This is a genomic window from Haliea sp. E1-2-M8 (assembly GCF_030649675.1).
Classification (GTDB): Bacteria; Pseudomonadota; Gammaproteobacteria; order Pseudomonadales; family Halieaceae; genus Haliea.
In genome coordinates, this window is the sequence record NZ_JAUTDR010000020.1 from 1 (window position 1) to 57671 (window position 57671).

At 63.7% G+C, this 57671-nt stretch carries 47 protein-coding genes and 1 riboswitch (1 of these 48 running past the window's edge); of the genes, 30 read left to right on the plus strand and 17 right to left on the minus strand.

Going from position 1 to position 57671, the window contains the following annotated elements; translation table 11 throughout:
- Positions 1-66: 66 nt before the first annotated feature.
- The gene (gene cobO / locus Q6D67_RS15735) at positions 67-678 is read right to left on the minus strand and encodes a cob(I)yrinic acid a,c-diamide adenosyltransferase (protein WP_304706619.1); all 612 of its coding nucleotides are present in this window, start codon (positions 676-678) and stop codon (positions 67-69) included.
- Between the two features lie 12 nt (positions 679-690).
- Positions 691-2550: a TonB-dependent siderophore receptor gene (locus tag Q6D67_RS15740; protein WP_304706620.1), complete on the minus strand. Its 1860-nt coding sequence runs from the start codon at positions 2548-2550 to the stop codon at positions 691-693.
- A 101-nt stretch (positions 2551-2651) separates the two neighbouring features.
- A riboswitch (cobalamin riboswitch) is annotated at positions 2652-2815 on the minus strand.
- Between the two features lie 115 nt (positions 2816-2930).
- Between Q6D67_RS15740 and Q6D67_RS15745 the strand changes: the two genes are divergently transcribed.
- The 8 genes from Q6D67_RS15745 to Q6D67_RS15780 all read left to right on the plus strand — a co-directional run bounded on the left by Q6D67_RS15745 (position 2931) and on the right by Q6D67_RS15780 (position 11900).
- Positions 2931-3422, plus strand: a complete 492-nt coding sequence (locus Q6D67_RS15745) for a DUF501 domain-containing protein (RefSeq protein ID WP_304706621.1) — start codon at positions 2931-2933, stop codon at positions 3420-3422.
- 2 nt (positions 3423-3424) lie between these two features.
- Positions 3425-4384, plus strand: a complete 960-nt coding sequence (locus Q6D67_RS15750) for an XdhC family protein (RefSeq protein ID WP_304706622.1) — start codon at positions 3425-3427, stop codon at positions 4382-4384.
- A complete protein-coding gene (locus Q6D67_RS15755; protein WP_304706623.1) occupies positions 4381-4962 on the plus strand; it encodes a nucleotidyltransferase family protein in 582 nt (193 codons plus the stop codon). Before Q6D67_RS15750 ends, Q6D67_RS15755 begins: the two co-directional genes overlap by 4 nt.
- Before the next feature lie 68 nt (positions 4963-5030).
- Positions 5031-6095, plus strand: coding sequence for a 3-deoxy-7-phosphoheptulonate synthase (locus Q6D67_RS15760; protein WP_304706624.1), 1065 nt, complete (start codon positions 5031-5033; stop codon positions 6093-6095).
- Positions 6096-6759: 664 nt separating this feature from the next.
- Positions 6760-7518, plus strand: coding sequence for a TonB-dependent receptor domain-containing protein (locus tag Q6D67_RS15765; protein ID WP_370551978.1), 759 nt, complete (start codon positions 6760-6762; stop codon positions 7516-7518).
- Positions 7515-8033, plus strand: a complete 519-nt coding sequence (locus tag Q6D67_RS15770) for a TonB-dependent receptor (RefSeq protein WP_304706626.1) — start codon at positions 7515-7517, stop codon at positions 8031-8033. The genes Q6D67_RS15765 and Q6D67_RS15770 overlap by 4 nt, the downstream gene beginning before the upstream one ends.
- Positions 8034-8113: 80 nt before the next feature.
- The gene (locus Q6D67_RS15775) at positions 8114-10573 is read left to right on the plus strand and encodes a zinc-dependent metalloprotease (protein ID WP_304706627.1); all 2460 of its coding nucleotides are present in this window, start codon (positions 8114-8116) and stop codon (positions 10571-10573) included.
- 19 nt (positions 10574-10592) lie between these two features.
- On the plus strand, positions 10593-11900 hold the full coding sequence (locus Q6D67_RS15780; protein ID WP_304706628.1) for a serine hydrolase: 1308 nt from the start codon (positions 10593-10595) through the stop codon (positions 11898-11900).
- On the opposite strand, the gene Q6D67_RS15785 is transcribed toward Q6D67_RS15780, so the two are convergent.
- The gene (locus Q6D67_RS15785) at positions 11894-12652 is read right to left on the minus strand and encodes a creatininase family protein (protein ID WP_304706629.1); all 759 of its coding nucleotides are present in this window, start codon (positions 12650-12652) and stop codon (positions 11894-11896) included. The two genes, Q6D67_RS15780 and Q6D67_RS15785, sit on opposite strands and share 7 nt — an antisense overlap.
- A 202-nt stretch (positions 12653-12854) precedes the next feature.
- Between Q6D67_RS15785 and Q6D67_RS15790 the strand changes: the two genes are divergently transcribed.
- Positions 12855-14024: a sulfotransferase gene (locus Q6D67_RS15790; RefSeq protein ID WP_304706630.1), complete on the plus strand. Its 1170-nt coding sequence runs from the start codon at positions 12855-12857 to the stop codon at positions 14022-14024.
- A complete protein-coding gene (locus Q6D67_RS15795) occupies positions 14021-15133 on the plus strand; it encodes a DUF1214 domain-containing protein (protein ID WP_304706631.1) in 1113 nt (370 codons plus the stop codon). The genes Q6D67_RS15790 and Q6D67_RS15795 overlap by 4 nt, the downstream gene beginning before the upstream one ends.
- Before the next feature lie 15 nt (positions 15134-15148).
- On the opposite strand, the gene Q6D67_RS15800 is transcribed toward Q6D67_RS15795, so the two are convergent.
- Entirely contained in the window at positions 15149-15616 is a 468-nt protein-coding gene (locus tag Q6D67_RS15800; RefSeq protein WP_304706632.1) for an Lrp/AsnC family transcriptional regulator, read from the minus strand.
- Positions 15617-15766: 150 nt separating this feature from the next.
- Here Q6D67_RS15800 and Q6D67_RS15805 point away from each other — a divergent pair, with 150 nt between their 5' ends.
- A complete protein-coding gene (locus Q6D67_RS15805; protein WP_304706633.1) occupies positions 15767-19264 on the plus strand; it encodes an indolepyruvate ferredoxin oxidoreductase family protein in 3498 nt (1165 codons plus the stop codon).
- Positions 19265-19297: 33 nt separating this feature from the next.
- Here Q6D67_RS15805 and Q6D67_RS15810 read toward each other — a convergent pair whose 3' ends face one another.
- Positions 19298-20263, minus strand: coding sequence for a nitronate monooxygenase family protein (locus Q6D67_RS15810; protein ID WP_304706634.1), 966 nt, complete (start codon positions 20261-20263; stop codon positions 19298-19300).
- A 138-nt stretch (positions 20264-20401) separates the two neighbouring features.
- On the opposite strand from Q6D67_RS15810, the gene Q6D67_RS15815 reads away from it, so the two are divergent.
- Positions 20402-20947: a PadR family transcriptional regulator gene (locus Q6D67_RS15815; RefSeq protein ID WP_304706635.1), complete on the plus strand. Its 546-nt coding sequence runs from the start codon at positions 20402-20404 to the stop codon at positions 20945-20947.
- A gap of 12 nt (positions 20948-20959) precedes the next feature.
- Here the strand turns inward: Q6D67_RS15815 and tdh are convergent, their stop codons facing one another.
- Entirely contained in the window at positions 20960-21988 is a 1029-nt protein-coding gene (gene tdh / locus Q6D67_RS15820; protein ID WP_304706636.1) for an L-threonine 3-dehydrogenase, read from the minus strand.
- Between the two features lie 90 nt (positions 21989-22078).
- Between tdh and Q6D67_RS15825 the strand changes: the two genes are divergently transcribed.
- From Q6D67_RS15825 to Q6D67_RS15850, 6 genes are all read left to right on the plus strand, one after another.
- On the plus strand, positions 22079-22651 hold the full coding sequence (locus Q6D67_RS15825; RefSeq protein WP_304706637.1) for a helix-turn-helix domain-containing protein: 573 nt from the start codon (positions 22079-22081) through the stop codon (positions 22649-22651).
- A 147-nt stretch (positions 22652-22798) separates the two neighbouring features.
- Complete coding sequence (locus Q6D67_RS15830; RefSeq protein ID WP_304706638.1) at positions 22799-23641, plus strand: SDR family NAD(P)-dependent oxidoreductase; 843 nt, start codon at positions 22799-22801, stop codon at positions 23639-23641.
- Between the two features lie 160 nt (positions 23642-23801).
- Complete coding sequence (purU, locus tag Q6D67_RS15835; RefSeq protein ID WP_304706639.1) at positions 23802-24674, plus strand: formyltetrahydrofolate deformylase; 873 nt, start codon at positions 23802-23804, stop codon at positions 24672-24674.
- A gap of 4 nt (positions 24675-24678) precedes the next feature.
- Positions 24679-25929: a sarcosine oxidase subunit beta family protein gene (locus Q6D67_RS15840; protein WP_304706640.1), complete on the plus strand. Its 1251-nt coding sequence runs from the start codon at positions 24679-24681 to the stop codon at positions 25927-25929.
- A gap of 15 nt (positions 25930-25944) precedes the next feature.
- Positions 25945-26238, plus strand: a complete 294-nt coding sequence (locus Q6D67_RS15845; protein ID WP_304706688.1) for a sarcosine oxidase subunit delta — start codon at positions 25945-25947, stop codon at positions 26236-26238.
- Positions 26235-29744, plus strand: a complete 3510-nt coding sequence (locus Q6D67_RS15850; RefSeq protein WP_304706641.1) for a 2Fe-2S iron-sulfur cluster-binding protein — start codon at positions 26235-26237, stop codon at positions 29742-29744. The genes Q6D67_RS15845 and Q6D67_RS15850 overlap by 4 nt, the downstream gene beginning before the upstream one ends.
- A 7-nt stretch (positions 29745-29751) precedes the next feature.
- Here the strand turns inward: Q6D67_RS15850 and Q6D67_RS15855 are convergent, their stop codons facing one another.
- From Q6D67_RS15855 to Q6D67_RS15865, 3 genes are all read right to left on the minus strand, one after another.
- On the minus strand, positions 29752-31341 hold the full coding sequence (locus tag Q6D67_RS15855) for a serine hydrolase (RefSeq protein WP_304706642.1): 1590 nt from the start codon (positions 31339-31341) through the stop codon (positions 29752-29754).
- Complete coding sequence (dgcA, locus tag Q6D67_RS15860; RefSeq protein ID WP_304706689.1) at positions 31332-32297, minus strand: N-acetyl-D-Glu racemase DgcA; 966 nt, start codon at positions 32295-32297, stop codon at positions 31332-31334. Before dgcA ends, Q6D67_RS15855 begins: the two co-directional genes overlap by 10 nt.
- A gap of 71 nt (positions 32298-32368) precedes the next feature.
- The gene (locus Q6D67_RS15865) at positions 32369-34285 is read right to left on the minus strand and encodes a serine hydrolase (protein ID WP_304706643.1); all 1917 of its coding nucleotides are present in this window, start codon (positions 34283-34285) and stop codon (positions 32369-32371) included.
- A 168-nt stretch (positions 34286-34453) separates the two neighbouring features.
- Here Q6D67_RS15865 and Q6D67_RS15870 point away from each other — a divergent pair, with 168 nt between their 5' ends.
- The 9 genes from Q6D67_RS15870 (at position 34454) to Q6D67_RS15910 (ending at position 44860) form a co-directional block, all read left to right on the plus strand.
- Positions 34454-35500, plus strand: coding sequence for an AraC family transcriptional regulator (locus Q6D67_RS15870; RefSeq protein WP_304706644.1), 1047 nt, complete (start codon positions 34454-34456; stop codon positions 35498-35500).
- A 162-nt stretch (positions 35501-35662) separates the two neighbouring features.
- A complete protein-coding gene (locus Q6D67_RS15875; RefSeq protein WP_304706645.1) occupies positions 35663-36148 on the plus strand; it encodes a TonB-dependent receptor plug domain-containing protein in 486 nt (161 codons plus the stop codon).
- A 52-nt stretch (positions 36149-36200) separates the two neighbouring features.
- Positions 36201-37298, plus strand: coding sequence for a TonB-dependent receptor domain-containing protein (locus Q6D67_RS15880; protein WP_304706646.1), 1098 nt, complete (start codon positions 36201-36203; stop codon positions 37296-37298).
- Positions 37298-38452, plus strand: coding sequence for a DUF819 family protein (locus Q6D67_RS15885; RefSeq protein WP_304706647.1), 1155 nt, complete (start codon positions 37298-37300; stop codon positions 38450-38452). The genes Q6D67_RS15880 and Q6D67_RS15885 overlap by 1 nt, the downstream gene beginning before the upstream one ends.
- Positions 38453-38712: 260 nt before the next feature.
- A complete protein-coding gene (locus Q6D67_RS15890) occupies positions 38713-40266 on the plus strand; it encodes an amidohydrolase family protein (protein WP_304706648.1) in 1554 nt (517 codons plus the stop codon).
- A gap of 54 nt (positions 40267-40320) precedes the next feature.
- Entirely contained in the window at positions 40321-41451 is a 1131-nt protein-coding gene (locus Q6D67_RS15895; protein WP_304706649.1) for a hypothetical protein, read from the plus strand.
- Between the two features lie 21 nt (positions 41452-41472).
- On the plus strand, positions 41473-42243 hold the full coding sequence (locus Q6D67_RS15900; RefSeq protein ID WP_304706650.1) for a DUF1611 domain-containing protein: 771 nt from the start codon (positions 41473-41475) through the stop codon (positions 42241-42243).
- A 55-nt stretch (positions 42244-42298) separates the two neighbouring features.
- A complete protein-coding gene (locus Q6D67_RS15905; RefSeq protein WP_304706651.1) occupies positions 42299-43471 on the plus strand; it encodes a membrane dipeptidase in 1173 nt (390 codons plus the stop codon).
- A gap of 255 nt (positions 43472-43726) precedes the next feature.
- Positions 43727-44860, plus strand: a complete 1134-nt coding sequence (locus tag Q6D67_RS15910) for a branched-chain amino acid aminotransferase (protein ID WP_304706652.1) — start codon at positions 43727-43729, stop codon at positions 44858-44860.
- A gap of 20 nt (positions 44861-44880) precedes the next feature.
- Here the strand turns inward: Q6D67_RS15910 and Q6D67_RS15915 are convergent, their stop codons facing one another.
- The 4 genes from Q6D67_RS15915 to Q6D67_RS15930 all read right to left on the minus strand — a co-directional run bounded on the left by Q6D67_RS15915 (position 44881) and on the right by Q6D67_RS15930 (position 49372).
- Positions 44881-46263 (minus strand): dihydrolipoamide acetyltransferase family protein, encoded by a 1383-nt coding sequence (locus tag Q6D67_RS15915; RefSeq protein WP_304706653.1) that lies wholly within the window; start codon positions 46261-46263, stop codon positions 44881-44883.
- A gap of 18 nt (positions 46264-46281) precedes the next feature.
- On the minus strand, positions 46282-47355 hold the full coding sequence (locus Q6D67_RS15920; RefSeq protein ID WP_304706654.1) for an alpha-ketoacid dehydrogenase subunit beta: 1074 nt from the start codon (positions 47353-47355) through the stop codon (positions 46282-46284).
- Positions 47352-48638, minus strand: coding sequence for a thiamine pyrophosphate-dependent enzyme (locus Q6D67_RS15925; RefSeq protein ID WP_304706655.1), 1287 nt, complete (start codon positions 48636-48638; stop codon positions 47352-47354). Before Q6D67_RS15925 ends, Q6D67_RS15920 begins: the two co-directional genes overlap by 4 nt.
- A gap of 248 nt (positions 48639-48886) precedes the next feature.
- Complete coding sequence (locus Q6D67_RS15930; protein WP_304706656.1) at positions 48887-49372, minus strand: Lrp/AsnC family transcriptional regulator; 486 nt, start codon at positions 49370-49372, stop codon at positions 48887-48889.
- A gap of 132 nt (positions 49373-49504) precedes the next feature.
- Between Q6D67_RS15930 and ilvB the strand changes: the two genes are divergently transcribed.
- The 3 genes from ilvB to Q6D67_RS15945 all read left to right on the plus strand — a co-directional run bounded on the left by ilvB (position 49505) and on the right by Q6D67_RS15945 (position 54317).
- Positions 49505-51364 carry a biosynthetic-type acetolactate synthase large subunit gene (ilvB, locus tag Q6D67_RS15935; protein WP_304706657.1) on the plus strand — a complete coding sequence of 620 codons (1860 nt, stop codon included), beginning with the start codon at positions 49505-49507 and terminating at the stop codon, positions 51362-51364.
- Positions 51365-51445: 81 nt separating this feature from the next.
- Positions 51446-53107, plus strand: coding sequence for an amidohydrolase (locus Q6D67_RS15940; RefSeq protein WP_304706658.1), 1662 nt, complete (start codon positions 51446-51448; stop codon positions 53105-53107).
- A 181-nt stretch (positions 53108-53288) separates the two neighbouring features.
- The gene (locus Q6D67_RS15945) at positions 53289-54317 is read left to right on the plus strand and encodes a diguanylate cyclase (protein ID WP_304706659.1); all 1029 of its coding nucleotides are present in this window, start codon (positions 53289-53291) and stop codon (positions 54315-54317) included.
- 48 nt (positions 54318-54365) lie between these two features.
- Here the strand turns inward: Q6D67_RS15945 and Q6D67_RS15950 are convergent, their stop codons facing one another.
- The 4 genes in view from Q6D67_RS15950 to Q6D67_RS15965 are tightly spaced (at most 15 nt apart) and all read right to left on the minus strand, a layout consistent with a single transcriptional unit that may run on beyond the window.
- Positions 54366-55343, minus strand: coding sequence for a dipeptide epimerase (locus Q6D67_RS15950; RefSeq protein ID WP_304706660.1), 978 nt, complete (start codon positions 55341-55343; stop codon positions 54366-54368).
- Positions 55344-55358: 15 nt separating this feature from the next.
- The gene (locus tag Q6D67_RS15955) at positions 55359-56381 is read right to left on the minus strand and encodes a DUF1611 domain-containing protein (RefSeq protein WP_304706661.1); all 1023 of its coding nucleotides are present in this window, start codon (positions 56379-56381) and stop codon (positions 55359-55361) included.
- A gap of 1 nt (position 56382) precedes the next feature.
- Positions 56383-57471 (minus strand): hypothetical protein, encoded by a 1089-nt coding sequence (locus Q6D67_RS15960; RefSeq protein WP_304706662.1) that lies wholly within the window; start codon positions 57469-57471, stop codon positions 56383-56385.
- 1 nt (position 57472) lies between these two features.
- Positions 57473-57671: the 3' portion of a serine hydrolase gene (locus tag Q6D67_RS15965; protein WP_304706663.1), read on the minus strand. The gene runs 1130 nt beyond the window's last position; only the last 199 of its 1329 coding nucleotides appear in the window; the start codon falls outside the window, past its right edge — the gene reads right to left on this strand; it ends in the stop codon at positions 57473-57475.

Genomic DNA, 57671 nt, shown 5'->3' on the forward strand with positions numbered 1-57671 from the left:
TCTCTCGGCAAGATGCAGATCTCAAAATGTCTCGACATTATGTTTCGTAATTAATGGTTTATGATACTAGTAATCAACGCCGCGGCGGGCCTTGATGCCGTGGTTATAGGCGTGCTTGATCTCTTTCACTTCCGACACCGTGTCCATGATGTCCTGCAGCGCCGAGCCGCCACCGCGGCCGGTGACCACCACACTCTGCTCCGGCGGCCGGTTGGCCAGCGCGGTCAGCACCGTGTCCTCGGCCAGGTAGTCAAAGGCCAGCATGTAGGTGAGTTCATCCAGCACCACCAGATGATAGGCGGGATCGGCCAGCATGGCGCTGGCCTGTTCCCAGGTGCGCACTGCGGCGGCAATGTCGCCGCTGCGGTCCTGCGTGTCCCAGGTGAAGCCGGTGCCCATCTGGTAGAACGCTACCTGCGGGCAATGCTCCCGCAGATAGATTTCCTCGCCGGACAGTTGCTCGCCCTTGATGAATTGCACTACCCCGACCTTGTAGCCATAGCCCAGGGCGCGCATCACCATGCCGAAAGCTGAACTGGACTTGCCCTTGCCGTTGCCCGTGAGCAGGATCGCCACGCCGCGTTCGGTGTTGGCGGCGTTGATGCTGGCGTCGACACTGGCCTTCTGCCTGGCCATGGCCTTTTTGTGACGTTCGTTCTTGCGCTCGTTGTCGGTCATCCAGTTTGGCTCCTAAAATGAAAAGCGCAGACCAGCGTAAGCGGCCCTGCCGCTGGTCCGGTAGCTGGGGATTTCTTCGTAGTCTTCGTCCAGCAGGTTCTCGATGCGGCCGTAGACTTCGAGGCCCGCTGCCAGCGTGTAGCGCGCATTGAGGTCCAGCACTTCGTAGTTGTCGAGAGCGCTGCCATCGAACTCGCGCGCATCCCGCGAGGCCCGCAGGTGCAGGCCCAGGGCCAGCTCGCTGGATGGCGCCTGCCACTGCAGGCCGACATTGGCGAGGTGCCGAGGGCGATAGACCCGGTGGCCCCCGGCCGCGGTTTCGGTATCGTTGTAAGTGTAGTTGCCCTGCAGTTGAAGTTGCATGGGCAGGGGCACTTCGGCGATCAATTCCACACCTTTGGAGTCGCTGTCGCCGCTACCCTGCAGGTAGCCAGAGTAGCCTTCGAGGTCAAAGAATATTTCGTTTTCCACGGTCTGCTCAAAAATGATGGCTTCCAGCACCAGGCCCGCGGGCCCGAACCATGCCACACCGAACTCGTGTCCTTCACTGCGTTCCTCCTGCAGGCTGACATCCACTGCCGGCGGGGAGGCAAAGAAGCTGCGGTTGTAGGCGATTTCATACAGACTGGGGGCGCGGAAACCGGTACTCCAGGCACCCTTGAACTTGAGTTCGCTGGCACCCACCGGCACCAGGTAGGCGGCGCTCACCCGGTAGGAATCGTGGCTGCCGAAATTCTCGTTGTCGTCGTAGCGGCCGCCGGCGGTGAAGTAGAGGCTGTCCCCGAGGCGCCCCTGGTATTCCAGGTAGGCACCGGTCTGGTCGCGTTCGGTATCGAAGGTGCCATCATCCAGTGTCTGCTCCTCGTGGTCCACACCGTACACCAGCTGCAGGGCTGCCGCCGGTGAGTAGCTGCCGAGGTAGCTGACCCGGCTCAGCGTACCTTCGGTGCCAAAGCCGGGCAGTCCTTCGGTGAAGAGCTGGCGTTCGGTCCGGTTGTGGCTGTAGGCCAGCTCGTGCTGCAGCTGGTCGCCGCGAAAACTGGCGGCAGTGCGCCAGGACTGCTGCGAGAAACTGTCGCTGCAGCGGTTGCTGGGGGCAAAGGTGTCGTTGGTGAAGCAGCCGTCAAACTGGTTGTCGCCATCGACGTCCCGGCCCACCAGTTCCAGGCGCAGTTGTTCGCTGATATTCCAGCCGCCGCGGGCGTGTACGGTGGTGTTCTTGTAGCCGTCGTCGTCGGCCGGGTCGATGTCATTGGTACGGGAATTGAAGCCGTCGCTGCGGTAGTCCGCCAGCGACAGGTTGCCATCCAACGTGTCGCTGCCGGCGCCGATGTTGGCGGCATAATGCTGGCTGCCGTAGCGGCCGGTCTCCGCACTTACGTCGCCGCCGAAGCCGTCACCCGGGGTACGGGTGCTGATATTGATGACCCCGCCGGCGTCCGCGCCGTACATCAGGCCCTGGGGGCCGCGCAGGATTTCCACCCGCTGCACGCCGCTGCTGAGCAATTGCTCTACCCGCGGCCCAACCTGGGGCGCCGAGGTGTCGGAGATGTCGATGCCATCGATCAGGATCCGGGTGCGGTAGGCCTCCTCGCCGCGAATTCGCAGGGAGGATATCTTGCCGGGGCCGCCGTTGTTGCTCACCGCAACAGAGGGCTGGCTGCGCAGGATGTCCTGCAGTGAAGTGAAGCCCCGGGCGCGTATATCCGCAGCGTCAATCACCGAGATCGAGGTGCCGACCTCGCGCAGTGGCATGGCGATCCTGGAAGAGCTGATCACGATCTCTTCCAGCGGGTAGGTAGCGGTATTGTTACCCCAGGCGGGCAGGGTGGTCAGCAGCGCGACGGCGCCGGCGAGTGCGTGTGGTTTCATGTGGTACCTCAATGCCAGAAAATGTTGGCGATTGAGGGAGGGGATCCAGGGAACGCAATGCGGGAAACGGCATCAGGCAACCTTCAATGAAGCCCTCCGCTCCATCGTTGCTTGTGCCAGGCAGGTATCGGGCTCACAGCTGTTGCTGTCTACCGTTGCGGGGGCAGCGGTGGCATCGGCACGGGGCCTCACCACACTTCCCATTTAACCGGCCCAGCCGTGTCAAGTGACACCGGCGGCAGGCACCTGGTACGCGACGCACTGTAGTGACTGAGGCTGTAGCTGTCAATTGTCCAGATTTTGTCGACAAGTTCCCGCGCCTTACGCGGATGCATGTTTGCCGTAGAATAGGCGCCTGATACCCGGTTACGGAAAGCGCAATGACATTTACCGAAACTCAGTGGGCGCAGGTCGCGACCCTGCTGGGCCGCGAGCCCCGCGGCCTGGAGGATATCCCGGTGGTCGACGACTGCGGCCAGCCCCGGGTGATCCGGGTCGCTTCGCTGGTGGAGGGGAAACCGTTTCCCACCTTGTTCTGGCTGGTTGATCCGGTGCTGAACTATCGCATCGACCAGGAAGAGGCGCGGGGACTGATCAAGGACCTGCAGACCCGGGTCAATGCCGAACCCGGGTTGCAGGCGTCCATGCGCGCGGATCACGAGGCCCATATCCGGCTGCGCGACAGCTTCCTTGCGGCCGAGGATCGCAGGGCCCTGCAGGCAGCGGGTTTTGCGGAGGTTTTGCAACAGCGCGGTATCGGCGGTATCGCCGACTTCACCCGTATCCGCTGCCTGCACACCTGGTATGCGGCCCACCTGGTGGTGCCCAACACCATCGGTGGTTTGCTGGACCTGCATTGGGCGGCTCTCTAACCATGCAGATACCGGATCAGTCCATTCTCAGCAGCGCTCTTGACTGGCTGTCAGAAGCCGCTGCGCCACCGGTCTGGCTGTGCACCATCGTCGCAGCGCAGGGATCCTCGCCGCGTCCTCCCGGCGCGTTGCTGGCCTGCAACGGTCGCGGCGAACAGGTGGGCTCCCTGTCCGGGGGATGCATTGAGGAAGACCTGTTGCAGCGTTTGCAGTCCGGCGCTCTGCCGGTAGCACAGGCAGAGCTGATTGAGTACGGGGTCACCGCGGAAGAGAACGAACGCCTGGGCCTCCCCTGTGGCGGTCGGCTACAGGTGCTGGTCCAGCGGCTGCAGGCGGATCGTGATCCGCCCTGGTTGAGGGCGGCACTGGACGCGATTGCGGCCCGGCGCTGCCTGCGCCGCTCTGTCGCCGTGGACACCGGCGCTACGGTGACAACAGCGGAGGAGCATCACGCTCCCCTGCACTTTGCTGGCCGCACCCTGGAACAAACCTTCGGCCCCCAGATGCGTCTGCTGCTGGTGGGGGCGGGGCAACTCGGCCAGTCCCTGGCGGAACTGGCCCTGGCAATGGACTACGAGGTGCTGGTGGTCGATCCGCGGCAGCGCATGCTGGCGCAGTGGCAGGGCCCCGCGGTGCCCTTGCTCGCCGGTATGCCCGACGACGCCGTGCGCGAGCATGCCAGCGACCGCCACAGCATCGTGATCACCCTCACCCACGATCCGCGCATAGACGACATGGCGCTGATGGAGGCCCTGACCACCGACGCCTGGTACGTGGGCGCCCTGGGGTCGCGCCGCACCACGGAAAAACGCTTGCAGCGCCTGCGTCAGCTGGATATTCCCGAGGACCGTCTGGCCGTGTTGCACGCCCCGGTAGGGCTGGATATCGGTAGCAAGACACCGCTGGAAATTGCCGTGTCCATCATGGCCCAATTGGTGCAGCTGCGGCGGGCGCGGCGGTGAATGTCGGTGTGCTGTTGCTGGCGGCTGGCTGGAGCCGACGTTTTGGCAGCGACAAACGCCTCGCGTTGTTGCCCGATGGCCGCCCCCTGTTGTTCGCGGCCGTGTCCGCGATCCAGCGCAGTGGGCTGGACTTGCGTGTTTGCTTGCGACCCGGTGATGACGCGATCAAGGAGCGTCTGTTGGCGGCGGAGGTCGCGGTGCTGGAGTGTCAGCGCGCCGCCGAAGGTATGGGCGCAACCCTGGCGGATGCGGTCGCGCAGCTGGGGGGCTGGCAGGGGCTGCTGGTAGCGCTCGCGGACATGCCCGGCATCCGCCCGGGTACGTTTCGCGCTGTGGCAGAAGCCCTGACGGCGGATTCCATCGTCACGCCCACGTTTCAGGGAGAGCCTGGTCACCCGGTGGGGTTTGGGCGCGTTTTCTTCCCCGCCCTCGCCAGGCTGGACGGTGACCGCGGTGCCCGTGATCTGGTCAGCCGGGCGGGCAGCAGGCGCCTGTGCCTGTCGCTGGCGGACCCCGGTATCCTGCGCGACGTGGATTATCCGGCGGATTTTCGGGCTCTGGGGTCCCCGCAGCCCTGAACTGCGCTCCACCCTCGCCGCTGCGAGTGGTATATTGGCAGGCTATTCTGGACCTGTCCGAGAGCTTCATGACAACCAATACCGATGACCTGCGCATTCAGCGCACCAACGAGCTGGTCGCACCGCAGCAACTTATCAGTGACATTGCGGTGAGCGATCTGGCGGCCAGCACCGTGGCCGCCGCCCGCCACGGCATTCACCGCATTCTGGCCGGCGAGGACGACCGCCTGCTCGCCGTGGTCGGCCCCTGTTCCATTCACGACCCGGCGGCCGCGCGGGACTACGGTCGGCGCCTGAAAGCCGTGGCCGATGCGCTGGCGGACGATGTGCTGCTGGTGATGCGCGTGTATTTCGAGAAGCCGCGTACCACGGTGGGCTGGAAGGGGTTGATCAACGATCCGGACCTGAACAATACCTTCCAGATCAACAAGGGCCTGCACCTGGCCCGGCAATTGCTGTCGGACCTGGCCGACATGGGCTTGCCCGCCGGTACCGAGTACCTCGACCTGATCAGCCCGCAATACCTGGCGGACCTGATTGCCTGGGGTGCCATCGGCGCCCGCACCACCGAGAGCCAGACCCATCGGGAACTGGCTTCGGGTTTGTCCTGCCCGGTTGGCTTCAAGAACGCCACCGATGGCGATATCCAGGTCGCCATCGACGCCATCAAGTCTGCTTCCCAGCCGCACCATTTCCTGTCGGTCACCAAGTACGGCCACTCGGCGATTTTCCAGACCACCGGCAACGAGGACTGTCACATCATCCTGCGTGGTGGCAAGCACCCCAACTACGACATGTTCTCGGTTGACGATGCCGGTGCCATGCTGGTGAAAGCGGGCTTGGCGGCTCGCATCATGGTCGACGCCAGCCACGCCAACAGCCGCAAGATTCCCGCCCGGCAGCGGGACGTGATCCGCGATATCGGCAATCAGGTCGCCCGCGGCAGCCGCAGCATTTTCGGCATCATGATAGAGAGCAACCTGGTGGAAGGGCGCCAGGATGTGGTGGCTGGCCAATCTCTGACCTATGGCCAGAGCATCACCGATCCCTGCATCAACTGGGATGATACCGAGATCCTGCTCGAAGAACTTGCCGCCGCGGTGCGCGCGCGGCGCCAGGGGGCGACCGTCTGAGGCTTCGCCGCATATCCCCGGTTGGCAACCGGGGCCTCAGCTGTCCAGCTTGTGCCCGCGGGCACATCCCGCCGACATAAAACCGTCTTGTTCCCGTCCTCAGCGCAACATGCGAGCGCTAATGTCCTTGCCTTCTCTGACAAGCAACGAGCGAGGATGCGCCGTGATCTACTCATCCCTGTTGACCCCCACCAGCAGCCAGACAGTGCTGCCCAACTGGCGCCGCAGCGCTCTCGCGGTAATCTGTGCCGGGGCTGGTGGTGCAGGAGCAGAGTGTCAACAATCCGGGCTTTGTGATTCGTGGCATTACCTCGGACAGCGGCTCCGCCGGTATTGCGCCGCGGGTCTCCATCCACCAGGACGGGTCGATATCAGCCGTTCGCGCGCCTCGCGTTCACTTACAAGAAGCGCGACGGTTTCATAGAGAATATCGACGGGCGCCCCGAATCCCAGAATCCCGGAAGGCCCGCGGAAGCACTGAACGGTACCGAGACCCTGGCTGTGCGCGGGTTTCTGGCATGGCAGCCGACGGACAGGCTGCAGGCAGACCTGATTTTGAATTACCAAAGGGATACACGTCCGGGGAGTTCCTTTAAAAGCGGCTCTAAAAAGCGGCTCTATCCCTCCGACCGGCGGCAGCACCGACCCGAACAGCTTTGCGGAGCTGGGCCCGCATGGGAGCTTGCGCAACGATTATCTGGGCGGTGACCTGGGCATCGACCGCAAGGTGCACAGCACAACCCTGAACATTGCCTACGATCTCAGCGATGCCTGGACGGTCAACTCGATCAGCAATGCCCGCAGCTTCGATTCGCTGGAAGTCTTTGATGCCGACGGCACCGCAGCGTTCTGGCTGGAGTTTGCCGAAGATGCAGAGAGCGACCAGTGGAGTCAGGAAATCCGTGCCAATTTCAATGACGGCAGTGCAGTAAGCGGTTTCTTCGGCGCCAGCTATTTCTGGGAAGACGGTTCCCAGGCTGTGCCCTTTGCGACCGATGAGGGCGTATTTGCCGCCTGCCTCGGGCTTGCGCCCGGTGTTCCCTGCATCAACGCTGACGGCAGCGTGAACTCGATTTTTCCGGTTCCTGTGATCTTCAACGAACGTTTTGGCAATACCGGCAAGAACACAAGCTGGTCGGTCTATGCTGACGCCACCTGGCAGGTCACACCGCAGTTGACTGCGACCGCCGGCATCCGCTATCTGGAAGACGAGTGTCAGGGAGGCGCCTTCGCAACCGGCAATACGTCGGCGCTGTTTGGTGGTCCCTTCCTGGGTGGGCTGTTCGGCAATACCGGTGGTCAGGTAGTGAAATCAGATACCGAGACCTTTGACGCCTGGCTGCCGCGTCTGTCACTGAGCTATTTTTCTCCGATGACTTACACATCTAGGCCAACGTTGGCAAAGGGCGCGTCGCCCCGGTGATCGATGTGGAAGGGCAGGGCGGGGCAGAGAATCCCTTTGCGATTGTCAGCATCTTGCCCGCCGAGGAAATCTGGAACTATGAAATCGGTCTGAAGTCGCAGTGGCTGGACAATCGCCTCGGCTTTGATCTGTCCTACTTCTTTTTCGGTGGCAACCGTTTCCGGCTGCAACCGGAAACGACGGCATCTCTCGCCCTGGTGCACGAACTGGCGCTGGCAGGCGGTGCCGGCGTTCAGTCCATGCTGTCATATACCTGGCGCAGCAAGGTTTACTTCGAAAATGCGAATACACCCATCGCTGGCCAGGATATCGCCGAGGATGCGGTCAGCCTTGTCGGGCTCAATATAGGTTACACCACAGCGGACGGCGATTGGCGGGTCGGCGCCTACGCCGATAACCTGCTCGACAAGGAATACATCATCGATGCCGGCAACACCGGCGGCGCCTTCGGCACGCCCACGTTCATTGCTGCTCCGCCGCGATTCTATGGTGTCGAAGTGGCCTACAATTTTTGAAGGGGCATATGGAAGCCGTGTGTCGGCGGTAAATCCTGCTGTTACACTGAACACAATTCAGGGTTCTCAGGGGGTGATTGATGCGCTATTGGTGGCTGTTGTTACTGGCTATAACTGTTGCCGGTTGCGGCACTGACAGGCAGGCCGACACCGCAGCAGGCCTGCCGGATATCGCCACCCACACCGAAGGCATGCAGCATCTGCCCGGGTTTCAGGACCTTTACTGGGACGATGAGCGCGGGCGGCTGTACCTGGAAATTGCCGAGCCGGGGCAGCCATTCATCTATGTAAGCGGCCTGTCCCGGGGCGTGGGTTCCAACGACCTGGGCCTGGATCGCGGCCAGCTGGGCGCAACCCGCCTGGCGCGTTTTACCCGCGTCGGCGACAAGGTCCTGTTGCTGGCGGACAATCCGGCTTTCACTGCCAGTACCGATAACTCCGACGAACGTCTGGCGGTGGAGGAAGCTTTTGCCCGCTCCGTCATTGCCGGTTTCACAGTGACTGCGGCCACTGGCCAGCGTCTGCTGGTGGATGGCACGGACTATTTCCTGGCGGATGTGCACGGCGTTGCAAGGCGGCTCAAGGATGCAGGGCAGGGTGATTACCAGGCGGATCCGGAGTGCTCCGCTATATTTCTGCCTCGCACCCGGGGTTTTCCCGACAACACTGAAGTGGATGCCATGGTGACTCTGGAGGGTGAGCCGCAGGGGGAGATTATCGGCACGGTCGTGCCCGACCCCAGGCTGGTAACGGTGCACCAGCACCACTCCTTTGTGCGCTTGCCGAAGCCTGGTTATGAGCCGCTCCCCTATGATCCGCGGTCGGGCTTTATCGACCCCGGTAACGATGCCCAGCGTTTCGACTACGCAACTCCGATAGGCGAGCCGGTCAGGCGGAATTATGCCTGGCGTCACCGTCTGCAGAAAAAGGATCCCGCTGCCGAGCGCAGCGAAGCGGTTGAACCCATCGTCTACTACCTTGACCGCGGCGCACCGGAACCGGTGCGCAGCGCGTTGATCGAGGGCGCCCTGTGGTGGAACCAGGCCTTCGAGACGGCGGGATACGACAACGCCTTCCGCGTGGAGATGCTGCCCGAGGGCGCCGATCCGATGGATGTGCGCTACAACGTGATCCAGTGGGTGCACCGCTCCACCCGCGGCTGGTCCTACGGCTCCAGCGTGCGGGATCCGCGCACCCAGGAAATCATCAAGGGTCACGTCACCCTGGGCTCGCTGCGGGTGCGCCAGGACTACCTGCTGGCGGAAGGTCTGCTGGCGCCCTACGGCGATGACGGCGTGGTGCCCCCGGAATTGCTGGAATTCGCCCTCGCACGTATTCGCCAGTTGTCCGCCCATGAAGTGGGGCATACCCTGGGGCTGGAACACAACTTCGCCGCCAGCGCCGATGACCGCGCCTCGGTGATGGACTATCCTCATCCCTACGTGACCCTGGACGCCAACGGCGACCCTGACCTCTCGCAGGCCTACACGGAAGGTATGGGCCGCTGGGACAAGCGCGCCATTCTCTACGGCTACCAGGACTTCCCCGACGGCGTTGATGTTCCCCGGGCACGAGAGAAGATCATCCGCGACACGTATGCCTCAGGCTTGCACTACGTGGCCGATGCCCATGCCCGGGGAGATGCCTTTGCGGTCACTGCGGGCCCCGCCCACCCCCTCGGCAGCCTCTGGGATAACGGCGCCGACCCGGTGGCTGAACTGCAGCGCCTGCTCGCTCTGCGCAGGACGGTTCTGGAGCGATTCTCCGAGCGTGTTATCCGCCTGGGCCGGCCCATGGCGCAGATCGAGGACGCGCTGGTTCCCATGTACCTGTTGCACCGCTACCAACTGCAGGCGGCGGCCACTGTCATTGGCGGCCAGGAATTCACGTATGCCTTGCGGGGCGACGGCCAGGTGCCCACGGCGATGATTCTCCCTGCGCGCCAGCGCGAGGCGATTGCGACGCTGCTGGAGACTCTGGCACCCGAAACCCTGGCGCTGGCGCCCCAGCTGGTTGCCCTGATTCCCCCGCGCCCGCCGGGTGCCGGGGATTCACGCGAGCTTTTTCCGCGTCACACCGGCTACGTTTTCGACCCCCACGCCGCAGCGGCGACGGCTGCCGGCCTCAGTCTCGACATGTTGCTGAATCCGACGCGGGCAGCACGCATGAACAACAATCAGGCGCGCTCGGCCGCCCAGCCCGGGTTCCCGGATTTGCTCGACCAGGTGCTGGCCGCGACCCTGTACGCGCCGCCGGAAGGGGGTAATGCCGGCGCCCTGCAACGGGTGGTTCATAGCGCCACCCTGGAGCGGCTATTGCGCCTGGCTGGCGGCGCCGGAGTCCAGCCCCAGGTGCGGGCCGAGAGTCTCGACGCCCTGCTGGCACTCGCGCCCTGGCTGGAACAGCAGGCGCCGGCGTCCTCGTCACAGTGGCGCGCGCACTACCTGTTTGGCGCTGCACAAATTCGGCGCGTAGTGGATGATCCGGCCGCACTGCAGGGTCTGGAAGCGCTGCCGGCGCCGCCCGGATCACCGATTTAACCGAGAAGGAGACCACGGGATGAGAACACTTTTGCTGGCCCTGCTTCGCCCCGGCCTTATTGCGATCCTGGTCACCGCTGGCGCTGCCGCCGCGCAGCAACCGCCCGCGGTGGATGAACTCATGCGGGGGGCACCGGTGTCCCCCGACAGGCGCGTCACGCTGCAGAATTTCATGCAGGAGCCCTACAGCCGCTGGGGCTTCCGGCACATACGGCAGCTGGCGCCGACTGCGGAGATCTATGCCGGCCCCGGCCCGGCCTCGCCGCTGGAGAGCCAGCCGGTGGACCTGGACAAGCTGGTGTTCAACGTCGGTGAAGATCGCACTCTTGACCTGGCGGCCTGGATGGAGGAGTCACGCACCGACAGCTTCCTGGTGCTGCACCGCGGCCGCATTGTGTACGAGCGCTACCTGCACGGCATGCAGCCGCACCTGCCCCATCAGATGTTTTCCGCGACCAAGTCGTTTGTCGGCACGCTCGTGCTGCTGCTTGCGGAGGAGGGCGCGATTGATCTGCAGCGAACGGTTGCGAGCTACCTCCCCGAACTGGCGGACAGTGCCTTTGGCAGTGCCACCGTGCAGCAGTTGCTGGACATGGTTACCAGCGTCAGTTTCAGCGAGGACTACGAGGACCCCGCCGCCGATATCTGGCAGTACGGGCAGATTGCCTGGATCGGCTACGACCCTGCCGTACCCTATACCGGTCCTGCATCAATGTACGATTATCTGCCTACGCTGACATCCCGGGATGCGGAGCACGGGCGAGCGTTTCACTACGTCACCCCCAACACCGATGTGCTTGCCTGGCTCCTGAGCAGGGTGACCGGGCAGCCCCTGCAGCAATTGATCGCCGAGCGTATCTGGCAGCCCCTGGGCGCGGAGCGCAGCGGTTACCTGTGGCTGGATCGGGGGAGCGTGCCGATGGCCGGCGGCGGGCTCAACATCACGGCACGGGATGCAGCGCGGTTCGGCCAGATGATTTTGCAGGAAGGGCACTACAACCAGCGCCAGGTGCTGCCCTCTGCGGTGGCCCAGCGCATCCTCACGCCGCGCAACCGCGAGGTTTTCAACGTGCTTTATCAGGACGAGTGGTACGAAAACATTGCCTATGGGTACCACGACCAGTGGTGGAGCTTTAACAACGCGCACCGGGCGGTGTCCGCCATCGGCGTGCACGGGCAGTTCATCTACCTCGACAAGGTTGCCGACATGGTGATCGTCAAACAGTCAGCCCACCCTGATGCCGAGGGCGAATCCAACGAGGTGCACGGCCCCCTGATCTGGCACCAGATCGCGCTGCACCTGATGGAGCTGGATAGCGATCAGTGACCGCTGAACCGTGCCAGATCGTCTAGCAGGCACCGCGCCGCCAGCGCGACTATCTTGCCGCCGTCAGTGGCATTGGCCTGGGTGGGGTCTGAGCCGATGCGGCCATCCGGGAAGTCGCGGCGGTAGCGCACTGCATCGCTGATCGAGCCGTTGGGCGCAATCTTCGGGCTCATGGCGGTATGCTGGCGTTCCCGTTCCGGGTACGCCCAGTAGGTCACGGCTACTTCCGAGGCGGTAGCGTGGCTGCCGTGGCCCTCCGGGTAGAGCTGGCCGCAGAGAGACAGAACTTTGCTGAAATCCCACCAGTCCCGGCGTTTCAGCCACAGGTCGGGCCGGGTTTCGGCGCCGCGGGGGTCGAAGCTGCGCCGGGCATGGATCTCGGCAAAGGCCGCTTCGATGGTGGCGATGTTGCCGCCGTGGCCATTGAGCCAGTAGATCCGGTCGAAGCCGTGGCGCAGCAGGCTGTCGGTCCAGTCCACCATGGCTGCGATCATGGTAGAGGGTCGCAGCGTTATGGTGCCGGGGAAATCGAGGTGATGTTGGGCGCAGCCAACGTTGAAGGTTGGTCCTACGAGCAGGTCATCGGGGGCCAGGCTTTCGGCATGATTGGCGATGATTTCCGGGCAGAGCGCATCCGTGCCAAGGAAGCCGTTGGGCCCATGTTGTTCCATTGAGCCGATGGGAATCACGATGGTCGTCGATTTCTTCAGCCAGGCGTCGATGTCTGGCCAGGTGGAAACGGGAAGTCGCATGGGATCAGTCCTGTGGCAAACGCGGGAGATTAGCAGCTGCGGCTGCCGGGGAGCAATGCGCGCGCCACGGTCTCGTTTGTTATACCAGTGCGAATGCGCGCGGGAACGGGAGATGCCAGCCTCTTGCCGGGTCTGTAAAGTGGTACTCTGGGCAGGGCCGCAGGGCCTGTCAGCACAATAATAACGACTGAAAGGGTGACCCGTGCTTGAGATTGAATCATTGCGCCAGCAGGCCATGCTGGATACCGGGCTGGAGGATTTTGGCGATCCGGCGTTTTACGAGGCATTGGAACGGCTGTTGGACGCGCTGCTGACCGAGGCGCGGCTCAACGAGTTTGGCCAGATGCGCGCGGAGATGACAATCCTGGCGGGCCTCAGCAGGCGCCTGCAGATTCAGGACTATCTCTCGGCGCACCCGGAAGTCGCCGATGAGCCCGTGCGCCAGCCGGTATTTATCATCGGCCTGCCCCGCACCGGCACCACCGCCCTGCATCACCTGCTGAACCAGGATCCGCGCAACCGTACCCTGCGCCTGTGGGAGGCCCAGAACCCGGTGCCACCGCCGGAGACCGCCACCTACACCACGGACCCGCGCATTGCCGCGCAGGCCGAAAGTGTGGCCCTTACCGAGACCTTCCTGCCCGGGTTCAAGCGCACCCACCTGATCGACGCCCAGGAGCCGGATGAGTGCTATATGCTGCTCAACCGGAACTTCATGTCAGTGGAGTACCCGGCCCTGTTTCATATCCCCAGCTACGCCAACTGGTTCTACGCCAACCTGTGCCGGTCCGACAGCTACGATTACCACCGGCGCCAATTGCAGTTGCTGCAGTCGCACCACCCGGGCCGCTGGGTGTTGAAAGCGCCGTTCCATCAGCTGGGCCTGCGGGAAATCCTGCGGGTCTACCCGGATGCCATCATTCTCCAGACCCATCGCGCGCCGATGGCGTTTGTCGGCTCCGGCTGCAGTTTCAGTGAAGTGCTGCGGCGCAGCGGCAGCGAGGTAGTCGACCGGGCGGAGATTGGCCGCGACTGGATGAACATGCTCACCGCCTACACCCGCACCTTCGAGGCCGACCGGGCGGCGCTGGAACCTGCGCATCCGGGCCAGTTTATCGATCTGCACCACGATGACTTCCTGCGCGACCCCTGGTCGGTGCTGGAGCAACTCTACGCCCTGCGGGGCATGCCCCTGGATGCTTCTGCACGTGAACGAATGCAGGGCTGGCTGGACGCACACCCTCGCGGGCAGCATGGGGAGCACCGCTACCGGTTACAGGATTACAGTATTGATCGCGGCGAAGTCGAGGCCCTGTTCGGGGACTACATCGGCCGCTACGGATTGAATATGGATGAGGAGAGAGCAGCATGAATGAACCCAAAACCGCAGAGCAGCGCGTTCTGGACGGCAGCAGCTGGAGCGACTTTTGCGATGCCCTGAAAGCGGCGGGCCAGCTGGTGGAAGCGGAGCTGGCCCCGCAGGACGCTTTCAATCGCGCCGAAGGTTACCGCTATCTGAGCCGCATGCTGCGCGCGGGCCTGGAAAGTTTCCTGGAGGCGGGCGACCCGCTGTTCCCGGAGCTGCGCTGTCCCGCTCATGAGACCATCAAGCTGGGCGCAGACAACCCCGACAACCACTACCAGACCGCCAGCATCGACCCCAACCACGACTACCGCATCACCGGTAACCGCGGCACGGTGGATTATCTGGGTTTCGGTACCGTCATCAACCGCTACAGCAGCGGCGGTGGCATGAAGACCGATGGCTGGCTGGACTCGCGGGAGCTGGAGCTCAACCCCGACGGCAGCCTGGAAATTATCGTCAGCCAGACCCGGCAGCCCGGCAACTGGCTGCCCATGGGCCCGGAAACCAATGCCATCAACGTGCGCCAGACCTTCCAGGACCGGCGCCGGGAAACGAAAGCGGAAATCCGCATCGAGCGCATAGGCGCAGAACAGGAGAGGCCGGCACCGTTGAGCCCCGAAAAACTGGACCGCGCCCTGCAGGGTGCGGTCCAGTTCATGCGCAACACCACCGGCCTGTTCGAGGGCTGGGCCGAGAGCTTCCTGCCTACCGTGAACGAGGTGGCGGCCGCGGACCAGGCCTACTGCCAGGCGATCGGCGGCGACCCGAATATCTACTATTTCCACAGCTGCTGGGAGCTGGCGGAGGACGAGGCGCTGCTGATCCACGCTCCCGAGGTGCCGGCCTGCCAGACCTGGAACTTCGTGCTGCAGAACTGGTGGATGGAATCCCTGGACTACCGCTACCACCAGATTCACTTCAACAAGCACACGGCGCAGTACGAAGCGGACGGCGCCGTGGTGATCGTGGTCGCCCATCAGAAACCGCCCCAGGCCAACTGGGTGGAAACCGCCGGCCACCACCGCGGCACCCTGTGCTGGCGCTGGATTGGCGCCAGCGAGCACCCACCGGTACACGCCCGGGTGGTGAAATTCAGCGAACTGGACCGGGTTTGAGCGGGACGGCTCTGCCTATGCCCTCTCCGGGTCCAGGGGCAGGGCCGTCTCCAGCTTGATTTCCCGCAGCGCAATATTTGACTTGATCTGGGAAATCCAGGGGAGGCCGAACAGGAAGCCCTCCAGGAAGGCGTCGAAGCTGGCGATGTTTTCGGTGACCACCCGGAGGATGAAATCCGCGTCCCCGGTAGTGACGAAACACTCCATGACTTCGGGGCGCTGCAGTACAGCGGCTTCGAACTCCGCGGTGCTTTCCCGTACGTGTCGCGCCAGAGTGATATGGATGAAAGCGCAGAGGTTGAGATTGACCTTTTCCCGGTTCAATAGAGCGGTATAGCGCTCGATCACGCCGTTATCTTCCAGTGCCCTCATGCGCCGCCAGCAGGCGGCCGGAGAAATATCCACCGCGCTCGCCAGTTGCTGATTGCTGATACGGCCATCGCGCTGCAGGGCCTGCAGTATCCGGATATCAATGCGGTCCACGATTTCTCTCTGTTAGTGAAATAAAATTTCGAATACCTGTAAATAACGCAAGGATTATCCACTAAAGCGGAGTTTGTTCAAAGAAAAAGGAAGCACATTTCTGGTGCGAAGGACTATAGTTCTACGTTTCCCAGCCAATGGATTGACCTCATGAACCAGCCCGCCGTGATACCGCCCCTGGATGCCTATGAGTTGCAGGACCGCTACCGGCGCGAGACCGGGCGGGTGTTCATGACCGGTACCCAGGCCCTGGTCAGGCTGCCCATGCTGCAGCGGGCCCTGGATCGCCGCCGGGGTCTCAACACGGCGGGCTTCATCTCCGGCTATCGCGGCTCCCCGCTGGGTGCCTACGACCAGGAACTGTGGCGGGCAGAGCGCTTCCTGCGCGACTACGATATCGAATTCCTGCCGGCGATCAATGAGGACCTCGCGGCGACCGCCATCCTCGGCACCCAGCAGGTGGAAACCGATGCCGACCGCGAAGTCGACGGGGTGTTTTCAATCTGGTACGGCAAGGGGCCGGGGGTTGACCGTTCCGGCGACGCGCTCAAACACGGCAATGCCTACGGCAGTTCCCCCCATGGCGGGGTGCTGGTGGTCGCCGGTGACGATCACGGCTGCGTTTCCTCCAGCATGTCACACCAGTCGGATGTCGCCTTCATGGCCTATTTCATGCCGACCCTGAACCCGGCGTCGGTGGCGGAATACATCGAGTACGGCCTGTACGGTTTCGCCCTGTCCCGCTATTCGGGCACCTGGGTCGGTTTCAAGGCCATTTCCGAAACTGTGGAAAGCGCGGCGTCGGTGACGCTGGACTACAGCCGGGAATTCGCCACCCCGACCGATTACGAAGCACCGGAGTATGGTCTCCATTACCGCTGGCCGGACCTGCCCGGGCCTCAGGTGGAAGCGCGCCTGGTGGCCAAACTGGAGGCGGTGCGGGCCTTCGCCCGGGCCAATCCCATCGACCGGGCGATCTACAATATCCCCGATGCCCGCTTCGGCATCATCACCACCGGCAAGGGACACCTGGACCTGATGGAAGCGCTGCGGCTGCTGGGTATCGACGAGCGCCGCGCCCGCGAGCTGGGTATAGACATCTACAAGGTGGGCATGGTCTGGCCGCTGGAAACACGGGGTGCCCGGGCCTTCCTGCGGGGCAAGGACGAAGTACTGGTGGTGGAGGAAAAGCGCGGCATCATTGAAAGCGAGCTGAAGGAAGCCCTGTACGATTACCAGAGCGACAAGCCCAGCCGCATGGTGGGCAAGTACGACGAGGAGGGGCGGCCGCTGGTGCCCTGGACTGGCGAGCTGAGCCCGGCGCTGCTGGCGCCCATTGTCGCCGCCCGCATCACCCACGAGTACCCGGAGGTGCGCTTTGACGAGCAACTGGCGGCCCTGCGGGCGCGGCAGGTGGCGGTCAGCGTACCGACCGACGTCAAGCGCACCCCCTATTTCTGTGCCGGCTGCCCCCACAGCACCTCGACCCGGGTGCCGGAGGGCAGCAAGGCGCTGGCCGGCATAGGCTGCCACTTCATGGCCTCCTGGATGGACCGCAATACCGAGTCCCTGATCCAGATGGGTGGTGAGGGCGTGAACTGGGTCGGCAAGTCGCGCTTTACCGGCAACGGCCATGTGTTCCAGAACCTGGGCGAGGGCACCTACTTCCATTCCGGCTACATGGCGATCCGCCAGGCGGTGGCCGCAGGCACCAACATCACCTACAAAATCCTGTTCAACGATGCCGTGGCCATGACCGGCGGCCAGCCGGTGGACGGGGTCATCACGGTGCCGGCAATTGCCTGCCAGGTTCGCGCCGAGGGGGTGCAGCGTATTGCGGTGATGAGTGACGAGCCGGAAAAGTACCGGGACAAGTCGCTGTTTCCCCCCAGTGCGAGTTTTCACCATCGGGACGAGCTGGACAGTGTGCAGCGGGAATTGCGCGATACCCCCGGAGTCACCGTGCTGATTTATGACCAGACCTGTGCAGCGGAGAAGCGGCGGCTGCGCAAGAAGGGCGCCTACCCGGACCCGGACCGGCGCATGTTTATCAACCAGGCCGTGTGCGAGGGTTGCGGCGACTGCTCGCTGCAGTCCAATTGCCTGTCCATCTACCCAGTGGATACCGAACTCGGGCGCAAGCGCAAGATCGACCAGTCCTCCTGCAACAAGGACTATTCCTGCGTCAAGGGCTTCTGCCCCAGCTTTGTCTCGGTACTCGGCGGTCGCCTGCGGCGTTCGCAGGCGGACCCCGTCGGCGATGAACTTGAGAGCCGGGTGGCGGCACTGCCTGCGCCGCCGGAGGCCGACCTGAGCAACAACTTCAACCTGCTGGTGGCGGGCATTGGCGGCACCGGCGTGGTCACCGTGGGCGCGCTGGTGACGATGGCCGCCCACCTGGAAGGCAAGGGCGCCAGCGTCCTGGATTTTACCGGCTTCGCCCAGAAGGGCGGTGCGGTAATCAGCCATATCCGTATCGGCAGCAGTCCGGCCGCCCTCAACCAGGTGCGGATTGCCGATGGCTGTGCCGACGCCGTAGTGGCCTGCGATATTGTTGTCGGCACGGATCCGCGCACCGTGCGGGTGCTGGCCAGAGACCGGACACGAGTGCTGATCAATCACAGCGAGGTGCCCACGGGCCAGTTCGTGCGCAACCGCAATGCAGACATCAGGATGCGCGAGCGCGAGGCCGCCCTCACCGCCGCGGTCGGCGTCGACAACTTGCACACGGTGCCCGCCAACGAACTGATGGAGCGCATCCTCGGCAACACGGTCTACGCCAACGTGTTCCTGCTGGGCCACGCCTGGCAGCAGGGCGCGGTACCGGTTTCGCTACAGGCTCTGGAACAGGCGCTGAGCCTCAACGGTGTCAATGTGGCGGAGAACCTGCAGGCATTCGCCTGGGGCAGGGTAGCGGCGGTGGACGCCGACTACGTGGGCCGGGTCGCCGGGCTGGTGCAGGTACTGTCCCTGCCGCCAAGCCTGGAGGAGATTGTCGAGCACCGCGCGGGGCTGCTGGTGCAGTACCAGGGTGAATCCCTGGCCCGTGACTATCGCGACTTTATTGCCGGGGTGAAGGCCAGGGAGCAGGCAGTAAAGCCGGGTAGTACCGCCCTGGCCGAGGCCGTGGCGCGCAACCTGTACAAGCTGATGGCCTACAAGGACGAGTACGAAGTGGCCAGGCTCTATACCGACGACAAATTCCGCCAGCAGTTGGAGGCGACCTTTGAAGGTGATTATACCCTGCAGTTCCACCTCGCGCCGCCCGTGTTCAGCCGCGGCCTGGACGAGCAGGGTCGGCCCCGCAAGCGCACGTTCGGGCCCTGGATGCTGCAGGCCTTTGCGGTGCTGGCCCGGTTCCGTGGACTGCGCGGTACCCGGCTGGACCCCTTCGGCTACCACCCGGACCGGCGCCAGGAGCGGGCCCTGATCGCGGACTACCGGGCGCTGGTGCAAGAAGTACTGGCAGGGCTTGCGTCCGCCAATCTCGACCAGGCCCGGGAGTTGGCTCGGTTACCCGAGGAGGTGCGCGGTTACGGCCCGGTGAAGGCGGAGTCCGTGGTCCGCTATCAGGAGCAACGGGCGGGTCTGTTGCATCGCTTCCACAACCCGCAGGCTGTGGTCCAGATACACGCCGCTGCGGTATGACGCCTGGCGGATGACGTCGCCGTAGCGGCAGACTCAGCCCGCCAGCAGGCGCTGGCGGGCGGCGGCATATTCGCGCTGCAGTCGCGCTACCAGTTCCGCCGCGGGCACAATGTTCTTCACCGCGCCGATGCCCTGGCCACAGCCCCAGATATCCTTCCAGGCCTTGGAAGCGCTGTCGCCACCTGAGCCGAAGTTCATGGCCGAGGGGTCGCTGTCAGGCAGGTTGTCCGGGTCCAGCCCCGCCGCTTCGATGGAGGGGCGCAGGTAATTGCCGTGGATGCCGGTGAACAAATTGCTGTAGACAATATCCGAGGCGCCGCAGTCGGCCACGGCCTGCTTGTAGGCCTGCTCGGCGTTTGCCTCCACGGTGGCGATGAAGGCGGAACCGATGTAGCCGAGGTCTGCCCCCATGGCCTGGGCGGCGAGGATGGCATCGCCGGTGGCGATGGAGCCGGACAACAGCAGCGGGCCGTCAAACCAGGCGCGGATTTCCTGGACCAGGGCGAAGGGGGAGATCGGTCCGGCGTGGCCGCCGGCGCCGGTGGCCACCGCGATCAGACCATCGGCGCCTTTCTCGATGGCCTTGTGGGCAAAGCGGTTGTTGATGACGTCGTGCAGCACGAGGCCGCCGTAGGAATGCACCGCTTCGTTGACAGACTCCTTGGCTCCCAGGGAGGTGATCACGATCGGCACCTTGTACTTCACACACAGTTCCAGGTCGTGCTGCAGGCGGTCGTTGGAGCCGTGCACGATCTGGTTGACCGCAAAGGGCGCGGCGGGGGTGTCCGGATTGGCCGCGTCCCAGGCCGCCAGCTCGGAGGTGATCTGCTGCAGCCACTCCTCCAGTTTTTCCGCGGGCCGGGCATTCAGCGATGGGAAGGAGCCGACGATACCGGCCTTGCACTGGGCGATGACCAGGTCCGGGTTGGAAATGATGAACATCGGGGCGGCAAAAGCGGGCAGCCGCAGGCGGCCCTGGAGGGAGGCGGGAAGTGTCATGGTGAGCAGTCTCCGTAGTCTTGGTCAAAATTGGTTTATGCAATTTATTGCATAGCCCAATTATATGCAACCTTTTGCATAAAAAAGGCGTCGGGGGTAAGCTGGACCAAATTGCCTGGAAGGAGGCCCACCGCCGCCATGGCCCTGTCCCACGCTATCATGACCGCCCTGCTGGAAGACGAGATGTCCGGCTATGAGCTGGCGAAAGCCTTCGATGTATCGCTGGGCCTGTTCTGGCGTGCCAGCCACCAGCAGATCTACCAGGAGTTGCACAAGCTGGCGGACAAGGGCTGGCTGCGCCGGGAAACCGTGGCCCAGGAGGGCAAGCCGGACAAGATCGTCTACGGCCTCACCGCCGCGGGGCAGGAGGCTCTGTCGGAGTGGGTTCTGGGTGGCGGCCGGGTGCAGGAAGGCAAGGATGACCTGTTCGTCAAGCTCTACAACCTGGGGCAGGACAATGCCGCCCACCTCGCTGCGGAAGTAAAGCAGCGCCGCGAAAAGATGATGCAGCGCCTCTACCTGTACGAACGGATTCGCCGCCGCCACTACGCCAGCCCGGAATCCCTGCCGGTGCGGCGCAAGGGCGTGTACCTGGCGCTGCTAGCCGGTATCCGCCAGGGCGAGCAGTTCCTGGCCTGGTGTGACGAGGCGCTGGAGATGCTGGCGACAGTGGAGAAATCCTGACCTACGGTTGGGCTACTCTTCCCAGTTCAGCACGACCTTGCTGGCCTCGCCGGCACTCATCACGTCGAACCCCTGCTGGAAATCCCGGTAGTTCATGCGGTGGGTAATCACCGGTGAGATGTCCAGCCCCGATTCGATCATCACCGACATCTTGTACCAGGTCTCGTACATCTCGCGGCCGTAGATGCCTTTCAGGGTGAGCATGTTGAAGATTACGGTGTTCCAGTCGATGGCGGTGTTCTCGCTGGGAATGCCGAGCATCGCCACCTTGCCACCGTGGCACATGTTGGCCAGCAGGTCGCGGAACGCCTGCGGGTTGCCGGACATTTCCAGGCCGACGTCGAAGCCCTCGTGCATGCCCAGGGATTTCTGCGCTTCGGCGATGCTTTCGCGGGTTACGTTGACGGTGCGGGTCGCGCCCAGAGTGGCGGCCAGCTCCAGGCGCTTGTCGATGACATCGGTGATCACCACATGGCGCGCGCCCGCGTGCCGGCATACCGCCGCCGCCATGGCGCCGATGGGCCCCGCACCGGTGATCAGGACATCCTCTCCCAGCAGGTCGTACTGCAGGGCGGTGTGGACCGCGTTGCCGAAGGGGTCGAACAGGGCGGCGACGTCGAGGTCGATGCCAGCGGTGTGTTCCCAGACGTTGGACATGGGCAGGGCCAGGTACTCGGCGAAGGCACCGGCGCGGTCGACCCCGACCCCGCTGGTACGGGCGCAGAGGTGGCGCCGTCCCGCCATGCAGTTGCGGCAGCGGCCGCAGACCACGTGGCCCTCGCCGGAGACAATCTGTCCGGGGCGGAAATCAAGCACGTTCGAGCCCACCTCGACGATCTCGCCGACGAACTCGTGGCCCACCACCATTGGCACCGGGATGGTTTTCTGGGCCCAGGCATCCCAGTGGTAGATGTGCATGTCGGTCCCGCAGATGGCGGTACGCTTGACCTTGATCAGCACGTCGTTGATGCCGATCCGGGGCTCGGGCACGTCTTGCAGCCAGAGGCCCGGGGCCGCTTCCTTTTTTACCAGTGCTTTCATATCCAGTTCACCATTGTGGAAATATTCCGGTATAGTAGACGGCGACTATCCCGTATACAAGAACAAATTCTTTTATTGTGGAAGAACGCCATGTCCAAATCCGCCCTTGATCCCGCCAGCCGGGTCCTCTGCGAACGGGTAACCGAGCTACGCCAGCACCACGGCTTCACTCTCGACCAGCTGGCCGCTGCCTCCGGTGTCAGCCGCTCCATGCTGAGCCAGATCGAGCGCGGCCAGGCCAACCCGACCCTGGCGGTGACCTTTCGCATTGCCCAGGCCTTCGGCCTCAGTATAGGTGAACTGGTGGATGACCCCCTCGCCAGTGGCTTGATCGAGGTGGTGCGGGGCGATGACCCCGCCAGCCTGTTCCGCGCCGACAGCGAATGCCAGATCCGTACCCTGTCGCCGCTGCACATGGAGAAGAGCGTCGAGTTCTACGAATTGCAGATCCAGCCCGGCGCCAGCCTCGACAGCTCGGCCCACTTCAGTGGCACCCGCGAGCTGTTCACGGTCACCGCGGGCAAGGCGGAAATTGTTGCCGGGGGAACCGAGTGCAAGCTGGCGGCGGGGGATTCCGCGCACTACCGGGCCGATGTCGAACACAGTATTCGCGCCACCGGCAGGGTGGCGCTGCAGGGTTATCTGGTGGTGACCTACAAGTAGCACGGCGCCGCATCCGGCGGCCGCAGGAGCCTGACAAATCAAACCCCCGTGCCCCGCCTGTATGCTGGCGCGGCCGCGGCAATGCATGGCCGCCGATGCCGTGGTATACCACCGGTTTCCCCCACGTTCCCGACAGGAGAGGACACCATGCAGGACCTGGATTTCAGCGGCAAGACAGTACTGGTCACCGGCGGCGGCGCCGGTATCGGCAGGGCGATCGCGGAGGCCTTCGCGGCGCGCGGCGCGGCGCTGGTAGTTGCCGAGATCGATCAGCAGCGCTGCTCGGAACTGGAGGCTGCGCTGGCGCAGCAGGGAGTGGATGCCCTGGTGTCCTGCACCGATGTCTGCGACAGCGCCGCGGTGAACGCGTTGATGCAGCAGGTGCAGGAGCGCTTTGGCGGCCTCGATGTGCTGGTCAACAACGTCGGCGATTTTCTCGGCATCATCAAGCCCTTCGCTGCCTGCACCGATGAGGATCTGGAGCGCCTGTACGCCGTCAACCTGAGGCATATCTTCACCGTCACCCGGGCGGCCATTCCCCTGCTGCAGGCGCGTGGCAAGGGCGGCAGTATTATCAGCATCTCCTCCATCGAAGCCTTCCGCGGTATTCCCATGGTCACCACCTACTGCGCCTTCAAGCACGCGATCACCGGCTTTACCCGCAGCCTGGCGCTGGAACTGGGGCCGGACGGCATTCGGGTCAACGCCATTGCCCCGGAGACCACCGAGACCGCCCAGGTGCGCCCATCCGAGTTGATCGCACCCGAGCACCAGGCACACACCCGGCGCTGGATACCGCTGGAGCGTTTCGGTACTCCTGAGGACGCCGCCGGTTGTGCGCTGTTCCTGGCCTCCGAACTGTCGGCCTGGGTGACGGGCACCACCATCAACCTCGACGGCGGCGCGCTGGCGGCGGCGGGCTGGTACCGGGATCCCAATGACCTGTGGACCAATGTGCCGGTGGTGACGGGCAACGGCTTCAATTTCTAGCCCGTTCCTGCTGCGATAATGGCGCCGGTGCTGTAATGCGCCGGCGTCATGCTTTAGTATTCCCCCCAGTATTGCCAGACCAGCGGCCCGGTTGCCGGACCCGCTGCTGGCGCCGGCAGGGCAGGACCCTCGCCGTAATCCTCGCAGCCATGGCCCAACAATGACCACAGCAGACTCCGGCACGCCTCGCGCCTACATCCTGTCCTTCCAGTGCCCCGACCGCCTCGGCGTGGTGGCGAATTACTCGCAGCTGTTCCTGCAGGTGGGCGCCTTCATCACCGAGATTTCCAACTACAGCGACCCGGTGACCGCGACCTTCCATCTGCGTTGCGTATTTGACGATCGGGCGATGACGGTCACCTTCGAAGAATTCAGCGATCGTTTTGCCGAGCTCGCGACCGAAATGAACATGCGCTACCGCCTGCGCCCCGCCGACCAGCTGCCGCGGGTGCTGCTGGCGGTGTCGCGCTACGACCACTGTCTGGTGGCGCTGCTGACCAAGTGGCGTTCGGGCGCATTGCCGGCGGAAATTGTAGGCGTGGTCAGCAACCACGAGGACTGCCGCAGCCAGGTGGAATGGTACGGCCTGCCGTATCACTACCTGCCGGTGACGGCAGAGACCAAGCCGCAGCAGGAGGCGCAGATCCTGGCGCTTATCCATGAGCAGCAGGTGGACCTGCTGGTGCTGGCGCGCTACATGCAAATACTCTCGGATGACCTGTGCCGGGAATTGGAAGGGCGCGCGATCAACATCCACCATTCGTTCCTGCCGGGCTTCAAGGGAGCCAAGCCTTACCACCAGGCCTATGATCGCGGGGTCAAGGTCATTGGTGCCACTGCCCATTACGTGACCCCTGATCTCGACGAGGGGCCGATCATCGCCCAGGAAGTGAAGGCAATCGACCACCAGGTGTCCGTCGAGCAGATGATCCACCTTGGCCATGACACCGAAGCCACCGCCCTGTCCCACGCCGTGCGTTTGCACTGCGAGGAGCGGGTGCAGCTGAACGGTCAGCGCACGGTGATTCTCTAGGCCCGTGGAACGCTATTCCGCCTTTGCCCTGCTTAAAAACGCCCTTGGCGGCCATCGCCACTGGCCCCAGGCCTGGCGCAGCCCGGAGCTGAAGCGGCAGTACGACGTGGTGATCATCGGCGGTGGCGGCCACGGCCTGGCGACCGCCTACTACCTGGCGAAAGTCCACGGCATCAGCAATATTGCGGTACTGGAAAAGGGCTGGCTGGGGGGCGGTAACACCGGTCGCAATACGGCGGTCAGCCGCTCCAATTATTTCTACCCCGAGAGCACCCGCTTCTATGAGTACTCCCTGAAGGGCTATGAAAGCCTCGGGCGCGAGCTCAATTTCAATATCATGCTGAGCCAGATCGGCATCATCAATCTGGCCTGCAGCCGCCACGAACTGGAAATCTTCCGCCGCTGGGCCACCGCGATCCAGGTACAGGGGGTGGACTCCGAGGTGCTGGGCCGGGAGCAGATCGCCACCATGGTGCCGATGCTGAACATGAGCGCCAGCGCCCGCTATCCCGTGCACGGGGGATTTATCCAGCGCCGCGGCGGTATCTCTCGCCACGACGCGGTGGCCTGGGGCTATGCCCGCGCGGCCAGCAGCCTCGGGGTGGATATCATCCAGAACTGTGAGGTCACCGGCATCGAGGTGAGCGACGGCTGCGTGCGCGGGGTCAAGACCAGCCGCGGCAGCGTGCGCACCGACAAGCTGGGAATGGCGGTGGCGGGGCATAGCACGGTGGTCGCGGCAATGGCGGGGGTGAAACTGCCCATCGTCAGCCAGACCCTGCAGGCGATGGTGAGCGAGCCAGTCAAGCCCTGCCTGGACCATGTTGTCATGTCGCCCATGGTGCACTGCTACATCTCCCAGTCCGATCGCGGCGAGATCGTCATTGGCGGCGGCGCCGACACCCATCCATCCTACGGCCAGCGCGGCAGCCTGCAGTCGACGGAGGCGGTACTCAATGCGGCGGTGGAGCTTTATCCGATGCTGAGCCGGATGAAGCTGATGCGGCAGTGGGGCGGCATAGTCGACATCGCGCCGGATGCGAGCCCCATCGTATCGAAGACCCCGGTCACCGGTTTCTACATCAGCACTGGCTGGGGCACCGGTGGCTACAAGGCCATTCCCGCCGGCGGCGAGACCCTCGCCCACACCATCGCCCACGACGCACCGCACCCCTTGGTGGAGCCCTTCTCCCTGGACCGCTTTGCCCGCGGCCGGCTGATCGATGAAGGCGCCGCGGCCGGCGTGGCGCACTAGGGTGGCACCGGCGTGATGCGCATTGAATGCCCCTGGTGCGGCAGCCGCAGCGAAGACGAGTTCGTCTGTGGCGGCCAGTCACATATCGCGCGCCCGGAGCCGGCCACTGCCAGCGATGCGGAGTGGGCAGCCTACCTCTACCAGCGCGACAATCCGAAGGGCCTGCATCATGAGCGCTGGTTGCACCGCTTCGGTTGCGGCCAGTGGTTCAATGTGGCGCGGGACACCGTGAGCCACAACATCCTGGCCAGCTACCCCATGACCGCCCCCAAACCCGAACTGCCGGATGCGAATGGAGGTGAAGCGTGAAGCGCAGCCGCCAGCGCCTGCCCCATGCACGGGTGGACACCGGGCAGCCGCTGACCTTCCAGTTCGACGGCGAGACCTTCCGCGGTTACGCCGGGGACACCCTGGCCTCGGCGCTGCTGGCCAACGGAGTCAGCATCGTCGGGCGCAGTTTCAAGCTGCACCGGCCCCGGGGCGTATTCGCCGCCGGCCGGGAAGACGCCAACGCACTGGTGCAGCTGGAGAGCGGCACCTGGTCCGAGCCGAATGCGCGGGCCGCCCTGGTGCCGTTGTATCAGGGCCTTGTTGCGAAGGGCCAAAATGCCTGGCCGTCGCCGGACTGGGATTTGCTCGCGGCACTCGGCCTGCTGAAAAAAGTGCTGCCCGCCGGGTTCTACTACAAGACCTTCATCTGGCCCAACTGGAAAAACTGGGAAGGCCTGGTGCGGCGCCTGGCGGGGCTGGGACGGGCGCCCTCGGCGCCGGATCCGCAGTACTATCTCAAGCAGACCGTGCACGCCGAGGTAGTGGTCGTGGGCGCCGGCCGCGCGGGGCTGGAGGCGGCCCTGGCGACGGCGCAGGATCCCGCCTGCAGGGTGCTGCTGCTGGATGAGCAGGAGGAGCCCGGCGGCGCCCTGCTGGCGAGCCCGGATCCGGCGGACCGGACGTGGCTGGCGAGCATGCTGGAGCGTATCGCGCAGTGCCCGAATATCACCCTGATGCCCCGCAGCTCGGTCAACGGCTACCATGATCACAACGTGCTGGCCGCCCTACAGCGGGTGGGGAGCCACCTCGGCCCGCAGGCAGACAGTGCAGCGCCGCGGGAGATCTTCTGGCGAATTTGCGCCGGGCGGGTGGTGCTGGCCACCGGCGCCCTGGAGCGGCCGCTGGTGTTTCCCCATAATGACCGGCCCGGCATCATGCTTGCCGGCGCGGTGCGGGAGTATACCCATCGCTACGGCCTGACTCTGGGCGAGCGCATCGTCTTCTTTGCCAACAACGATTCCGCCTGGCACACCGCGCTGGAGATGGTGGCGCACGGTGTACCGGTAACGGCCATCATTGATGTGCGGCTCGGGGTGGCGCCGGAACTGCTGCGGCGGGCCACGGCGGCCGGGATCGAGGACCGGCTGGGCTATAGCGTGGTGCACACCCGCGGCCGGGGAGCGCTCCGCCAGGTGTTGATACAGCGCCTGACCGAGGACGGGGGCGGCCTGCAGGGGCCGCGGGAAACCCTGGACTGCGACCTGCTGGCGATGTCCGGCGGCTGGACGCCTACGCTGCACCTGTACTCCCAGTCCGGCGGCAAGCTCGCATGGCGGGAAGAGGACACCTGCTTGGTGCCCGGAACCGCGAACCAGGCGGTGACCGCGGTCGGGCGCGCCAATGGCGACTTCCCTCAACCCCTGCACACACAGGCCCACTGGCTCACGCCCGGGGTGTCTTCCGACTGCCAGTGGGTGGACTTCCAGTACGACGTCACCGCCGCGGACATCCAGCTGGCGGCTCGGGAAAATTATGTTTCGGTGGAGCACGTCAAGCGTTACACCACCAACGGCATGTCCGTCGACCAGGGCAAGACCAGTAACGTCAACGGTCTCGGTATCCTGGCGCTGGCCACCAACCGCAGCATTCCCGAGGTCGGCACCACCCGCTTCCGGCCGCCGTACCATCCCGTGACCATTGGTGCCTGGGCCGGTGTCGAGCTGGGCGCGCTGTATCAGCCGTTTCAGCGCCTGCCCGCGCACACCTGCCACGCCGCACTGGGCGCCCAGTTTGTGGACATGGGCGGCTGGCAGCGCCCCGAATGCTACCCGCGAGCGGGGGAGAGCGAACAACAGGCCATTGCCCGCGAAGTGCTGGCAGTGCGCGGCGCTGTCGGCCTGCTCGACTATTCCCCGCTGGGCAAGCTTGAGGTTCACGGCCCGGACGCCCGCGAGCTCCTGAACCGCATGTACGTCAACAATCTCGCAACCCTGCCGGTGGGTGCGGCCCGTTACGGCCTGATGCTCAACGAGCAGGGTATTGTGGTGGACGACGGCGTGGTGGTCTGCCTGGCGGAGGACCACTTCCTGCTGCATACCACCAGCGGCGGCGCCGCCTCCGTGCACCGCGCCCTGGAGGAGTGGCTGCAATGCGAGTGGGTGGCGCTGCGGGTGCTGGTGACCAATGTCACCACGCAGTGGGCCACGTTCATGCTCAGTGGCCCCCGGGCCCGCGCAGTGCTGGCGCAGCTGTCCGGTGATATCGACCTGGGCGGTGACGCCTTTGCCCACATGCAGTTCCGCAGCGGCAGCCTTTGCGGCGTGCCGGTACGCATCCTGCGCGCCAGCTTCACCGGCGAAGTGTCCTTCGAGATCAGCGTCCCCGCGGCTTGCGGCGAGTCCCTGTGGGAGGCATTGATGACAGCGGGCGCGTCGCACGGTGTCACCCCATTCGGCATTGAATCCCTGATGGTGCTGCGCACCGAGAAAGGCTTCCTGCACGTCGGCTCCGACACCGACGGCAACACCATGCCCCAGGACCTGGGCTGGGGTGGAGCCATTGCCAAACAGTCTGTCGATTTTATTGGTCGCCGCTCCCTGACGCTGGAGGTGGGGCAGGATCCGGAGCGCCTGCAATTCACGGGAATTGCCCTGCTGGAGGAGTCCGCAACCACAGTCAGCGGCGCTCATGTTCTTTCCGGGGATGGCAAGAGCAGCGCCGGTTATGTCACCTCGGCCTGCTTCAGCCCGACCCTGGGCCGCGCCGTGGCGCTGGGTATTGTCGCCGGCGCCCGGGCGCGGGTCGGTGAGATCGTATCGGTGTACTACGAGGGCAAGATCCAGCCGGCGCGGCTGGTGGCGCCCTGCCAGGTCGATCCGGCGGGCACGCGTCTGCAGGCCGATGCCACCACACCGCAGCCGGTCGCACCTCAGCCGGCCGCACCTCAGCCGGCCGCACCTCAGCCGGCTGCATCCCTACATGTGCCGCAAATTCTTGCCGTGTGTAGCCCCATGGCTGGCACCAACAGTATCACCAGGAAAGAATTCCGGCTGCGGCATGAAACGGCCTGCGAGCTGATTCGCCTACAGGTGTTCCATCGCGACCGGGCGTTGCTCCCCGCACTGACCGCAGCGCTGGGTTTCGAGCTGCCCGCTCCCGGCGAAGCACGACGTCAGGGCAGCTGGCGCTGGTTATGGTCGGCACCCGGTGACTGGCTGCTGGCGGTGCCAGCGGGGGAGGGCAGCGCTGCACTGAAGACCTTGCGCGATGCAACTGCGGGAATGTGGGCCGTGGCAACGCCCATCACTGACAGCCAGGTAATGCTGGTCCTTGACGGCGCGCGAGTGCGCGACGTGCTCGCCCGCGGCTGCGCCCTGGATCTGCACCCGGCGCATTTTGGCGGCGACCGCTGCGCGGTCACGCGCTTTGCGGGAGTGTCCGTACTGCTGGCCCCCAGCGGCGGCGACGGCTTTCTGCTGCTCGCCTGCCGTTCGCTGGCGGTGTGGCTGCGGGACTGGTGTGAGGCTGTGAGCCGGGATTGCTGAGATCAGATTACTCCACTGGACGTAGATCCAGGTCGTGGAAGTCATACGAGAAGTCAGTGGCCGGTGACACCGCCTGCATGCGGATGCGCTCGATGCCGCCCTGTGGGTCCAGGGTAAAGGAAACATAGGCGTCCGCCAGCAACTGGCGGTTGGTCCAGCGCGCGACAAAAGTATCGTACTGAAAGTGCTCCAGCGGACCACTCAGCGGCGCGTTGCGGGAGGAGTCGAACCAGAGTGTATTGTCATCTTTCAGCGTGATGGTGATCTCGCCATACCAGGGGTCACGATAGCGACCCGCGTAGCGGTCCAGGGGCAAGCTGGGTTTACTGTCTGCCGCCCGCGCTGCCGCTGCCGTGGCTACGGTATCTTCACTGTCAGCCGCGCGCTGCGACATCAGGCCAGCGACAATTTCGATCCAGTCGGCTTCGGGGCTGGTATCGGCGCCGGCAATCGATGCCGCCAGAATATGATTGACGATCGCCCGGGGGGCGGGCGACATCAGGTTGTTGGAGGCGAAGACAGCCAGCTCCCGCTCCGGCAGCAGGGCGATAAAGGTGGTCATTCCCCACAGGCCGCCGCCGTGCGACAGCACCAGCTCACCGTCAAAAGTGGACACATTCCAGCCCAGCGCATAGGCACTGAGGTGCGCGCCCGCGTGCTCGACCAGGTATCCCGGCGGCGACATCAGTGTTACCGGGCGCACCAGTTCGGCAAAGTGCTCCGGCTCCAGCAGGACCGTGCCATCGGGCAGAGCGCCACCTGCCAGCAGCATTTGCATCCACTTCGCCATGTCCGCCGCACTGCAGGTAATACCACCGGCCGCGGCGATCACCGCGGTCGTGCCGGCGCGAGTGACCTGCAGCTCCCCTTCCAACAACAGGTGCGGCGTGGCATGCGCCGCCTTGGGAGCTGCCCTTTCCAGGGTTGCCGCACAACTGTCCATGTTCAGTGGCTGTAGCAGCCGGCGCTCCAGAAACTCCTCGAAAGGTAGCCCCGCCACCCGCGCCACCACCTCGCCGGCGACGATATACAGCAGATTGTCATAATCGTAGCGGGAGCGAAAACTGCTGCTGGGCTGTAGATGCCTGAGGGCGTAGATAATCTCGTCGCGCGTGGCGTTGCCCTCGGGGAACATGAGCAGATCACCGGCACCCAGAGGCAGGCCGCTGCGGTGGGTGAGAAGATCACGCACAGTGAACTCCCGGGTCACCCAGGGATCATGCATGCGGAATTCCGGCAGGTAGTCGATGACCGGGGTGTCCCAGCCCACCTTGCCCTCCTGCACGAGCAAAGCCAGGCTGGCGGCGGTGAAGGCTTTGGACACCGAGCCGATCTGGAACAGCGTCTCCGCCGTCACCGGCAGCTCGCTGTGCATGTCGCGGATGCCATAGCCAGCTGCGTGATGGACATTGCCGGCGTGGACTACCGCTACTGTCATGCCCGGCACCGCAAAAGTCTCCAGGGTGCGCGCGACAGCGGCATCGATGGCTTCCACCGAGGGTGGGCTGGCCGCGGCGGCGTACAAGCTCATCTGCAACAGGCCGACGGCAAGTGGGGCGCGCCATGCCCGCGATTTTAACCGTGACGTCATCCCCATAATTCAACCTCCGGTGGCATGACCACGCCACCCTCGTAGTTCATGGCATTATCGCGGTCCCGGGTCAGGAACAGGGCGCCGTCGAGATCGACAAAACGACACAGCTGCGCCACCACGAACCCTGGCGCCATCGCCAGCGACGTACCCACCATATTGCCGACCATCAACCCGATGCCCCGTTGCCGGGCCAGGTCCGCCAGGCGCAGGGCCTCGGTCAGACCGCCGGTCTTGTCCAGCTTGATGTTGATCATCTGATAGCGGCGTGCAGCCTGGTCGAACTCAGTGGTGTCGAGGCAGGACTCGTCGGCGCACAGGGGCAGCGGAGGGTTGTAACCCTCGAGCTCGGCATCGGCTCCGCGCGGCAGGGGCTGCTCAATCATGGCAATGCCGAGGTCGCGGAACTGCGGCGCAAGTTTCTTCAGTTGTGCAAAGGTCCAGCCCGCGTTGACGTCTACCACAATCTCCGCATCGGGCCGCGCCTCGCGGACCGCCGATATACGCTGCAGCGGCTCCTCCGCGCTCAACTTGACTTTGATCCGGTCGGTGTCCAGCGCGCGGGCGGCTGCAGCCATTTGCTCGGGGCTGGCGATACCGACCGTATTGACGGTCGTCACCGGCTGGACCGTCATATGCAGCAGCGACCAGACCCGCCGGCCCGCCTGCTTGGATTCCAGGTCCCAGAGCGCACAATCCAGCGCATTGCGGGCACCGCCTGCAGGCAGCAGACGTAACAGGTCTTCCCGCGTGACGCCCTGCAGCACTGCGTCGCGCACAGCTTCGATTTGCGCCACAATCCCTGCACCGGTTTCCTGCAGATAGTAGACGCCAGCCCCCTCACCGTGCCCGACGTGGTCGCCGTCACGGATCGTGACGTAGACCAGTTCGACCTCGGTGAAGGTGTACCCGGTAATCTGAAAAGGTTGCTTCAGGGGCCAGGGTTCAACAGATATTTGCATCTCGCGCACGCGGCTCTCCTACCGGCAACGGGAATTCTGGTAACGGCACGGGCTCATCCCGGCAGCCACCCTCAGAAGTAGTTGAAGCCAAGTATGTTCCAGTAGTAATAGAACCAGACCATGAACAGCGCCGCGCCGGCAATCACGGTAAGGCGCAACCGGGCAAATACACCTCCGAGCAGCCCGCCCCGCCAGGCGCGGGTGGTGGTATACAGCAGCCATACCGTGCACAGGGTGGTTAGTATCGGCAGCCAGAGCCACAGTTTGAAGATCAGCGGAATGCCGTCGAACAACTGTTCCATCAAGGTGGAAATCAACACCACGCCAGTCACCAGGGTCAACAACTGGATTCCGCTGGTCAACACCGCAACCCGCAACACGGCGCGATCGGAACTACCCCAGTTGCGTATCTCTCTACGCTGATAGAAACGTCGCGCCAGGACCGCAATGAACACCAGGACCGACAGCCCCAACAGGGTGAAGTTGAACCCCGGTGTGGCGAAAGCGGGCAGTTTGCGTGTGGACATGAAGGGCAAACCATCGAGCACGAAGCCGGTAATCTCTCCGCTGGCATCCTCCTGGAAGGCCACCAGTCGCGGTGCCATGCCACCCAGCAGGGACACCCCCGGATGCTTCTCGCGGAACAGGTTGTGCTCCACCTCCACATACTGCTTGGCGCCATCGCCAATGACGAGGACCAGGGTATTGTCCGGGCCCGGCGCCACGGTGATGCCACCACCCATGCCCAACAAGGCCTTTTCCAGCTTGGTGAAGCTGCTACGCCAGAAGCCATAGGTACCGGCGTAGCGCCCGGCACGCTCAGCGAAATCCTCTGGCACCACTGGGGGTAGCTCCTGCAGCGGATAGAAACGGTCGTAAAGTGAAGGTAGCAGTGCCGTGCGTACCGCGCCGCCACCACTGGCCCCGAAAGAGGCAAAGACTGACAGCTCTTTGTCGCGGTCTATCCCGAGGATAGAGTGGAACCACTGGGTGTCACCGCCGTGACCCATGACCCGGTGGCCGTTGATTTCCGTCGCGTAAAATCCCAGCCCCATGCCCAGTAAACGCGAGTCATGAGAAAATTCGTCGCCAAGCATTTTCTCCACTGTGGCAGCCTTGAGGATACGCGCGCCGTCCAGCTCACCGCCATTGCGGATGGCCTCGGCAAACCGGATCATGTCGGTGGCGGTTGCCGATGCTCCGCCCGCGGGGCCGAAGTTGGCCACGAGTTCAAAGGGGCGAGCGACGTAACCACCGGCGTCGAGTTCGTAGCTGACCGCCATATTGGCTGCCAGCCTGGAGGGAAGCGGTTCTTCAAACGAAGAGTTTTGCATCTGCAGCGGATCGAAGATGTTGCGCTGCACATATTCGTTGAAGGAAAGCCCCGACACATTGGCGACGATCAAGCCCGCGAGTGATGTCGCGTAATTGGAATATGCGGTCTGCGCGCCGGGCGGGTTGACCCTGGCCGGCTGATACTTTTCCATGGATTCCGCCAGCGGCAGTAATTTTTCCGGATTTTCGACAATCAGATAACCCAGCACGCCATCTTCAAAGCCGGCGGTGTGGGTGAGTATGTGGCGCAGGGTTACGGGCTCGGGATAGGTATCGTGGATGCTGAAGCCACTGAGGTATTCGTTGACGTCGGTATCGAGATCCAGCCGGCCCTGTTCTACCAGTTGCATGACCGCTACCCAGGTAAACAGCTTGGATACGGAGCCAGGCCGGAACAGCGTCTTCTCTGGCTGCACTTCCACACGGCGCTCCAGATCCTGGTGGCCATAGCCGCGCGACACTATCAGCTCGCCACGAAGGGCGATGGCAACCGTCCCGGAAGGGCTGCCATTGGCTCTCATCAGCGGAATCACCAGGCCATCCACAAAAGCTTCCAACTCGGCCGGATCCAGACGGCCCTCGTCGGCATGAGCCGCCTGAGTGGTAACCAGGGCCAGTGATAGTGTGGCCAGACATTTGAATATTATGTGCATTGGTTTCAGCTCCCCCGGGGCAGAATGCCCTTCTGCGAACGATACTAGCGGCCTATCCCGGGGAGCGGCTAGGCCAAAACGTCGCAATTATGTGCAGATTCGGCGGCGGAGCTTGTTTATACTCTCCGCATCACCGCGCCGCGCCACCAAACATCCGGGACCCTCACTATGCATTATGGAGACGAGTACGGCATTGTCTGTGACCGCCCGCTCGACCTCGACAGACTGACTCCTGCCGCCCTGGGCAGGCTGTTTCGCAATGCCCACAGGTTGACCGGCTTCGACTCGGCAGGGGACCGAAGCTTCATCGAGGATGAAGCGCTGGACTGTTTCGAAGGCCAGCCCCTGTGCTACCGCGTCGACGATAGCAGCATGATTGAGATCAACAACTCCACGATCAATCGGCCGATGGTTATCCGCAACCAGATGGCGGACCTGGTCAGCTTTCAGTTCGTGTCCATGGTGCGCAGATCGGAATTCCTCGGCAAGCGGCGCCACGTGCACGACCTGGGGCCAGCACTCATTGTCACCGCAATTCCGCAGAAGGAAGTCACCTACCGGGTACCGGAAACCGAAGTACCGATTCGTCACGTCGCAATATATACCACGCTTTCCAGCATACTGGAGCGCATGGGCGAGTCCCGGGAGGTCTACCCGGACTGGCTGGCGGAGTTGCTGGCGGGATCAGAGCGGAAGACCCAGCAGCGAGTCTTCTTCCTGGAGGACATTTACCGCGAACCCATCTGGTCCTGTTTTCACCTGCCGGTTTCCGGTTCCCTGCTCGGCCCCTGGATGGCAGCCAAGTTCGGTGAGCTACTGTGCATAGGTCTGCAGATCCTGAAGAACAGCCACGCTTCGGTGGATAGGGGGCCGCTGGACTTCGATCTTCCCTGGGCGGAAAAAATCCGCAAGGCGCGCAGCATCCTCAGCCTCGAGTACGCCTGCCCGCCGTCACTGCCCCAGCTGGCGCGCATGCTCGGGATTTCCGAGACCCAGCTCAAAACCGGTTTCAAATCCATGAACGGCACCACCATCATGCAGTACTGCATCAACAAGCGTGTAGAGGCGGCGCGCTTGTTGCTGAAGGACAACCGACATTCCATTTCCGAGATTGGCGATATTGTCGGATACGAGGATCACTCCGCTTTTTCCCGGGCCTTTCGTCGCCTGAATGACTGTAGCCCGCAAGAGTGGCGCCGCACATGGAGTCGCTGACAGCATAAGGTCGGACTGGCAGCGGTAACCGGATCTGCACAGTAATCTGCCGAATCTGACTACAGGCTGCCGCGCCGGCCGGCGTAACATCGAGTCCAAACCATCATTCGGCAAACAGGCTTGCCTGGGACCGCCGCACTTATGCACTGGGGAAAAGTTGCCATGAAGAGAGCGACACAGTTCAGCAGAAACAGGATAGCGGCTGGCGTGGGGATGCTCGCCGCGGTGGCCGGGGGGTTCACCATGCCGTCGGCGCAGGCGCAGGAAAACCGGCTGCTCACGCTGGAAGAAGTGGTGGTCAGCGCCTCTCGCCGCGATGAATCGTTGCAGGATGTCGCCCTGGCGATGAGTGTACTGGATACGGGCAACCTGGCGGACGCCGGCTTCACCAGCCTGCCGGAAATCGTGCCCGGAGTCTCAATCGTGGATACTGGCGGTCCTTGCAGCAACTCTGTCTATATGCGGGGGATCAATGCCGTGCTTGCCGCGGGGGTGGCGACCTATGTCGATGACATTCCCTTCGGCTCCTCCACTATCTACACGAACCCGGCACCATTGGACGGTACCCTGCTCGACCTCGGCACCCTGGATGTGATGAAAGGGCCCCAGGGAACGCTGTGGGGGGCGAGCGCCATGGGCCGCCAGTGACCGCCTTGATATCAAGCTCCAGGGCCTGTACCAGAAATCCACCCAGGACGGGTTGGCAACCGTCCAGGCGAATCACGCGGACGACACCTTCCTGCCCGGAGTCGGCAAGGGTGAGCCCTGGTTCGGTGAGTACAAGACCGGCCAGGAGCAGATCAACCCCAGCGAATTCGAAGCCCGTATGCTGGGCCTGACCATCAACTACGATCTGGACTTCGCCACGCTCACCTCGGTCACCAGCACCCAGGAGCTGACTTTCGGGCAAACAATTGACCTGACCATTCCCTTTGCCGGCTTCGCTGACCTTTTCTTCCCCGAGACGGCCCCTCACAGCTCCGCCGTGTTGGCCGCCGAACTGGGATTCGACAAGGTAACCCAGGAACTGCGCCTCACCTCCAGCTCGGACCAGCAGTTGCAGTGGATTCTCGGCGCCTTCTACGCCAAGGAGGAAGGATTCAACATTCAGGACCTGCAGGTGACCCCGAGTGCGCCGCTTTACTTCGGCAACTTCCCTTCGGATTACGAGGAGGTGTCCCTGTTCGGGAACCTCACCTACGAATTCAATGACCAGTTCGATACCAGCGTGGGCATTCGCTATTCCGACTACGAGAACGACGTTCAACTTCAGGCGATCGGCCCCCTGCTGGCACCGCTGGCGCTAAACGAAATCACCGACGACTTCACCAGCTACCTGTTCAACTTGCGCTACCGCCCCAATGACCAGCTCGCCCTCTATGCCCGTGCCGCCAGCGGTTATCGGCCCGGTGGGGCCAACTTCGTGCTGCTGGACCCCACTGGGGCACCGTTGACACGCGAGTTCTTTGAACCCGACACCCTGTGGAGTTACGAGATAGGGGCCAAGGGCAGCCTGGCCGACGGCCGCCTGGTCTATGATCTCGCCGCATTCTACATCGACTGGGAAGATTACCAGATCCAGGTGGTTCGCAGCGGAGTGGCCGTGGCGAGCAACGCGGAGAAGGCGGTCAGCAAGGGCCTTGAAGCCTCGCTCAGCTTCGCCGCCACCGACGCCCTGACCCTGCGCTCCACCCTGTCGTTCACCAACGCAGAACTGGCAGCGGATGCGGTCCCGCCCACGGACCGTTGGTGCCGTACTGAAGTGGCATTTCCTCTGAGCCGGCAGACCAGAGCCTGATGCCGCTGATCGAGGGTGACCAGACCTTTGCCCTGAGCGCGTTCTTCGTCACCCTGGTCGCGTTCGGCCTGTGGACTGAGACCCGCAAGCTGGGCCAGCACCTGGGCGGACCGCTGGTCCTGCTGGTGCTGGCCATGCTGGCCTCCAACCTCGGCGTTGTTCCCCATAGCGCACCGCTGTATGGCGACGTTATGGGCCTGCTGGTGCCGTTAGCGATTCCGCTGCTGCTGCTGCGGGCCGACCTCGGCGTCATTCTGCGCGAGTCCGGCCCCATACTGCTACTGTTCGGACTGGCTACGTTCGCCACGCTAGTGGGCGTGCTGGTTGCGGTGCAGCTGGTCGACCTTGGGCCGGAAACCGCGGCCCTTGCGGGCACCATCACCGCCAGCTACATTGGCGGCTCCCTCAATTTCGTCGCTACAGCGGAGGCCATCGGTCTGCGCGATTCCTCGCTCTATGTTTCCGCCCTGTCAGCTGATGCCCTGGGCGGGGTGTTTTTCCTGCTCCTGCTGATGCTGCTGCCCCTGTCGAGCCTGTTGCGTTTGGCGCTGCCCTCACGCTTTCTCGATACCGCCACCGGGGATTCGTTGCCGGCAGACATAGCGCCGCCCAGTGACGAGCCAGAGAGCGCGGCGCCTTTTGCCCTGCTCCCCATGGTTAACGGCCTTGCTCTCAGCTTCGTGATCTGCGCCATTAGCATGGCTGTCGCGGCTTCATTGGGGCAGCAAGCGCTGTTTATCCTGCTGGTGACGCTGCTGACCCTGGTGGTGGCCAACACTGCACGCCCTCTGGTCAGGCACATTGCGCAGGAATTCGAAATCGGCCGCTTCTTCATGTATCTGTTTTTTGCCATCATTGGCGCCAGCGCCGAGCTTGCAACGGTGCTCGGCAGCGCCCTGCCGCTGGTCATGTTCGTGTTGCTGGTGGTGCTGGTGCATCTGGCGATAGTGCTACTGGCAGGCTGGTTGCTGAAACTCGACCTGGCGGAAGTCATGGTGGCGTCCAACGCCTGTATTCTCGGGCCGCCGGCTGCCGCAGCGATGGCCGCCAGCCGCGGCTGGAATACGCTGATCGCCCCCGGGGTGATGGTGGGCATGCTGGGCTACGCTATTGGGACGTTTCTGGGGATAGGGGTGGCGAAGCTTCTCGGTTGAGTCTGGCAAGAGCGGAAGGTGACGCCATGCTGTTGCTGGATTTAAGTATGGCGGCATGACCGAAGGCTTTGCGGCGGACCTGGTTCCTGCCCACGGATAAGCTCGAATGGCGCTGCAAGTATCTGCAGCAGGGTATCGAGGCGAACTACTACAGCGACGTGCTGCTCGAGGTGCCCGGGTGTATTTCTGGCACTGGCGCGATACCACAGGCGGCGGGCGGGCCCGTCCCTGCTACAGAATCCAAAAGGGGGAGTCTCAAAGTGAGCAACAGTATGATCCTTGGCATTGGTGCACTGCTGGCGTTGGCTTGTGGTGGTGCCGCTGCCAATCCCCAGCCTGCCCACTATGATATTGCTATTCTCGGCGGCAGGGTCATCGACCCGGAAACTGGCCTGGACGCGATCCGCAATGTCGGTATCCGGGGTGACAGGATCGTGGCGGTCGCCGAGGCGGCGATGACGGCGACCACCGTCATTGACGCCAGCGGACGGGTGGTCAGTCCCGGCTTTATCGATTTGCACGCTCACGGGCAGACCGTACTCGCCGCCCGCATGCAGGCGCTGGACGGCGTCACCACCGCACTGGAACTCGAAGCCGGTGTGCTGCCGGTGGAGGATTTCTATGCACAACGCGCAGACCAGGGCAGGCCCATCAATTACGGTACCGCGGTCAACTGGGCCAGCGCCCGTATTGCTGTGTTGATGAACAAGTCGCCGCAAGCAGACATCAGCTGGTTCATGCAGCAGTTTTCCAATCCCGCCTGGCAAAGCCGGCTGGCCACCGAGCCCGAGGTTGAGCAGATGGCCAAGCTGGTACAGGAAGGCCTGGACCAGGGTGCGCTCGGCGTCGGCTTCCTGCTCGGCTACGCCCCGGGCACCGGCCGCAAGGAATACTACCGGATGACGCAGCTGGCCGCGCGCAACAGCGTGCCCACCTTCACTCACGCCCGCTTTCTGTCAATGCTTGAGCCAGACAGCTCCTTCGAAGGCACGCAGGAGATCATCGCCACTGCCGCGGGCACCGGTGCCCAGGTTCATATTGTGCATCTGAATTCCATCAGTCTGCGCGATATCGGGATTGTCTCCTCCATGATCGCCGGCGCCAGAGAGCGCGGCGTTCGCGTCACCACCGAGGCCTATCCCTATGGCGCCGGGTCTACGGGTATTGGCGCCGCCATGTTCCGGGGCCCCGACTGGCGCGAGCGGATCGGCGGGGTCACCGCCGGCAGTTTCGATGTCGACGGCGAGCGGCTCAGCGAAGACGAGCTGGCGCGCCTGCAGCGCGAGGCACCCGGGACCCAGACCGTGCTGCATTTTCTGGACACTACAAACCCGCGGGATCAGCAATTGCTGGATCAGGCTGTGCTGTTTTCCGGCGGCGTAATCGCCTCCGACGGAGGTGACTGGACAGTGGCGGGCGAGCCGCTGCCGCCGGCAACCTGGCCGCTGCCGGAGGGGGCCTGGAGCCACCCCCGCTCGGCCGGTACTTTTGCCCGTTTTCTGCGCCAGTACGTGCGCGAACAGAAGTCACTCACCTTGCTTGCAGCGATCGAACGGATCACTTTCGGCCCTGCGGCGATCATGCAGGAGTCGGCGCCCCAGCTGCGCCAAAAGGGTCGCATCCAGCCGGGGGCGGACGCTGATATCGTGGTGTTTGATCTGGCCCGGATTACTGACAACGCCACCTATGCCACGCCTGCCCAGCCTTCCGGCGGCATCGACTATGTGTTGGTCAATGGCGAACTTCTGGTGGCGGAGGGGCGGCTCGATACCGCAGTGATGCCCGGTCGGCCGATGCGCAATGAGCGGCGCTGAATGGGACGTGCTCGCGGCGAACTGGAATATGGCTGCCGCTGAGGCGAAGGGGTCATGAATTTTTTCCGTAACTACCTGCTACCCGGGTTCGTGTTCCAGTCGGTGTTGATTGGCGGTGGTTATGCCACCGGCCGTGAGCTGATCGAATTTTTCTTTGCCAGTGGTCCGCTCGGTGGAGTGCTGGGCCTGGTGGTTGCCGGTGTGATATTCGGTGTGGTGCTGGCGGCTGGATTTGAGTTTGCCCGGGTCACCGGCGCCTATGACTACAAGCGTTTCTGTCGCGAATTGCTGGGCCCCGGCTGGGTGGTATTCGAGATCGCATTTCTGACTTTGCTGTTGTTGATACTTTCAGTAATCGGTTCCGCCGCCGGTACGCTGGCCACCGGTTTTGGCATGTCCTCACTGTGGGGTACCAGCAGCCTGATGCTGGTGATTGCCGTGCTGACCTTCAGCGGGTCGGAGACCATCAAGCGGGTGCTGGCCGGCTGGTCGCTATTGTTGTACCTGGTCTACGCGACTCTGTTCGTGCTGGCATTTCAGCTGTTCGGCGGGGATATCACGGCCAGTTTTCGGGAGGCGCCCGCGGCCCGGGGCTGGGTCTCCAGCGGGGTTCTGTATTCGGGCTACAACCTCGCGATCCTGCCCGCCGTACTATTCGCGGTCGCAGGGCTCCGCACCCGGCGTCAAACAGTCGGCGCGGGGTTGCTGGCAGGTGCCATCGCCGTGATCCCCGCGCTGCTGTTCTTCGTCGCAATGATGGCGCGCCACCCGGAAATCGGCGACCAGCCGGTCCCTGCCAGCTATCTGATTGCCCAGCTCAGGATCGGCTGGCTCGAGCTGATTTTCCAGATCGTTGTATTTGGCACCTTTATCGAAACCGGCACGGCCTTGTTGCACGCGGTCAATGAACGCATCGACGCTGGCTTTGCCGCCCGTGGCCGACAGCTGCCGCGGTCCTTGCGCCCGGCTGTGGCGCTGGCCATTCTACTGTTTGCTATCTATGCCGGAGAGCAGATTGGCATTGTCGACCTGATTGCCCGCGGTTATGGCGCGCTGACCCTTGTGTTCATGGCGGTGCTGGTAGTGCCGCTGTTGACTATTGGGCTCTGGCGGGTATCTCGTGCTGGATTGCGGACCAGTGAGCGCCCTGTCGCAAGTGCCGAGGACCGCGGCACCACTACCTGAACGTCACCGGAAACGAGAGTTATGCACACGATTGAATTGAAGCCGCCCTATCTGATTTTTCTGGGCAGCGAAACCCGCCTGACTTACGCCAAGACCGGCGCGGGGCTGGTGGAATGGCGCCGGGAACTGTGTCGGGGGCAACTGAATCTGATACCGGACGGCATTGACCTGGGCCTGCCGCAGATGACTTTGGAGCAGGCGGTTGTTGCCGGCGTCGGTTCGTTGGTGATCGGTACCGCATCAGTGGGTGGCGGTATCTCCCCTGAATGGCTGGACACGCTGGAACAGGCGGTCCTGCTGGGCATGGATGTCGTCGCCGGCCTGCACGGTAGCCTGGAGGCTATTCCGCGGCTGGAGCAGGCCGCCACGGCGTCCGGCGCGCGGCTGGTGAACGTGCGGGTGCCTCCCGCCGAGTTGCCGGTGGGCTCTGGCCGCAAACGCAGCGGCAAGCGAGTGCTGATGGTGGGTACGGACTGCGCCGTGGGCAAAAAGTACACCGCCCTGGCCCTGGCACGGGATATGCGCATGCGCGGTATGAATGCTGATTTTCGCGCCAGTGGCCAGACCGGCATCATGATTGCCGGCAGCGGCTTGCCGATGGACGCAGTGGTATCGGATTTTCTGTCCGGCGCGGCTGAATTGTTGTCGCCGGACAACAGCGCGGACCACTGGGACATGATCGAGGGGCAGGGCGGCATCTTCCATCCCGGCTACAGTGCGGACAGCCTGGGCTTGCCCTGCGTCGACCCGCTGCAGGGCGGCACCGACCCCCTGATTGAACGCCTGCTATAGGTGCCACAGGCTCCGCAGCTAACCCGGTAATACCTACACCACGAGGACGAGAAAAATGATGAAACCACAGCAAAAACGTTATAACAGACGCTCACTGCTGCGCGCCGGCGGCGCGGCGGTAGTGACGCTGCCAATGCTCAATTTCGGCGCCTACCGTGTCTTTGCGGGCAGCGATACCCGCTACAGCAGCCGCGCCGTCGACCTGGTTAACGGCACTCAGGTGTTCGATATGCTGTCGACGCCGTTCCCGTTCGGGCCGATGATGCTGGCGGCATTTTCCGATCATCCCAAGCGGCAGGATGGCTTCGCGATAAGCGAAGAGTATCTGCAGACCGTGCTGTCCTCCGGTATCGATGTGCTGCACCCGGCGATAGGCCTGTCTGCGGACGAGGTGGCTCCGTATATTGCCCGCGTCAATGCGCTGGTAGCGGAGCACCCGCAACATCTGCGTCGCATCGACGCGATAGCGGACTTGCAGACTCTGAAAAAAGGGGAGCGGGTGGGCTTCATTGTGGGGGTCCAGAATTCGGATCACTTCCGGGAGGTGAATGATGTCGACCTCTACTACCACCTGGGACAACGGGTCGGTCAGCTCACCTACAACAGCCGCAACCTGATCGGCACCGGTGCCACCGATCGCAGTGATGGTGGTCTCAGTGATTTCGGGGTACAGGTCGTCGAGCGCATGAACGCGCTGGGCATGGCCGTGGATGTATCCCACTGCGGCGACCAGACCACGCTGGATGCGTTCGAATTGTCCGCCAAGCCGGTACTGATCACCCACTCCAACGTCCGCAGCCTGGCCGGCGGTCACGTCCGCTGCAAGCCCGATTCGGCGATTGAGGCGATGGGCCGGGCCGGCAGCGTAATGGGCATCACCGGGGTCAGGAATTTCATTCGCGACCGCGAGCCCACCAATATCGAACATATGGTCGACCATATCGACTATGTCGCCAAGCTGGTGGGTATCGAGCATGTCGGCGTCGGCTCGGACATGGACATGGATGGCTACGATGACATCCCAGAGCCCGCCTCCAGTAAGCTGAAGGCCGGCTACAAGGCCAGCTATGCCTTCCGGGACAAGCTCGACGTGGATGATTTCGATCATCCCAGGCGCACCTTCGACCTGGTGGAAGCATTGATTCGACGGGGTTATACCGACCAGCACATCGAGCTGGTACTGGGTGGCAATTTCCGTCGCGTGCTGGGCGAGATCTGGCAGGGCTAGCCGACAGCGACTCTCTATTTCGAAAACGAGACAATCAGGACTTTCTACGATAACTTCTTTACCCCCGGCCCAGCCGGTGGTGGAGCCGCCGCAGGATTTTGCCGAACGTGCTCACAAATACGCCGGCACCTGCAACAGTTATCGCGGCAGCTTTACCAGGGTCGAGGCGCTCATGCGCCTGCCTGGCTTGTTCCTGATCTTGTTCTACTACTACTGCACCCAGTTATTGTTTACCGTATAAAACAAGGAGCCAGCATGCGCCATACACCTGCAGTCGGGGATAACCCGCGTCAACGCTTTTCCCTGCATGAGGGTCTCGCGGAGGCCATCGCCACTTTCAGCCTGCCCGATATCCTGGGCTTCGGTTCGGTATTCGCGCCGGTGATGTTCCGGGCCGATTACCGCGATGGCAGCTGGCAGCCTGGCCAGCTCCAGCCCTACGGTCCGATCAGCATTGATCCGGGGGCCAAGGTTTTGCACTACGCCCAGGAGGTATTCGAAGGGCAGAAGGCCTACCGGGTTGGGGACCAGCCCACGGCCCTGTTTCGTCCGGCGATGAACTGGCGGCGGCTGAATGCCTCCGCCGCCAGGCTGTGTCTGCCGCCGTTGCCCGAATCCCTGTTCCTGGACGGGGTCTTCGGTGTGACCGCGCTCAACGAGGGGTTTATTCCCGACGCCAGCGGCCAGTCCCTGTACCTGCGCCCCTTCCTGTTTGGCACCGAGAGCGACCTCGGCATGGCCGCGTCCCGGGAGGTGAGCTTCATGGTGATTGCGAGCCCATCCCAGGCCTATCATGCCGGCAGCATGAGTTTGCTGGTCGAGCGCGCTGAATCCCGGGTTGCGGGTGGTGGCATCGGCGCTGCCAAAGTCGGCGGCAATTATGCCTGCGCCCTGCAATCGGCTGCCCGCTGCGCTGAACTCGGCTATGACCTCACCCTGTGGCTGGACCCGCACCAGCGCCACGACATCGAGGAGCTCAGCGGCATGAACTTTTTTGCAGTGGTCGATGGCCGCCTGCTGACGCCGCTGCTGTCCGATTCGATCCTGGCGGGCATCACCCGCGATTCGGTGATACAGCTGGCCCGAGCCCGGGGACTGGTCGTGGATGAAGTGGCCATTGCCATTGACGAACTGCTGGGGTGGATTGAAACGGGGCGCTGCAGCGAGTGTTTTGCCTGCGGCACCGCGGCGATAGTGGCCCCGGTCCGTGAGCTGGGGGAGGCGGACGGTACCCGCTATGCCTTGCCGCAGGCGGAGGGCGAAGTCACCGCGTTCCTGCGCACGGCCCTGCTGGATATCCAGGAGGGCCGGGCAGAAGACCCCTTTGGCTGGATGGTGCCGTTGCCCCGGGAGTATCGGCAGCTGGCTGACAGCGACGAGGTATTCTAACTGCCGACCCTCCAGCCGTGCTATGTCTGATCGGGCCCCGGGAAAGTAGGTACAAAAATCGCCGCCGGCTGCTCCAGCAGTTGTTTCAGGGCCTGTATCAATTGCGCACCGTCGTAGCCGTCGACAATGCGGTGATCGAAGGAGGCCGACACGTTCATCATGGTGCGCACTTCGATATTGCCATGGCGCACCATCGGCCGCTGCTGCAGTTTGTTGATACCGATGATGGCTGTTTCAGGTGCATTGATGATGGGGGTGGTGGCAATGCCGCCGATTGCTCCCAGACTGGTGATGGTGATGGTGGACCCTTGCAGGTCCGCGGCCGGGACGCGCTGCTCGCGGGCCGCCTCTGTCTGGCGGGCTAGTTCACCGGCCGCTTGCCACAGGTCCAGTGCCTCGACGTGACGCACTATCGGTACCAGCAACCCGTTTTTGGTCATGGTAGCGATACCAATATGGACCGCTTCGTGCTCGGTCAGCACCTCGGTCTCGGAATTGAACTGCGCATTGCAGTGCGGGAAGCGCGGCAGCACCCGCGCCAGCGCCAGCATGATGAAGGGCAGCAGGGTCAGTTTGGGTTGTTCGCTGGTGCGGTTGCCATTGAGCTGCGTGCGCAGTTCCTCCAGCTGGGTGAGGTCGATTTCCTCGATATAGGAGTAGTGCGGAATAGTCCGTTTCGCCGCTGCCATCTTGCGGGCGATGACCCGGCGCAGACCGGTGATCGGCGTCTCCCTGCTGCCGCTGCGCGGGTGTCGTTGGCCCGTGGCGGCCAGCCGTCCCATGGCCTCGAGGAAAGCGTCCAGATCACGGTTGTCAATCCTGCCTTCGCGGCCACTGCCCGGGACCAGGCTGAGGTCGATGCCCTGCTCCCGCGCCCGCTGCCGCACCGAGGGTGAGGTCAGCACGGTGCGATGAGGCAGGGCGGGGGTAATCTCTTGCCGTTGCGGAAAGCCGGTTGCAGTCTGCGCAGCAGGGGCAGGGGCAGGGGCAGGGGCAGGGGCTGCTGCAATACTGTCTGTGGCATCCGCGACGGTCAGGTCTTGATCACGCTCTTCGCGGTCATCGCTGCTTCCTTGCTCCAATTCGGGCGCAGCCTCCGCGGTTGGCGCCGGCTCGGGGGCTGCTTCCGCGCCGGGCTGCCCGGCGGGGACATTGCCACTGCCCTCCACCTCGAAGCGGATCAATTCCCGGCCCACCGCCAGGATCTCGCCGGCCGCACAAGCCAGCGCTGTCACCACGCCGTCGACCGGGGCGCTGACTTCGACCACTGCCTTGTCGGTGATGACATCGGCGATATGCTGGTCTTCGCTGACCGTGTCACCGACCGCGACATGCCATTTGCTGATCTCGGATTCGACGATGCCTTCGCCCAGGTCCGGGAGCTTGAAACTGAATGTACCCATAATCGGTCGCCGGCTGCCTCAGTGGTATGCCAGGGTGCGCTGCAGGGCGTCGACAATGCGCCGCTGGCTGGGGAAGTACTCCCACTCGAACGCGTGCGGATAGGGGGTATCCCATCCGGTGACTCTTTCGATGGGGGCGCGCAGGTGCCAGAAGCAGGTTTCCTGGACTTCCGCCACCAGCTCCGCGCCATAGCCGCTGGTGCGGGTGGCCTCGTGGATGACCACGCAGCGGCCGGTTTTCTGCACCGACTCTGCCACCGCCTCGATATCCAGGGGCAGCAGGCTGCGCAGATCCAGCAACTCCGCATCAATGCCGCTGGTGCGGATCGCTTCCGCGGCCACGTGCACCATGGTGCCATAGGCCAGCACAGTGACCTGGCGCCCAGCGCGGATGGTGGCTGCCTTGCCCAGCGGAATGCGGTAGTGACCGACGGGAACCTGGCCCAGCGGGTGGTCGTTCCAGCTGCCGCTGCCGCCGCCATTGTTGTCGTGGCCGTGGAAAGGGCCGTTGTAGATTCTCTTGGGTTCGAAGAACATGACCGGGTCGTCATCTTCGATGGCGCTGATCAACAACCCCTTGGCATCATAGGGATTGGAGGGCATAACGGTTTTCAGGCCGCAGACGTGAGTGAAGATCCCCTCCGGACTCTGGGAGTGGGTCTGGCCACCGCGAATGCCGCCGCCACAGGGCGCGCGGATAGTGACCGGGGCGAAGAACTCGCCCCCACTGCGGTGGCGCAACCGCGCCAGTTCGCTGATAATCTGGTCGATGGCCGGGTAGATATAGTCGGCAAACTGCATTTCTACCACGGGACGCAGGCCATTCACTCCCATGCCGATGGCGGCGGCGACGATACCGCCTTCGGTGATCGGCGTATCCAGCGCACGGTGTGCGCCGTACTTCTCATACAGACCCTCGGTACAGCGAAATACACCGCCGAAAAAGCCCACGTCCTCCCCCATCACCAGTACCGCGGGATCGGCCGCCATCGTGCAGTGCAGCGCCGAGTTGATGGCCTGGACCATACTCATGGTCTCCCGGTCGGCGGCGCGCTGCTCCGTTTCCGTGGCCGTGCTGGCACTGCGGCTCATTCCTCTTCCTCCAGTTGCTGGCGCTGGCGCAGCAGATGCGCGGGCATGTGCTGGAACACATCGTCAAACATCGTTGCCACTGGCCAGTGCGGACCGTCCTCCAGGGAGCCGTGTGACAATGCCTGTTTCCAGTCGCGGCTGACTGCCTCCTTGAGCTCGGCCTCCAGCGCCTGCTGCTGTGGCTCGCTCCAGAGCTCGCGGCCAATCAGGTAGTCCTTGAGCCGCGTCACCGGGTCGCCCAGGGGCCAGGCATCGCTTTCGTTATGTGCCCGGTAGGCGTCGGGATTGTCGCTGGTGGAGTGACCGGCAACCCGGTAGGTCACCAGCTCGATCACGGTAGGCCCAAACCCCTGTCTCGCGCGCTGGACCGCCCAGTCGGTTACCGCATGCACCGCCAGGAAATCATTGCCGTCCACCCGTATGCCGGGAATGTTGTAGCCCAGCGCCCGGGCGGCGAAAGTGGTGCCGCCGGCGGCGAAGGACTGCGGGGTCGAGATCGCCCACTGGTTGTTGACGATATTGAGAATAACCGGCGCCCGGTAGGTCGCGGCGAACAGCATTGCGTTGTGCACATCGGCTTCCGCGGTGCTGCCGTCCCCGACCCAGGTGGCGGCGATGTGATCCTCGCCCTTGTAGGCGGAGGCCATGGCCCAGCCCACGGCCTGGCTGAACTGGGTCGCCAGGTTGCCGGATATACTGAAGAAATTGCCGTCCTTCCAGGTGTAGAACACCGGCATCTGGCGTCCCTTGCAGTTGTCCCGGGCATTGGAGATGCAGTGACACATCATGTCGACCACGTCGCGTCCGCGAACAAACAGCAGCCCCTGCTGGCGATAGGCGGGAAACAGCATGTCGCCGCTGTCCAGTGCCATGCCCTGGGCGACCGCCACGGCCTCTTCGCCGGTGGATTTGATGTAGAAGGATAGCTGGCCCTGGCGCTGCATCCGGAACATGCGCTCGTCGTAGGCGCGCACTTGCACCATGTGCCGCAGGCCCTGCAGCAGGTGCTCGTCCGACAGCTCGGGTAGCCAGGGACCACCGGCCACGCCCTCGTCATCCAGCACCCGGACCAGGCCGCGGGCGAGGGGCTCCGCATCCCTGACCTCGCAATCGGGCTCGGGCCTGAACAGGGCGCCGTCGCTCACCAGGTGCAGCGCGCTGAAATCGGGTACTTCACCGGGGCGTGAAGAGCCGGTCGGCACATGCAGCTTGCTTACCCAGGCGCCGCTGGCGCCTGGGTGGCTGTGTGCCCCGGCGGGCTGGTTGCCGCCAGTCTTGGGCATGGTGTATTCCTCCGCCGCCGACTTCCGCGCTTGTGGCGGGCCGTCGTCGGCTTCTGTGTTCGCCCCGGGTTGCGGCGCGTGACTGTAAGCGGGCCCGCGCAGTGGTTCGCACCTGCGGGCGCTCCCGAGGGACGATAACGCCTCCGGAAAGTAGAAATATAGTTCAGGGCCCGGGAATTAACTATGCGTTCACGGCGGTCATGGCCGGGGATTTTGGATGATTCATGCCGGGCAGGCGAGGGCGGGCCTCAGGTAGTCATCTGGTTGACGTCCAGGGGCAGCTCGGTAGTCAGCTTGATTCGCGACAGCGCCGCGTTGGAGTGAATTTCCAGTACTGTCGGCATCTGTGACAGCTTTTGCCGGAACAGGGTCTCGTAGGTATCAATGTCCCGGGTAACAATCTTGAGCAGGAAATCGTAGTCTCCCATCACCGTGTGGCATTCCAGCACTTCCGGCAAATCGCGGATCTGCTCCTCGAATTCCGGCAGCGAGCGCTTGCCGTGGGCAGACAGCTTCACCCGGGCGAAGACCGTGACGTTCAGCCCCAGCTTGCGCTGGTCCAGGAGTGCGACCCTTTTCTGGATGATACCCTGATCCTCCAGCCGCTTGATCCGGCGCCAGCAGGGAGGCTGGGTCAGCCCGACCCTGTCCGCCACCTCGGCGGCGCTGAGGCCAGCGTCCCGCTGTAGCAGGTAAAGGATATGACGATCCAGCTTGTCGAGCTTTTCCTGCATTAATTAACCTCACCTCATGTCTTTTTGCGCATGAATCATATGATATCTGTGACGGGCACGAAACAATTTGGATAAAATTTATCGCTGGAAGCAGTACATTGGGCGTACTGCCAACCTTGCCGGATACGACCAATGAGCTCAGACAACGTTACCTACGCCAACACCTCCACGGTCACCGGTGGCACCCTGGCCGATATCCGGCCCGAGCAGCGCCAGGGTGCCCTGCGCGGCGCCCAGCTGCTGGCAAAGTCTCTGCAGGCGGAAGGGGTGGAAGTGCTGTTCGGCTACCCCGGCGGCGCCAATCTGGAAATATTCGATGTGCTGAGGGACTACGGTATCCGCTGCATCCGCACCGAGCACGAGCAGGGCGCGGTACACGCGGCCCAGGGCTATGCCCGCGCCAGCGGCCGGGTGGGCGTGTGCCTGGCAACCTCCGGCCCCGGGGCCACCAACCTGGTCACCGGTATCGCCGATGCCAACAGCGATTCCACGCCTATTGTTGCCATCACCGGTAATGTGCCGTCGCACCTGCTGGGCAAGAATGCCTTCCAGGAGGTGGATATTGTCAGCATCACCCGGCCGGTGACCAAGCGCAGCACCCTGGTAAAGAAGGTGACCGAGATTCCCGAGGTGGTGAGGGAGGCCTTCGCCCTGGCGGGGGGTAACCGCCCCGGGCCGGTGCTGATCGACATCCCCAAGGATATCCAGCAGCAATACCCGCGCGACGCGGACGGCAACCACGTGCCGCCGCGGATTCCGGCGGTGGTAGAGCGCCCGGAAGCGGAAATCGGCGGTCTCACCGGCAACCAGCTGGAGGAAGCCTGCCGCCTGATCGCGGAAGCGCAGCGCCCGGTGATCTACGCCGGCGGCGGCATCATCTCCGCCAACTGTGCGGACCTGCTGTTGCAGCTGGCGGAAAAGCTGCGCTGCCCGGTGACCACCACGCTGATGGGCCACGGTGCGTTCCCGCCCGGGCATGAGCTTGCCCTGCATACTTTGGGCATGCATGGCTCGAAGGTTGCCAATGTGGCGGTGAACGAAGCTGATGTGGTCATAGCCGCGGGGGTGCGCTTCGACGACCGCGTCACCGGCAAGGTGGGTGCCTTTATCGCCGAGGGCAAGGTTATCCATATCGATATCGACCGCGACGAGCTCAACAAGAACAAGACTGTCACCCTGCCCATCTGCGCGGACATCGCGCTGGCACTGGCGCAGCTCTGCGACTGCGATCTCCACGCAGATGGGCATGAGGCCTGGCTGGACTACCTGGCGGACATCAAGCGACAGTTTCCCTACGACGTGCCGGAGGGGGAGGCGATCAGTCCGCAGTTCGCGATCCGCCTGCTCAATGAGATGACGAGTGGCGACGCCGTGGTCAGCCTCGGGGTCGGCCAGCATCAGATGTGGGCCATGCAGCACTATCAACCGCGTGAGCCGCGCTCTTTCCTCAGCAGCTCCGGCTTTGGCACCATGGGTTACGGCCTGCCGGCGGCGATCGGCGCCAAGGTTGCCTGTCCCCAGCGCCAGGTGATCGACATCGACGGTGACGGCTCGCTCAACATGACCATTCACGAACTCGGCACCTGCCACCGCTATGGCATCGGGGTCAAGGTGGTGGTCATCAACAACCAGTGGCTGGGCATGGTGCGGCAGTGGCAGGACATGATCTACGAGGGCCACCGCTCCGGCTCGGACCTGTCAGACCCGATGGCGGTGAAGGCCGCCGGCGAAACCGACATCTACCCGGATTTCCCTGCGATTGCCGCGGGCTATCGGGTCCGGGCAGAGCGGGTGTCGGCGCCTGCCGAGCTGGCCGCCGCCTTCGAACGCATGCTGGCGGACCCCGATGAACCCTACCTGCTGGACGTGATTGTCGCTGCCGAGGAGAACGTGTACCCGATGATTCCGGCGGGCGGAACTTATCGCGACATTATCATGGGGCCGGGTGACATGCCGGCGGCGGCGCGGGAGCAGCAGGGCAGCAATGTGTGAGGCTGGCGCCAGGCGGTTGACGAACCCATAGCGGCAGTGGAGACTGACGGACGTTTCCCCGACCCCCGATTGGATCCTGCCATGTACCGTTCCGTCCTGCTCGCACTGTCGCTGCTCTCCGTTGCCGTCGTCGCGGCCGAACCCGGCGCACTCGTCAATGCACGAATTCATACGCTGGACCCGAATGCGCCGACTGCCCAGGCTATGGCCTGGGATGAGGAGGGTCGTATCGTCTTTCTCGGTGGCAGTGATGAACTTAACGCGTCCCATCCTGAATTGCTGTCCTTCGATGCCCGGGGGAAGACGATCCTGCCCGGCCTGATCGACGCCCACGGACATGTCATGGGCCTGGGCTTGGCGAAAATGCAGGCCGACCTGACCGGCGCGGAAACCCTGCAGGAGGCCATTGCGACGCTCAAGGCGCATGCCGAGACCCTGCCCGAGGGCGTCTGGCTGACCGGTCGTGGCTGGGACCAGACGCGCTGGGAGGGCCAGGCCTTTCCCACAGCCGCCGACCTTGATCAGGCCTTTCCCAAGCGTCCCGTGTGGCTGGTGCGCGTCGACAGCCACGCCGGCTGGGCTAACTCGGCCGCGCTGGCACTGGCAAGCAGGGACCTGTCGGGCGATTGGCAGCCCCAGGGCGGCGCCGTCCATCGCGACGCCGCGGGCCAGCCGAGCGGCATCCTGATCGACACGGCCATGCGCTTTATCGAGGAAGCCATGCCGGCAGCTGATGCGCAAGGCCGCGCTCGTGCGCTGCAACTGGCACTTGCAGAGATGGCGCGCTACGGCCTGACCGGCGTCCACGATATGGGCGCCAGCCTCGAGGATTTTGAACACTATCGTGAGCTTGACCGCGCCGGCAAACTGCCCGTACGCATTACCGCCTTCGCTGACGGCGACGCAGCAATGCTGGACTGGCTGTGCGCAAACGGTAGCCACGAGGGCGATCGACTGACAGCACGCTCGCTGAAGGTCTACGGCGACGGCGCGCTGGGCAGCCGCGGCGCGGCCTTGCTCGACGATTACAGCGATGATCCGGGCAACGCCGGCCTGTTGTTCAATTCCGGTGCGGAGATGCAGAGCCTGGTCGACCGGGCACTGGGTTGCGGTCTGCAACTGGGCATCCACGCGATCGGCGATGCCGCCAATCGACAGGTGATTGACGCGATTGCCTCTGGCAAGGGCAGCCATGCGGACAATCCGGGCCGTCACCGCATCGAGCACGTCCAGATTGTCCACCCCGATGACATCCCGCGCCTGGCCGAGCACGATATCATCGCCAGCATGCAGCCCATCCATGCCACCTCCGACATGCGCTGGGCGGGCGGTCGGCTGGGTGAGGAACGTCTCGAGGGTGCCTATGCCTGGGCGAGCATGCTGGAACACGGTGTGCACCTGGCCCTGGGCTCCGACTTCCCGGTCGAGCCGGTCAACCCCTGGCTGGGCGTCCACGCCGCCGTTACCCGCCAGCGTGACGGTCTGCCACCCGGGGGCTGGCGGCCGCAGGAGGCCCTCACGCTGGAGCAGGCGCTGCACGGCTTCACCCTGGAAGCCGCCAGGGCTGGATTCGCCGAAGCGGATGTTGGCAGCCTGACGCTGGGCAAGCAGGCCGACTTCGTCATCGTCGACGCTGATCCCTTCGAAGTCGAAGCCTCCGATCTGGCCGGCATCACGGTACTGCGGACGGTCGTCGGCGGCGAGACCGTTTTCGAACATGGCAGTGAGGCATCCACAGACTGACTGAATCGTGGATCAACTGCCCGGGCCTACTGACCTGTTTAGACCGAGAGCATGAAATTCGCAGCTCCCGCTTGCGGTTGACCAATGTCTCGTGTTTCTATCGAGGGTAATTATATTAATAATACCTGAGGTAACATCATGGCTGGATCACGCGCGCAACCGGTCGCGCGATCGTGAAAGTATGATCGGAGGAAATGCGAAAGGGTTCGGAACCGGCACCTCTTTTGGTTCCGGTGCGCTGGAGCGCGTGACGTCCGACACCCACCTGGCTATCCTGAGCGTGTTCAGCACGATTGCGTCCCTGGCCATCGGGTCGTTCGCCGTCTACCGCCTGATCCACGGCGAATTCATCGTGGCGCTGTTTGATAGCCTGCTCGTCGCGGCGATGCTCGGCGGCCTTGTTTATGCCTGGAAAACCGGGCGCAGCGCGCTGGTTGGCAACCTGGTTGCCACGCTGCTTGCCGTCGGTACCCTGTTCATGATTTTTGTCCTCGGATTGTCCCATCTGTGGTTGTTCTCGTTGATGATTGCGTTGTTTCTGATGGCCAGCAGAGTTGTCAGTATCGCGCTTTCGCTGTTGCTTGTGGCTGTCGTCGGCAACGGCACGGAGGTTTTCACCGATCCTGTTGAGCGGGTCACGTTCCTCGTGGTCGCTGTACAGGTCGCGGTGTTCTCGTTCGTGTTCGCCTGGCGAACGTCACATCAGCATCGTCAGCTACATGTCATGGCCAACCGCGACCCGCTTACCGGTATCGGGAATCGCCGCGCCCTGCGCCGCGAGATGGCCAGACGCGCGGAAGCCGCCCGGATGAGCAGCGAGAGGGCCGCGTTGGCGCTTATCGATCTGGACCACTTCAAGAAGGTAAACGATCGTCACGGTCACGATGCGGGAGACAAGGTACTGGTCGACCTCGCGGGAATCGTAAGTGACACAATGCGCGCCTGCGACAGCTTCTACCGGTATGGCGGCGAGGAGTTTGTCCTGGTGATGCCAGGCACTCCGCTGGAAGGGATAGTGCCAGCCCTGGAGAAGTTGCAGGGCGCCATTCACGAACGGCTGCGCGGCCCCGACGGGCCCTTGACCGTGTCCATCGGCGCGGCCGGACTCAAGGCTGACGAGGAATCCCAAAAGTGGTTATCACGCGCCGACCGAGCACTGTATGTGGCCAAGTCCGACGGACGCGACCGCGTCTGCATCGACCAGGAATGACCGCGGCGGGCGAGCAATGTGTAAGGCGAAACCCGAGGGGCGCTTGCATCAACCCCAGAGTGCCTGTGCGGGGAACCCCACAACGCCACCTTCTCCATACACCAGGCCGTGCTCGATGTCTGACTTGAGCAACAGCGGACCATCAATGTCCACGTACCGGCAGAACTGACCGATCACGTAGCTCGGTGCCATCGACAGGGAGCTGCCACACATGTTCCCCACCATCAGATCCAGCCCGGCCTTCCGGGCGGCATCCACCAGCGCCAGTCCCTCGGTGAGCCCGCCGCACTTGTCGAGTTTGATGTTGAGCACATCGTAGCGCCTGGCGGCGGTGGCAAACTCCCCCAGGTGCAGACAGGACTCGTCGGCGCCCAGGGGTACCGGGGATGTGAAACCCTCGAGTGCGTCGTCCTCGCCGCGCGGGAGGGGCTGTTCGATCATGGCGATTCCAAGTCGTGCCGCGTGGGGCAGGTACTCCTGCAGGGCCGCGAAGTCCCAGCCCTGATTGACGTCGACAATCAGCCTGGCATCCGGACGGGCGGCACGGATTGCCTCGAGCCGCTCAACGGGGTCGCTGGCATCCAGCTTGATCTTGAGATTGGCAAACTGGCGGGCTTCGCTGGCCCGTTCGCCCATGGCCTCCGCTGATGCGACGCCCAGGGTATAGACTGTGGTCAGCTGTCGCGGCGTGATCGACAGCAGTTCCCAGATGCGTTTGCCCGCTGCCTTCGCCCGATAGTCCCAGAAAGCGCAGTCGAGGGCATTGCGTGCACCGCCCGCAGGTAGCAGGCTCTGGATCTTCTCGGTGGACAGATCCCCGTCGAGACGGGCTGTCACGGTCTCGAGCTGCGCTGCCATGGAGTCGGCACTCTCCCCGAGGTAATAGGCCCCCAGCGCTTCTCCGCGACCACGGACGCCATGCTTGCTCAGGGTGACTCTTACGGTCTCGCTGGATTCGAACACATGGCCGGTGATCGCGAATGGGGCGGCCATGGGAAAGGCGACTTTTTCGATGGTTATCTGCATGGGGTGGCGTGCTCCTCAGGGGCGGAATTGCTGTACAAGATGGTCGACGATAGCGGAGGTTCCTTCGACCAGTGGGTCGACGCAGGGCAGACCATAGCGCCTGGCGAGGTCGGCGAGATAGGCCCCGCGCTCGTCGGCGGGGAGAGTCGAGCTGTTGATGCTGATCCCCACACAGCGAATCTTGGGGTTGGTCAGCGAACCGACCGCCACAGTGCGTGCAATGACCTCCTCTATACTTGGTACCGGATAGTGCTCCCAGCCCGATATTTGTTCCCGCCCCGCCTCATGGCAGACGACAAACGCGTCCGGTTGTGAGCCCAGTAGCAGGCCGTGGCTGACCGGGGCATAGGCCGGGTGGAAAATTCCCCCCTGACCCTCAACTACATCCCAGTGCCCGGGGCTGTTGCCCGGTGACAACACTTCCGCGGCTCCGCTCAGAAAATCGGAAACCACCGCGTCCAGCGGAATGCCTCGTCCGGCGATCATGATACCGGTCTGCCCGGAGGCCCTGAAATCAACGTCGAGACCGGCGCTGCGCATGTCTCTTTCCAGCTGCAGGGCCGTGTATTTCTTGCCCAGGGCACAATCGGTACCTACAGTCAGCAACCGCATCCCGGTGCGTTTTCTGCCATTGCCGACCGGCAGCTCCGGCGGTGGCACCCGGATGTCGACCAGCCGCGCACCGCTGCCTGCGGCCGCAGTGGACAGGGCGCGGTTGTCGGCAAGGCGGGTATGCAGACCGGCGACGATGTCCAGGCCGGCTTCGGCGGCGGCTGCGAGTGCTGGCTGCCAACTTGCCGGCAGGGCGCCACCGACAGTGGCGGTACCTATGACTACAGACTTGACCCCGGCCGCGACGGCTTCCTCAATAGTCATGTCCGGCAGCCCCAGATCCGCCGTGTCGGCGCTGAGCCTGAACTGACCCGCGCAGAGTTGGCGGCGCCAGTCGACCAGGCCTGCGCCGGTCTTGACAAACTTCCTGCGCGACTCGTCGCCGAGGAAAATCAGGTATGGGGACTGTAGTGAAATTGGATGCATGTCAGGATCCTGGCGGGGATAGCCGGTGGATTTTCCAGATACCCAGGGTTAGCAGTGGCAGTATGAGGATGGCAATAAACACCCAGGTCAGAAACCCGTAACCTTTGGCGATAAGATCCACAATACCGATCGCGGTGGCACCGTATACCGACACGAGCAAGAGTCCTGCCGCGATCAGTGGGCGTGCGAATCGCGGTAGCCGGTGGCCCGTCTCATGGGCTTGCACATCGATGCGCTCGTTGATCGAATGCAACAGTCCGGTGCCGGTCTCGACGAAGGTGCCGAATACTACCAGCTGGAACAGCAGCTGCAGCCAGGGTGTCTGCAGCTGTGCCATGAGATACAGGGCAGGGACCGGTTGCTCGGCAATCTCTGGGTACTGGGACATCATCGCCAGATAAAACATGAACGCCGGCACCACGGCGATGGCGCCGGTGATCATGCCGGCACCAATGGCCTGGCGCCGGCTGGTGAGCAGCACCATGCAGAAAAGTACCGCCGGTAGATTGATGTTGTAGCCCGCATAGCGGACACCGTTGACCAGCCAGTTCTCCCCGCCCTGATCCGCGTCCAGCGTATGCTGGATGGCATCGCCGAAGTTGACGAAGGTGATGATGAACAGGGCGATGTACACCAGGTAGAGAAGTACAGACCAGAACGCCAGCGCTTTCTGGATCACCGCCGAGCCGAGAAACGTCAGCAGGCCCACCAGCACCATCATGGCAACCGTGCCCGCTGTCGCCGGTACTCCCAGCAGGGTGAGCACCAGTTCTCCCGCCGCGGAGCCGACCACCGCGAGAATCAGGATGACCAGGGCAATGTAGGCGATCTCGTAGAGTATCCAGGCCGGTCCCAGCAAATGCCGGCAGAAGGTCCGGTAGTCGAAGGAACGTGTTACCCGTGCGAACTCGTAGGCCGCGGCCATGACGATACTGAAGACCAGGCCGGCGACAACAATGCCCAGCAGTCCTCCCACGGGTCCCGAGGGAACGAAGAACTCCACCAGTTCGCGTCCGGTGGCGTAACCACCGCCGATGATTACCGACTGGAAAATCAGCCCCGGGAGCAGGTAGGCGCGCCACGCGGCCATATCAGCGGCCGCTGGTCGGTATGGCGGGGAAGGGCGGCCGGTCCATGGCCGGGATGCTGATATCTACGCCCGTTACCACTCCATCCACTTCCCGCAGGCGTACCTGCAGGCCCATGCCACCCTGGGCCACGAACTCCCCTGGCCCCACGGCGGTAAGCGGCAGTGTGGGGGCCTGCTCATCGTCCGCGGCACCCAGCCGG

Bases quoted from the DNA above. Each gene is read 5' to 3' on its own strand.
- Q6D67_RS15745 (WP_304706621.1), top strand. From the start codon at position 2,931: ATGACATTTACCGAAACTCAGTGGGCGCAGGTCGCGACCCTGCTGGGC.
- Q6D67_RS15775 (WP_304706627.1), top strand. From the start codon at position 8,114: ATGCGCTATTGGTGGCTGTTGTTACTGGCTATAACTGTTGCCGGTTGC.
- purU (WP_304706639.1), top strand. From the start codon at position 23,802: ATGACCACAGCAGACTCCGGCACGCCTCGCGCCTACATCCTGTCCTTC.
- Q6D67_RS15830 (WP_304706638.1), top strand. From the start codon at position 22,799: ATGCAGGACCTGGATTTCAGCGGCAAGACAGTACTGGTCACCGGCGGC.
- Q6D67_RS15825 (WP_304706637.1), top strand. From the start codon at position 22,079: ATGTCCAAATCCGCCCTTGATCCCGCCAGCCGGGTCCTCTGCGAACGG.
- Q6D67_RS15805 (WP_304706633.1), top strand. From the start codon at position 15,767: ATGAACCAGCCCGCCGTGATACCGCCCCTGGATGCCTATGAGTTGCAG.
- Q6D67_RS15905 (WP_304706651.1), top strand. From the start codon at position 42,299: ATGATGAAACCACAGCAAAAACGTTATAACAGACGCTCACTGCTGCGC.
- dgcA (WP_304706689.1), bottom strand. From the start codon at position 32,297: ATGCAAATATCTGTTGAACCCTGGCCCCTGAAGCAACCTTTTCAGATT.
- cobO (WP_304706619.1), bottom strand. From the start codon at position 678: ATGACCGACAACGAGCGCAAGAACGAACGTCACAAAAAGGCCATGGCC.
- Q6D67_RS15915 (WP_304706653.1), bottom strand. From the start codon at position 46,263: ATGGGTACATTCAGTTTCAAGCTCCCGGACCTGGGCGAAGGCATCGTC.
- Q6D67_RS15740 (WP_304706620.1), bottom strand. From the start codon at position 2,550: ATGAAACCACACGCACTCGCCGGCGCCGTCGCGCTGCTGACCACCCTG.
- Q6D67_RS15855 (WP_304706642.1), bottom strand. From the start codon at position 31,341: ATGGGGATGACGTCACGGTTAAAATCGCGGGCATGGCGCGCCCCACTT.
- Q6D67_RS15940 (WP_304706658.1), top strand. From the start codon at position 51,446: ATGTACCGTTCCGTCCTGCTCGCACTGTCGCTGCTCTCCGTTGCCGTC.
- Q6D67_RS15910 (WP_304706652.1), top strand. From the start codon at position 43,727: ATGCGCCATACACCTGCAGTCGGGGATAACCCGCGTCAACGCTTTTCC.
- Q6D67_RS15950 (WP_304706660.1), bottom strand. From the start codon at position 55,343: ATGCAGATAACCATCGAAAAAGTCGCCTTTCCCATGGCCGCCCCATTC.
- Q6D67_RS15785 (WP_304706629.1), bottom strand. From the start codon at position 12,652: ATGCGACTTCCCGTTTCCACCTGGCCAGACATCGACGCCTGGCTGAAG.
- Q6D67_RS15930 (WP_304706656.1), bottom strand. From the start codon at position 49,372: ATGCAGGAAAAGCTCGACAAGCTGGATCGTCATATCCTTTACCTGCTA.
- Q6D67_RS15815 (WP_304706635.1), top strand. From the start codon at position 20,402: ATGGCCCTGTCCCACGCTATCATGACCGCCCTGCTGGAAGACGAGATG.
- Q6D67_RS15875 (WP_304706645.1), top strand. From the start codon at position 35,663: ATGAAGAGAGCGACACAGTTCAGCAGAAACAGGATAGCGGCTGGCGTG.
- Q6D67_RS15920 (WP_304706654.1), bottom strand. From the start codon at position 47,355: ATGAGCCGCAGTGCCAGCACGGCCACGGAAACGGAGCAGCGCGCCGCC.
- Q6D67_RS15900 (WP_304706650.1), top strand. From the start codon at position 41,473: ATGCACACGATTGAATTGAAGCCGCCCTATCTGATTTTTCTGGGCAGC.
- ilvB (WP_304706657.1), top strand. From the start codon at position 49,505: ATGAGCTCAGACAACGTTACCTACGCCAACACCTCCACGGTCACCGGT.
- Q6D67_RS15895 (WP_304706649.1), top strand. From the start codon at position 40,321: ATGAATTTTTTCCGTAACTACCTGCTACCCGGGTTCGTGTTCCAGTCG.
- Q6D67_RS15795 (WP_304706631.1), top strand. From the start codon at position 14,021: ATGAATGAACCCAAAACCGCAGAGCAGCGCGTTCTGGACGGCAGCAGC.
- Q6D67_RS15870 (WP_304706644.1), top strand. From the start codon at position 34,454: ATGCATTATGGAGACGAGTACGGCATTGTCTGTGACCGCCCGCTCGAC.
- Q6D67_RS15885 (WP_304706647.1), top strand. From the start codon at position 37,298: ATGCCGCTGATCGAGGGTGACCAGACCTTTGCCCTGAGCGCGTTCTTC.
- Q6D67_RS15955 (WP_304706661.1), bottom strand. From the start codon at position 56,381: ATGCATCCAATTTCACTACAGTCCCCATACCTGATTTTCCTCGGCGAC.
- Q6D67_RS15845 (WP_304706688.1), top strand. From the start codon at position 25,945: ATGCGCATTGAATGCCCCTGGTGCGGCAGCCGCAGCGAAGACGAGTTC.
- Q6D67_RS15760 (WP_304706624.1), top strand. From the start codon at position 5,031: ATGACAACCAATACCGATGACCTGCGCATTCAGCGCACCAACGAGCTG.
- Q6D67_RS15780 (WP_304706628.1), top strand. From the start codon at position 10,593: ATGAGAACACTTTTGCTGGCCCTGCTTCGCCCCGGCCTTATTGCGATC.
- Q6D67_RS15750 (WP_304706622.1), top strand. From the start codon at position 3,425: ATGCAGATACCGGATCAGTCCATTCTCAGCAGCGCTCTTGACTGGCTG.
- Q6D67_RS15960 (WP_304706662.1), bottom strand. From the start codon at position 57,471: ATGGCCGCGTGGCGCGCCTACCTGCTCCCGGGGCTGATTTTCCAGTCG.
- Q6D67_RS15945 (WP_304706659.1), top strand. From the start codon at position 53,289: ATGATCGGAGGAAATGCGAAAGGGTTCGGAACCGGCACCTCTTTTGGT.
- tdh (WP_304706636.1), bottom strand. From the start codon at position 21,988: ATGAAAGCACTGGTAAAAAAGGAAGCGGCCCCGGGCCTCTGGCTGCAA.
- Q6D67_RS15810 (WP_304706634.1), bottom strand. From the start codon at position 20,263: ATGACACTTCCCGCCTCCCTCCAGGGCCGCCTGCGGCTGCCCGCTTTT.
- Q6D67_RS15925 (WP_304706655.1), bottom strand. From the start codon at position 48,638: ATGCCCAAGACTGGCGGCAACCAGCCCGCCGGGGCACACAGCCACCCA.
- Q6D67_RS15865 (WP_304706643.1), bottom strand. From the start codon at position 34,285: ATGCACATAATATTCAAATGTCTGGCCACACTATCACTGGCCCTGGTT.